Origin of the sequence: Dyadobacter fermentans DSM 18053 (assembly GCF_000023125.1) — a bacterium.
Lineage (GTDB): Bacteria > Bacteroidota > Bacteroidia > Cytophagales > Spirosomataceae > Dyadobacter > Dyadobacter fermentans.
Map to the genome: position 1 here is coordinate 115,344 of NC_013037.1, position 57,671 is coordinate 173,014.

A 57,671-nucleotide genomic window follows, 5' to 3' on the forward strand; every position below is an offset into this window, starting at 1 on the left:
AGGATTACCGTTTTGGCAACCAGCTCTATGGTACCGTCGATCTTTACCGGTCATTCGAGGTGGGTAAGCTTTCCATAACGCCCAGTCTGGGCGTGTACGGCGAACATGCGGCTCATGGTGTTCAAAAGGGCGAAGTGCTTGACATTACCGGCGGCCGGCTTTTGAATGCGACAGCCGGCGTTACATTTTTTACCAACAAATGGACACTGGGCATCACCGGTCAGAAGCCCATTGCACAAAAGAGCGCCTCGGGGCACGTGATTGCCAAAGAACGTGTGCTGGTTCAGCTCGGATTTTTATTCTGATTCACAAACCGTTAGGGGCTCGAAAGACGCTCCGGACAGCTGCGGGACCACAGGTTCCGTTAGTTATCCCATAGTATTTAGTCAATTCCAAAAACATGATCAAAATGAAACATATTCTTTCAATCGCATTATTTTCCCTTCTGTTCGCATCCTGCTCCGACGACGATTCTAATGAGGTTATCGCGCCCGTTGCAGCCGGCGAATTTGAACTTACGCTTGATACGCGGGTGGGTTCAGAGGACTTTGCATTAAACAAGGACTTTTCGATCGGCGGCCAGACGCTCAACTTCAAAAAACTCCGCTACTGGGCCAGCAATGTGGTGTTGGTGGATTCAAAAGGTGCCGAATATAAAGTGCCGGATTCATATTACCTGATGGAAGAGGTAACGGACCTGAACCTGTCCGGCACGATCAACGACAGCACGCTGTATCCGGCCAAAAAGCGTGAGACGATCAAATTCCGCGACATTCCGGCCGCAGAATACAAAAGCATCAAGTTTTCCATCGGTGTGGATGCCCAGCACAATGATAACCTCAGCCTGACCGGCGGGGAGTTGAGCATTGCCAATGGCATGAGCAACATCGCCTGGATGTGGCATTCGAGCTATATTTTCTCATCGGTGGGCGGTACCATGAAGCAAGGCGCCACAACCAAAGAGTTTCTGGCGGAAACCGGCCTGAATGCGAACTACAAAACGCTGACCATAGACCTGCCCGCCGCGGTGAATTCCGCTTCCACCAGGGGCGTAACGCTGAACCTGGACGTGACCAAAATTTTTGACGGCATTGACGTTTCGCAAAACCCGAAGATCAATGCGATGACCGCCGCACTGATGTCTACCGTGGCGACCAACTACGCGACCAAAGCGATTGCATTCAGCAAAGAGAATAAATAGACTCGTGATGCGGTTGGTCAAACTGGGCTGGTTTTGCATTGTCTTGCTAATCTCCTCGTGTGACAAGGATACGGTGGCACCTGCGGAAAACGCGTATGCGTTCGAGGTGCCGCCGCATTTCCCTGTTCCTGTTCCGGATGCGCATAATCCTATGACTGAGGCCGGCATCCGGCTGGGCAGGCAGCTATTCTATGACCGGCGCTTGTCGGCCAACAACAAGGTTTCCTGCGCAAGCTGTCACGATCCCGCCAAGGCATTCAGCGACGGGGTCGCGCTTAGCACATCAGGCGTGTCGGACACGCAGTTGCTGCGGCATGCACCGGCGCTGTTCAATCTGGCCTGGGCGACCAACGGCCTTTTCTGGGACGGCGGCTCGACTAACCTGGAATCGCAGGCGTTCGGGCCGCTCACCGCCCATGACGAAATGGCCCAGGATTTGTACGAACTGGTGGATGAACTCAATGCGGATGCGTCGTACGTGAAGGGTTTCCAGGAGGCTTTTTCGGCAGGCATAACCTCGCAGAATGTGGCCAAAGCGCTCGCGCAGTTCCAGCGCTCACTCGTTTCGGCGACTTCGCGGTACGACGATTTCCGGCTAGGACGCAACGGCGCAGTGCTCACTCCGGAAGAAATGTCGGGCTTGGCGCTGGTCCGGCAGCATTGCCAGGGATGCCATTCCGGCGAGCTTTTCACGGACAACGGCTACCACAACAACGGGCTCGACAGCCGTTTCGACAACCAGGATCACGAGGGAATCTTCATGGGCCGCTACCGGATCAGCTACGACGAGGGTGATTTGGGCAAATTCAAAACGCCGTCGCTTCGCAATGTAACGCTCACAGCACCCTACATGCACGACGGCCGCATACCCACGCTCGAAAAGGTGCTCGACCATTATTCAAACGGCATCCAGCATTCGGCCACGCTCGATGGCCGCATCCCGCAGCAGGGCTTCGCATTCAGTGCTGTCCAGAAGACCCAGATCATCGCCTTTCTGGCAACATTGACAGACGAGCGGTTCGTAAGCAACCCCGCGCATCAGAAACCACATTAGCCTGGCGGGCGGCCAGCAAAAATGTAAACTTGTCAGTAATCATGAAAGCATGGTGGTGATTGCCACCGTGCTTTTTATCTTTACACCCTTAAAAAGTTCTTTTCTTTCATTTTCCATCGGGAAAGGTTTTGCTAAGTAGCAGATTAATAGGGAATCGTGTGCAATTCACGAGCTGTCGCGCAACTGTAAGTAACACTTCAAGTTTATATCGGTTATATCCACTGGAGATAACTGACTGATTTTTGAATAAATGAATAGTATTTAAATTATTCACTCATTCAAAATTCAATCATTGCTCTGGGAAGGATGATATAAATGTTACAAGTCAGGAGACCTGCCTTTTCACGTTGTCGACGCTTTCGCGGAATAAAGTATGTCGGTCTGGATCTGTTGTGTCTGATGGTTTTGGTATCACAAAACCACTACGCCCCTGCGTGACCGTTCCCCGTTGTTCCAAGAAAGCTTCCTGAAATACTGCAAGAGACTTTAACTCATCTAACCATCAGTTAAAAGTATGCAAACATCTACATTCTGCTGCTCGCGGACTAGCGGCAGGGAGGCGAAAAATTCATTTTTACTACTCATTTCATTCGCCCTGTTATGGTGTTCATTTCCCAGTTTCGGCGCTGCGCCGGGGCGGGTGACAGGCTCCATTCAAAGCGAAAAAGGCGATGCTATTGCCGGGATCAGCGTGCGGCTGGAAGGCACCAGCTATGCGGCCGTAACCGACGCGGACGGCCGGTTTGACATTAAAAACGTCCAGGCAGGAAGCTACACGCTCGTTGCCACCGGCGTGGGCCATGAGGCAAAAAAGCAAAATATCGTTCTCAAAGATGGCCAGGCGCTGGAATTGAATTACAAACTCAATACCAGCACCAACGAGCTTTCCGAGGTCGTGATCAGTACCGCGCGGCGCCAGGCTTATTCGGGCATTAACAAAATCGACGTCCCGCTGCGCGATATGCCCATCACCACTTCCACCATATCGGCAAAAACGATCGAACAGCGCGGTATCGACGATTTGGGCGAGGCCATGAAAAATACGACAGGCGTGCGGGCCAACAACACCTACGGCGGCTTTCAGCATTTTACAATCCGCGGTTTTTCCAACTTCGTGCTTTTGGTGGATGGCGTGCGCGATGAGCGGCACAACATTTCCACCAGCGCGCCGAACACGAACCTGGCCAATGTGGAATCCATAGAAATACTGAAAGGGCCGGCTTCCGTGCTGTTTGGACATTCGGCATTGGGCGGCATTATCAATATCGTCAGAAAAAGGCCCACTGCGGGCTTTAAGGCGGACTTTTCGGCTAGTTATGGCAGCTTTAATACAAGAAGAATCCGTGCCGGTGCGGGCGGGGCAATCAGCGATAAGCTGCGCTACCGCGTGGATTTCGGCATGTCGGACACCGACGGCTTCCGGCATTCGGGGTCAAATACCAACAATGGCTACCTGGCATTGGAATACACGCCGACGGACAAAGATCAGTTCTACCTGACCATCGGGGCCAACAAAGACATTTACGATACCGACGCAGGTATTCCTGTGCTCGAAGGCAGCAAAGCAGCTCCGGGCATGAATGTAAATACCCGCTACAACGACCCGCAGGATTTTCTCAAACACACCCGCTATGATTTCCAGTTGAAGTACACGCGTCAGTTGGCGAGTAACCTCAAACTGTCGAACCAGCTTTCTTACTACGACGATAATATCGACTATTTCTCGACCGAGGAGCTGACCTTTACCCCGGGGATGGATTCGTTGCAGCGCTCGTTTCCGTTCTATTTCAACCACCTTACCAAGCCGTGGCAAAACCAATTGGAACTGACCTGGGATTTTAGTACCGGTCCGATCGAGCACAAGCTGCTGGCAGGATATTCGGTGAGTATTCTGGATAGAAAAACGTATAACGGCGATGTTTTTGGCCCGGCCCTGAATGCGACCATTCCTATCAGTAACCCGATCCTGAACCAAGGTTATCTGACGCATAACGATCTGAATTACCGGGCAACAATGGAAAATGTCCACGGTATTTACGTGCAGGATTTTATCCCTTTCTCAGACAAACTGAAAGGACTTGCGGGTCTTCGCTATGATATTTTCAACGGCACCTATTACACCGATAAAGTAGATAACAACCGCAATGTAACCGAGCACGGCGCAGAATCGACGATCTCCAAATCCGCATTGACCTACCGATTGGGGCTGGTGTATCAGCCGGTGGAGCCGCTGTCGGTTTACGGTTCGTTCTCCACTTATTTCAAACCTGCACGACGCGTGGCGCCGAACGGCGAGACTTTCGATCCCGAAACAGGTTACCAGGGTGAAATCGGAAGCCGATTCGAGCTTTCACGGAAATGGGCGGCTAACCTGGCATTCTATTACATGCGCAAGAATAACCAGCTCGAAGCGCTTGCTGGTGGCATTTACAGGCGGATCGGCTCGGCGGAGTCCAAGGGCGTTGAGCTGGAAGTGAATGGAAACTTGCTGCCCGGGCTCGACGTGAGAGCGGGATACACATTTTCCAAAGCAGAAATCCTTCCTTACTCGCCCGGTGAGGCTACCAATGCCCTGGCAGGGAAAACGGTGGCTTTTGCTCCCAAAAACTTGCTGAATGCCTGGGTGAACTATGAAGTGCAGCAGGGTGCTGTAAAAGGACTGAGCCTGAGTGCCGGTGCCAACTATATGGATGAGACTTTCACAAACAGTTCCAACAGCTACGTGCTGCCCGCCTACACCGTTTTCGATGCGGCGCTGGGATACCGGATTGGGAAAATTGGTTTAAGATTGAATGTCAATAACCTCTTCAACGAAAAATATTTCGCGAATGCCATTTTCGCAAACCAGTTCTCGGCCGGCCCGACCAGAAATTTCCTCGTAACGGTGCGGTATAGCCTTTAATGCATGAAAACCAACGTTAAAGTGTTTCTGCTGGTACACCGCTATCTGGGATTCGCATTGAGTTTACTTTTCGCGATCTGGTTTCTGTCCGTATTCGCGATGATGTACGTGCGCTACCCGATCATGCGCCAGCACGAGAAATTGCAGCATTTGCCGCCTGTCGATTTACAGGCCTGCAAATTGAATTTAAATGAAGTATTAACAGTGGCCGGCGTGAACGACACGCTGATCGGTGGATAGAGCGTGAGCTGCACCGGATTGGTACTCACGTGGAAATCAGTAACACGAACCGTCAAAAAACGCTAAGGCATGCGCTGAATGTTTGTCAAATGCACGAAATAGCCGTAATTGCTTCGCATGACGGGGGAGGTGATTGCGCCGTAGCATTGCTTGCGCCGATAGGAAACCAATATCCGCAGCCCCTGTTTCTGGTATTCTTCCGGTACCGATAATGAAGTAACGCACGGCACGAGTATGTTCGGGCCTGCGGCGTGGCTGGTTCGCTCGAAATCAGCCGGATCTGTGCTTAATATATACATGTCCGGGCCCTGGTAACCATTGGGGTTATTGCCTTCGAGCAGCACCACCACTGCTTCTTTGTCCTTGATGGCTTCGTCTGCGATGGCTCCGTTGCAATCACATGCCTTGTTTTGTTCGGCGGGATCGTCAGATGTACAGTTGGTGAGTGCGAAAAGCAGCGCCGGTGCCACCAGTCGCCAGGGTAATGTTCTGAAATAATTCATGGCCTTTGAAGTTTGGTTGATTGCTTATTCATCCACCCGTTTGTGCGTATAAATGTAGCTAACGCTTCACCGATTTTCCTGTGCCCGCGCGCGTTGATGTGGTCGTCGATGGTAAAATAGTATTTTGTATCGAGAAGTGGATGGATATTGATGAAATGCACATTCTCCATCGGATGGTGCGCCTGGTACGTCTGGAATTCCTTCACGATCGGGAAATTATACACCCCAAGGTCGAAAACGACGATCGGGCCATGATACCGTTCCCGGATCCGGTTCAGGTAGGGAAAAAAGGCTTGTGCATGTTCTGGCTGACGTATTAGGCTGCCGGTTTTGACGTCCGCGGCAATGGCAGCCGGGGCGGGGGACTTTTTCAGCGCCTCGGCAATCAGCCAGCGAATGGTTATGTAAATGCCTTTGAATGGAAAATAGATTTTGCTGATCGTATTCTGCTTTTCAGCCACCTCAAACCCGAACGCGTCGATGCTCGATTTCTGGTCTTTTACGAGGTTTGCTTTGTTTTCGTCGAGGTCGTTGTCACAATATTGGATGATGAGCAGTTTGCAGGAGTCCAGGTTCAGCTCGTTGAGGAGTTTGGTTTCGCGGTAGGTGCCGTAGGAGGTCACGCCGGTATTCAATACATTGATTTTGAGTTGTTTTTCAATCACTTCCGAGAAACGCTCTTCGTGCTCCACGCCCCAGCCCATGGCATGGGAGTCGCCCAGCACGACGATTTTAGGATGGCGCAAGCTGGCTTCGTCGTCGCGCACACCGGCAGAATTCGTTTTAACTTCCACATCGAATTCCGGGTTGGTGAACCGGCCCGTGATTTGCGGCCGGAACCGGTAAGTAAGCAGCGAATCGTATCGCGAGAGCTCGGAGTTGAAATTGGTCGTGTTTTTAAATGAACCCGCATATTGCTGCCTTATCCAGTAATAATAGCTGTCCGAAAAAGGCGCATACTTTTGAAATGCGGCCATATACCACACGCTTCCTGCCAATGCTATTTCCATGACAGTGAAAATGCCCAGCAGAATGACCAGCCGTTTCTTTTTGCCATTGCAAAACGACCAGAGCATGATGACGAGGCCAATCGGGAACAGAAAAAAGTAAACGGGGAAAATAGTGGAATGCCTGACGAAAAAATCCTGGCGGAAAAGTGTCAGGCACATGAGGAGCAGGCCCGACAAAAATGCGATCCAATTCATGAAAGAGCGGTTTACTGAGCGATTACCCTGACTTATAAACCGCAGACACTCAGTTTTCTACCTTTCGTTGCGACGCCGCTTCCTTTTTTGTAAATTCTGATTAAACGGCTTTTACAAATTCTGACCAAACGGCGTCATCTATGCCAAAATCGGCAGGATCGCTAACTTTACGCGATTTTTAGCTTTTAGTTAACCATTAAAATTTTCACACTATGAATGTTAAAACAAAGCGGATTTATGACCCGGCAGCGGCCACAGATGGCTACCGTGTGCTGGTAGACCGCCTGTGGCCGCGCGGTTTAACGAAAGAAGCGGCTCACATCGACCGCTGGATGAAGGAAGTGGCTCCCTCCGACGAGCTCCGCAAGTGGTTCCATGCCAATATGGACGAATGGGACGAGTTTACGGCTCGTTTCACCGCCGAAATCGAAGGATCGGAGGCTCTGCAAGAGTTGAAGACCCTGGCTGCCGAAAACGAGACGCTTACGCTGCTGTTTTCGGCCAGGACAACGGATCGCAACCAGGCGCTCGTCCTGAAAGAGCTTCTGGAAAAAGCCTGACCTGCATTAACTCAACGTTCCAATCTCACAATCAATCCCTCATCGCCGCTCAGCAGCAGGTTGTTATCGACGCGCAGGCCAATGCGCTCCGTTTCCGTGCTGATGATGATTTCCCCCTTATAAGTTTCATTTTTAGGTCTCAGGTAGGCCGGCCTGTGGCTAAGGTTCAATACTACCAGGAACCGGTCCTCGTCGTTCTCGCGGATGAATGCGATAAGTTGTTTGTCCGAGTAAACAGGTGTGAATTTGCCGGTCTGGAATGCAGGTTGCCGTTTTCTGAGGTTGATCAGGCTGCGGTAAAACGACAGCATCGAGTCGGGATCCTCTTTTTGTAATGCCACATTCTGGCGCTGGTAGCTGTACGGCAGCCGCAGCCAGGGTTTGCTGTCGGTAAATCCTGCATTGGTATCCGGGTCCCATTGCATGGGTGTGCGCGACGGATCGCGGCTTACATTTCGGTCGGGCATATTGAGTCCCTGCGGGTCTACCACCTCGTCCTGCGGAATGGGCACGTCGCGCATGCATATTTCATCACCATAATAGATGGTAGGCGTTCCGCGGAGTGTCAGGAGGAGCATGGCGGCCACGCGTGCCTGCGAGCGTCCCACCCGGCTGGCCACGCGTGGCTGGTCGTGGTTGCCGAGTACCCAGTTTGGCCACCCGTCTGCCGGCAATGCGCCTTCGTATTCATCTATCGCCCGGGCGATCTGCTGCGAATCCCAGGGCAAAGTGAGCAGCTGGAAGTTGAACGGCAAATGCGCACCGGATTTGTCCGCGCCATAATAGGTAACAAGTTTGTGAATGGGAAGGTAAATCTCGCCGATCAGCACGCGCTCGTCGTATTCATTGGTCACCTGCCGCATCATCCGCACGATCTCGTGCACTTCCGGCTGGTCGGTGGAATACACCGGGTCGTGGTATTCGTAAATGAGGTCGCTTGCCACGAATGGCGTGTTGGCAGCGACGGGGTTGTTGCGCAGCCGGGCGTCCTTGATCATGTGCCACATCACGTCCACCCGGAAGCCGTCCACGCCCTTTTTCAGCCAGAAATGCATGACGTCCATCATCGCCTGCTGCACTTCCGGATTGCGCCAGTTGAGGTCTGGTTGCTGTTTCAGGAATGCGTGGTAGTAGTATTGCTGCGTGGTTTCATCCCATTCCCATGCATGCCCGCCGAATACGCTGAGCCAGTTGTTGGGCAACGCGCCGTTCTCGCCCGCGTCGTGCCAGATGTACCAGTCGCGCTTCGGATTGTCGCGCGATGAGCGCGATTCGAGGAACCAGGGGTGCTGGTCGGAGGTGTGGTTCGGCACCAGGTCAAGGATAAGTTTCATTCCCCGGCTATGCACCTGCTCCAGGAGCTCGTCGAAGTCCTCCATTGTTCCGAAAAGCGGATGAATGCCCTGGTAATCAGAAATATCATAGCCGAAATCGGCCATGGGCGACGGGTAGATGGGCGACAGCCACACGCAGTCGATGCCGAGCCATTGCAGGTAGTCGAGCCGCTGGACGACGCCTTTCAGGTCGCCGATGCCGTCGCCGTTCGTATCCTGAAACGAGCGCGGATAAATCTGGTAAATAATTCCGGTTTGCCACCAGAGATGGTCGATGTCTGTCGGATTCGTGCCGGTGATTGATTCCATGGATTTTCAGTTTGCTAATGCCGCCCAGCTGCTAAAAAATCACACCACGTGAAGCGGGAGAATTTTTATAGGAATTATTTGATAAAAAACATGGAGAATCGAAGTGTATTGTTTATATTTAAGTAAATCAAAATTTACTCAGACCATGATGCCATTCATTAAAGTAACCGGCGAATTCGACGAAAGTCTGAACGTAAGCGTAGAGAAGATCCTCTATTACATGGGGTACAGCCACGGTTGTACGATCTTCCTCGGCACAAGTATTTCCATCCGCGTGAAAGAATGCGAGGAGGACATTAAAAGGCTCATCGAAGAAGCATATATGCAGGTGGCATAACCCGCCGGTCCGCTTACCGGCGAGCGGCCAAACGCCGGTTCCGCGAGACATTGATCGCTGATGGGGACACGTCCGTCAGCGATCTTTTTATGGGTTTTGAGGCTTTGATGTGCTAGCTATCTGTCGCTAGTTTTGGTATTATTCTAATGTATTGAGACGGTGATTTGAAGAATTTAATGCTTGGGTGCGAAGATTCAGTACTTTTGTAAACTATTGATAAACAATTATAGTTTTAAGTAGTAGAACAATTAAAGACATATAATCTGCTGGTTTGCAAAATAAGTAGTTTTAGTATTTTATCAATAATATCCAGTAAGCGCACAGATCAGCAAACCTCCTGTGAATCCGCCCTCCGGGCACTCAGTAAAATTCAAAAGCATGAAAAAAGTACAAAAGCGTAAAGGCAGATATGTACCGGCAGGTTTCCGGGCATTGCTGGGTCAGATTTTTATCGACCGCACATCACAAAAAACAGAACAATATTCAGAGAACCGTTATTCGGTTGTATACACGCTGAATGGTCAGTACCAGCACGTTGGCTGTCACACGCAGGAAGAAGCGCAAGTGGTTCAGGGGCTTATGCTCACCGATGAAAACCGGGTGCCGGTGGGCATTTACGATTCAAAGGCCGACACTTTCGAGTGGGAAATCGTAGGCGAATACCTTGGCGGAAAAGGAACCGGCGAGCACCAGCATAACCGTGAACAAGCAATCCTGGGCATTGCGCGTGCATTGCGCCGCCGCGATGCGAGCTGGCATCCTGCCTATCTGCAGCGCCCGAGTTTCTTCGCATAGCCACTCCTCAATCTTGGAATGCCATGAGGCCGTTCAGCAGTGGACGGCCTCTTTTTGTTAATATTACCGGGCAGTTGAGCGCAATGGATTGCCTGAAAATCCGGATGGATTTGCAGCACCAGTGCGGTTCGGTTAACTTTCAGGAAATTTAACGCTCTGCATGAAAAAACTGCTCCTTCTGCTCGCACTGGTCATGATCGCAGCGGCATCACGACCGCGAAAAATTACCTGGGTAGCCATCGGCGATTCGATTACTTACCTGAATGATCACCGGAACGAAACAGGCAACCGCATTCAAAAGGGGTACCTGACGCTGATAGCGGAAAAATTTCCGCAGGTTACGTATGTCAATCAGGGACATAACGGGTGGACGTCCATCAATATCGCTGACAAAATCGAGTCGCTAGGGCTGGTGGAAGCGGACGTGTACACGGTGTTTTTGGGCACCAACGACTGGTGGCAGGGAAAACCGCTCGGTACCATCGCGGATTACGAGCAGGCGAATGGCACCAGTACCGTTTATGGCGCTTTTCGCGTCATTACCGACAAGCTGAAACAGCTTAACCGGAAGGCCAGGATCATCCTCATCACGCCGATGCAGCGCGGGGATTTTGTTTATATTAATAGTTACAAAAACAATGCATTCGGCTCCTACAAGCCTAAAAACGGGCAAACACTGGAACAGTTTGCCAATGCAGTGGACGAGATAGGGAAGAAGGAGCGGATTGCCGTGGTCGACTTGTATCACGACAGTGGGATTAGCCAGGAAAATATGGTGCATTTCAAACGCCTGAAAGATCCGCAATCAGGCGCTTACCGGGAGTATAAATATCCCGATTTTGTGGACGTGCCTTTCAACCCCGAAACCGACGAATATCCCTATCCCGAAGCCTCCATTGACATGACTTACGACGGCCTGCACCCTTCCGACAAAGGCTACGAAGTGATCGCCGAAATGCTGATCAGCAAGTGGAAAGGGCTGAAATAGCCCGGCCTATTCGGCCATGACATAGTTTTTCAAATCACCCAGCAGGTTGTAAAGCGATGTGTTGATACCGTCGTTATCCGCCTTTGCTGCCTGCAAATTGAGCTCGGCTTCTTTGCGTTTTTTGCGGTTGCTCTCCGTTTTAACGATCTGTTCCTTAGCGGTAATGTCGTCGTTTTCCTTTGCATTCAGGCGGACGGGGCTGTGCTCGGCCGAAACGCCGTCGAGCGTGGTGATGCGGGCGTCGTATTGATTGTCCTTGTACTGAACGCCAAGGTCGAAGCGAACGTACTGGTAGCTTGAATGAATGACGGGTATGTAGCTGGTAATGAGTATAATGCCTGCCTGTGTGTCGTCGCTGGTAATCGCATTTTCCGCATTCCCGAATTTCTTATCGACCCACGCTCTTACTTTTTGATGAAGTTCTGTTTTGCTGAGTTTGGGTTGCCCGGAGTCGGTGTAGCTGATATTGTTTTTGGAATCGAGCGGCAGTCGGCCGTCCTGTGCGAATGTGTGGGTAGCGGCTGTGAGCAGCGCAAAAAGGATCAGATGTTTCAAAACAAGAAGCTGAATTGGTGAACGGGCAAATATAGCGGAAAACATTTTCGCCGGGCAGGCATCGAGTTTCTAATTGGTTTGGTTTTTTAAGCAAAATGAATTGGTTACATTTAATTGTACTAAACTCAACAGGTTATGATTAAGCTCAAACACATTTTGCCTGTAATCGCGCTGCTTCTTTGCGCTTCATTCACGATCCTGCACCACGGCTGGGCCGACTACGACCAGACCAAACCGACCGATTTTACGGCCAAGATTGAAGAACTTACTTACGAAAATCCGCATGTGCTCGCCAAAGTGAAGCGGAACAAAGAGCTCACCACCGTGTACCTCGCGCCCGTGACGCGCATGGAATCCCGCGGGCTGAATGCGGATATGGTCAAAAAGGGCAGCTCGATCCGTTTCGTCGCCTATCCGCATAAAACCGAAAAAAATGAAATGCGTGCCGAGCGCATTTTTGTGGGTAACGATAAATACGAACTGCGATAAGGCGTGCAATCCTACCACGAATGGCTTGAATGGCTGGAAAAATCGACCTGGGCGGTTGCGATCAGGCAGTCGCTCTGGCTGTATCCGGCGCTTGAAATCGTACATATATTAGGCATTGTCCTGCTGGTAGGCGCAGCGTTTCTTTTCGACCTGCGCCTGCTGGGTTTTTCACACCATTTGCCCGTTACGGGCCTTTCCCGGCATTTGTTGCCCTGGTCGCAGCGCGGCCTTGTGCTCATCATTCCCTCGGGCATTCTCCTATTCATCACCAACGCCCAGGCGCTCGGCACCGATCCGGTATTCTGGCTCAAAATCGGGCTCATCGTGCTTGCGGCGCTGAATGTCTTTGTCTTTCACCGGGTGATTTACGCGCCATTCAAGCGCGGTGGCGCGTCAGGTGAACTGCCTGCGGCCGCGCGGGTATGCGGGGTGGTTTCGATTGTGGTGTGGATAGCGGTAGTTGCGTGCGGGCGGTTGCTGGCTTATTGACGAAGCGGCGCTGTTTCATTATATTTGATAAAGCCAAGATATGCGAATATGCAAATGGTAATTGAGGGTATTTACGAGGACGGGAAGATTACATTGGACCATAAACCTGACGTGGCAGTTAAGACCAAGGTGAAAGTGATCTTCGAGGAGGTTGAAGCCACGATGAATCCTCCGGCAAGGCGTCCGTTCGGCATAGGAAAAGGTACGATCGAACTTGCGCCCGATTTTGATGAACCGCTGGATGATTTGAAAGACTATATGTAAATGAAATTTCTGCTAGATACACACACTTTACTCTGGTTCATAGAAGGCGACATTCAAATGTCCGCCAAGGCCAGGCAAATCATTGAGGACGCCGGCAACGAAGTTGTTGTGAGTGCGGCAAGCCTGATCGAGATTTGTATCAAATTGAAAATAGGCAATTATGTCGGCCAGGTGAGCGTCGTCTGGTAGTCGAAAAAAGTCCACTAGCGGGAACGACGTGTATTGCTTGGGCTGTTATCATGGTACAACAGCAATTTTCACTCTTCCTATGGCCTTCGGTGATTTTTATCGTACCTTTGCGCCTTAATTGGACATCATGATTTACTTCTTCACAGGCGGGGACGCAACCGTCTTTGCACTACAAACCGAGCGAACGCTCGATGCCTCCGATTCCTCCAAATTAAGCTGGCTTTTCGGCGGCGCAGAACTCCGCAAGGAGACCGTTCTCACAGATTATTTCGTAGGCCCACGTGCAGCGATGATCACGCCGTGGAGCACCAATGCCGTCGAAATTACCCAGAATATGGGTCTGGAAGGCATTGTGCGCATCGAGGAGTTTAAGAAGGTAGACGCTGATTTTACGGACTTCGATCCGATGCTTTCGCAGAAATACAGCGAACTGAACCAGGACATTTACACCATCAATATCAAACCCGAACCCGTTCAGGAAATCGACGATATTGCTGCTTATAACAAACAGGAAGGACTCGCGCTGAGCGATGAAGAGGTGGATTACCTCAACGGCCTCGCCGAAAAGCTGGGCCGCAAGCTTACCGACTCGGAGGTATTCGGTTTCTCACAAGTCAACTCCGAGCACTGCCGCCACAAGATCTTCAATGGCATTTTCGTGATCGACGGTCAGGAGCAGCCGGTTTCCTTATTTAAATTAATCCGGAAAACCTCCGAAACGAACCCTAATACGATCGTTTCGGCTTATAAAGACAACGTCGCATTTGTGAAAGGCCCGGTGGTGCAACAATTTGCGCCGAAGCGCCCGGATGTGCCGGAATACTACGAAATCAAGGATTTTGAATCCGTACTCTCGCTGAAAGCGGAAACCCACAACTTCCCGACTACCGTAGAGCCGTTCAACGGCGCTGCTACCGGTTCGGGCGGTGAAATCCGCGACCGCCTCGCAGGCGGACAAGGCGCCATCCCGCTCGCGGGCACGGCCGTATACATGACCGCGCTCTCGCGTTTGGAAGAAAACCGTCCATGGGAAAAAGGTGTGGAAGAACGTCAATGGCTGTATCAAACGCCGATGGATATCCTCATCAAGGCTTCCAATGGCGCCACCGATTTCGGTAACAAATTCGGTCAGCCGCTGATCGTGGGCTCGGTACTGACATTCGAGCACGAAGAGGGCGGCCGCACGCTGGGTTACGACAAAGTGATTATGCAGGCCGGCGGTATCGGTTACGGAAAGGCCGATCAGGCTAAAAAACATACGCCTGTCACCGGCGACAAAGTGGTGGTCATGGGCGGTGAAAACTACCGGATCGGGATGGGCGGCGCGGCCGTTTCGTCTGCGGATACGGGCGCATTCGGCTCGGGTATCGAATTGAATGCGATCCAGCGCTCCAACCCTGAAATGCAGAAGCGCGTCGCCAACGCGGTGCGCGGGATGGTGGAAAGCGGTAATAACACGATCGTTTCCATTCACGACCATGGCGCGGGCGGGCATTTGAACTGCTTGTCGGAACTCGTGGAAGAAACCGGCGGCAAGATCGACCTTGATAAACTCCCCGTAGGCGACCCGACGCTTTCTGCCAAAGAAATCATCGGCAACGAATCCCAGGAAAGAATGGGCCTCGTGATCAGCCAGAACGATATCGACTTCCTGCAACGCATCGCCGACCGCGAACGCGCGCCGATGTACACGGTAGGGGAGGTAACCGGCGACCATCGCTTCACATTCGAATCGTCAACCACCGGTGCCAAGCCGATGGATCTCGCGATGGAGGAAATGTTCGGCAGCTCGCCAAAAACTTACATGCGCGATAAAACCATAGAGCGCAGTTACGAGGCTGTTCAGTACGAAACAGGGAAACTGCATGAGTATTTGGAGCAAATGCTTCAACTCGAAGCGGTTGCGTCCAAAGATTGGCTCACGAATAAGGTCGACCGCTGCGTGGGTGGCCACGTGGCAAAGCAGCAGACAGCAGGTCCGTTGCAACTACCATTGAACAACGTAGGCGTAATGGCCCTCGACTTCCAGGGCAAAGACGGGATCGCAACTTCCATCGGTCACGCACCACTTTCGGCGTTGATCGACCCCGCCGCAGGTAGCCGCAACGCCGTAGCCGAGGCGCTTTCCAACATCGTTTGGGCACCATTGAAAGATGGTCTGGCGACGGTATCGCTTTCGGCCAACTGGATGTGGGCTTGTAAAAACGAGGGTGAGGACGCCCGTTTGTACAAAGCCGTACAAGCCTGCTCCGACTTTGCTATCAGCCTGGGAATCAATATCCCGACAGGAAAAGACTCCCTGTCGATGAAGCAGAAATACAAAGACGGCGACGTCATCGCTCCCGGTACCGTTATCATTTCCGCGGGCGCGCATTGCGACGACATTACAGCCGTGGTGGAACCAGTACTGCGCAAATCGGGCGGTTCTATTTATTATATTAATCTCTCTGGCGATCGTTTCAAACTCGGCGGTTCGTCATTTGCCCAAATCCTGAACAAAATTGGCTCTGAAACGCCGGATATTCAGGATGCGGCGCAGTTCAAAACTACATTCAACACGATCCAGCAACTGATCAAAACCGGTAAAATCCAGGCGGGCCACGACATCGGCAGCGGCGGGTTGATCACGACATTGCTCGAAATGTGCTTTGCAGACCGCGATCTGGGCGCTTCCATTGATCTATCGGGCCTTGGCGAGCAGGACATTATCGAAAAACTATTCTCCGAAAACATCGGAATCGTATTCCAGGCCGACGAATCTGCCGAAGCTATTTTGGCGGAAAATGGCGTAACGTTCCATAAAATCGGAACCGTAAACCTCGCTTCGACGCTCACAGTGAAAGATGCAGCAGGTAAATGGGATTTCGATATTGACCATTTGCGGGATGTTTGGTTCAGAACTTCTTATTTGCTTGACCAAAAACAAACAGGCAACGGCCTCGCCAAAGAGCGTTTCGACAACTACAAGCACCACGTGCTGCGTTATAAATTCCCGGTGCAGTTCGACGGCAAAAAGCCGGTCATCGACGCTTCGAAACCACGCCCGAAAGCAGCAGTACTTCGCGAGAAAGGCAGCAATTCGGAACGTGAACTGGCAAATGCCATGTACTTGGCCGGCTTCGATGTAAAGGACGTTCACATGACCGACCTCATTTCCGGCCGCGAGACATTGGAAGATATCCAGTTCATCGGTGCCGTAGGCGGATTCTCGAATTCGGACGTTCTCGGTTCTGCGAAAGGCTGGGCAGGCGCATTCCTTTATAATGAAAAGGCGAAAATCGCGCTCGAAAACTTCTTCAAACGCGAGGATACGCTCTCTGTCGGCATTTGCAACGGCTGCCAGCTCTTCGTCGAACTCGGTCTAATCAACCCGGATCATGAAGAGAAGCCAAAAATGCTGCATAACGCGAGCGGCAAACATGAAAGCATCTTCACATCGATGACCGTGCAGCCCAACAGCTCGGTAATGCTATCGTCCCTCGCCGGTGCTACGCTGGGCGTGTGGGTATCGCACGGTGAAGGCCGCTTCCAGTTGCCACTGGCTGAGAATCAATATAATGTCGTTTCCAAATATGGCTATGAAACATACCCCGCCAATCCGAACGGCTCGGACTACAACACGGCCATTCTCTGCGATAACACGGGCCGCCACCTGGTAACGATGCCGCACATCGAACGATCACTTTTCCAATGGCATTGGGCAAATTATCCAGAGGGCCGCAAAGACGAAGTTTCGCCATGGATGGAAGCATTCGTGAACGCCCGGAAATGGATTGAAGAGCGGAATAAGTAATTTTTAGGGAGGGAAGGAAGAAGGCAGGATAGACGAGGTTTCTTCCAAAAGCTGGGCCCGTCGCGATGTGAGTCGTGACGGGCTTTTTATTTGTATATGAATAGATTGTCTCGTTCGAGTCAAGCCGTCAACTCTACGACAAACCTATTAATATCTTCAATCCCCTTTTTACTTGCATACGGCCGGAACAAATGCGCCTTCATTCTCAGATAATGGGTTAGCTGCCGTGCCAAATTTGACCGAGACTCGGTTAATACCGCTTCCGAAAGCCAGAAGCGACTTTGCAGGCTGTTGCTGGAAATAATCAAAAGCTTATCGTCTTCGCAGCTGAATTTCAGGTATTTGTTTTCTTCCAGGAGCTCGATGTCGCGAACTAGGCCCGACATCCGGTTTTGCATCACATTGCCCTGGTAGTTCGCAGCGATGAGCGAATTTTGCTCCATTAAATGTACCATGCTCAGCAGCAGGCATTGGTATTTTAGGCCGTTCTCGAAAAGCAGTTTGTTTTTGTACAGAAAGTCGTACAAGCTTTTTACAGGTGAATCGCTGTGAATCTTTGAATTGGATTCCGTGTAAGCCTTGCTGATGCTGAAAACGAGGTCGTCTTTGGTTGGGAAGTAGTAGGTAAGGTTGCCAATGCGCATGCCCAGGTCTGCGGCGAGCTCGCGCATGCCTACGTACTCGATCCCTTTGAGATTGAAGAGCTCCAATGCCCGTTTACTAATTTTCTCTTGTGTTGCGTTCACGGTGATTTGGTCAATGTCCTAAACTAATGTAATTTTAGGTCGTTGTCCAAAAATATAACTTTTCGATCTCATGACGAAAACATTCCCGAATTTCATTCACATGCTGGCGTCCATTGCCTTTATCACCATCATCGGTGCCGCCATTTATGAACATGCGGCCGTCGTGCCGGTTTGGAGCGCTGCGCCGCCGCGTTCGCTATCGATGTTTCAAGGCGAGTATGGTTTGCAAGCCGTTAACTTTTGGAAGCCGGTACACCCTGTGGCCGTGCTGCTGCTTGTTATTACACTGATTATCAACTGGCGGCGACCGAATCGCAAGCCATTGCTGATCGTGGTCGGCGGCTATTTGCTGATACTCGCAATAACCGCAGTCTATTTTGTTCCGGAGCTGATCTCGATCACAACGTCGGCCTATTCGCCGGCGGTGAACGACGACCTTGCCAGCCGAGCGCAGGTCTGGGAGCGGCTGAGTCTTTTTCGTTTGGGCGTGCTGCTCGTGCTCGCACTGGTATTGTTAGATGGTTTAAGCGCAAAACAGTCAGAAAACCGATGAAAACCCTCACAATGGAAAAAGTATATCCCGTTACGATCGACAATGGCCACGGTGAACGACTTACCTTCCTGGGACGCGAAATACGCGACGGTGTCGAGTATATTCAGGTCGAAAACCAGGTAAGTCCCGGTGCGGGCCCGCCTATGCATGTGCACCATCAGCAACATGAAAGCCTGCATGTGGTCGAAGGTAAAATGGGTATTGAAATACTCGGCGAGCAACCTTACTTCCTTCACAAAGGCGAGTCCGCGACCTTCGAAGCCGGCAGCGCGCACCGTTTCTGGAACGCCGGCGATTCGGTGCTGCATTGCAAAGGGGAGATCTGGCCGCCGCATAACATTGAGTATTTCCTGGGCGAAATTTACCGTTCGTCGCGGGAGCACGGCAATGGACGTCCGGAAGCGTTTGATGCGGCGTTTTTGCTAAGTAAATACCGCACGGAGTTTGATATGCTAGGCATTCCGGTGTTCGTAAAGCGCCTCATTTTTCCGGTCATAGTGTGGCTCGGGAAAATGCAAGGAAAAGAAAAACGCTTTCAAAACGCGCCGGAAGCTCAACCGGCACGTTCGGTGGGCATCATTTAGCCGCATGCCACAGCTTTTTAACCGTGTAACTTTCATTGACCTTTAACCGGCAAAACAAAATCTCATCGTCAGGCAGCGTTTTGACTTCGTATTGCCATTTACCCTTCGCATGAGGGTTGTTTACGATAGTTCTGACAATGTTTCCATGTATGTCAATAATATCCAGTTTCACGTCGCTGTTTTCTTCCGGCACTTCGAAGCTTAGTGTAAAGTTCGTGGTGTAGGGGTTTGGGTACGCATTCAGCTCAAAGCCGGGATGTTCGGCGGGTGTTCCGGCTTCGAAATCAAATCCCTCTCGCTGGTTATCATATTTCCCAACGTTAAGTGATTGCGTAATGTGCCAGTTCCCCGTAGCGTCTTTCAGGTAGCAGCGGATGCCGAGGTACTTGTCTTGTGTAGTGAAGGTGTTTCCATTACCGCCTGGCACGGGAGGATTATTGATCCCGATATTACTCCATGCGTGTTGGACCGCGACGCCAAAAACGGTCAGTGTCCGCCAACCGGCGTTCATAGAGTAGGTTAGTTGCGGCACCCAGCTCGCTTCGACCGGATTAGTCAGGTTACCAATCGTTGAAAACCACTTGTTGGCAAGCCATGTGAGCCCTTTGATTTGTCCGGGGCCTTCATAAAAGTGCGTAGTGTCGCCTCTATATCGGTCGGCGCCGGTAATGCCCGTCGTAGCGCCCGAGCTTCCGACGACATAGTCCGTATCAGGGCCGCTTAGGTTAGGCGACCCGGTCGCAACATTCCCCTGCCCGGTCCTGACCGTCGCATTAATAGGCCCGAACTTACTGAAAGACGCTTTGGAAACATACCAAACAAGGTTGGGCTTCCCGAAATCAGCACGGGATTTAGCGATGACGGCCTGCAATTTGGCCTGATAATCTGCCGCACTGCTGGCTTTGTAAACCGGATCGACATTCACATCAGCATCGGCTTCGCCCTGATGCCACAGAACGGCCCGAACGCCGAACAGCGAGCCGTAGTAATTCAGCGCGTTTTTTAGAGTGGTGTAAGGGAGGCCATAGTAATTTGCTGGATTTGCAGAACCTCCCATGTATCCTAAACACACCTGCGCCCCCGTGTAAGGGTGTTTGGCTTCCACTCCATCAGCGCCCTGTTTCCATTCGGTAATGCTCGACCCTGCCGTGGCGGCATTGAAAAAAGCGACAGGCATTCCACCATTAGCGTCAGAAATCAACTTGCCCAAGGTAGCGTAAGCCCAAATGCCATTACCGGAGGGGCCTAGTCTGCCGTGCCGTTTCGCTTCGTCGGGTGTATTTAGCGAAAACATTTTTGTGAAGGACGCAGGAAATGTTTTCGTACAGGTTCCGTCTTCTGAAGTCCCAACAATCCACTCGGGTACACCAGAGCCACTGGGCAACAGGTAACCGAGCTCATTGACGCCCTGCGCGTTGGACTGACCAGCAATGATAAACACGTCGCCGATCCCAAATTTTGCAGATGCGTAAACAACACCATTCAAAAGAATTTCACACAGATACCAGCCTTTGTTAATCACCTGAGTAACGTAGAACATTCCATTAGCAGCCATACTGAGGTTGATAGCGGGACCGGGCGCACTTACAACCCCGGTAGCACTTACCGACCTGACCCGATAACTTAAAGTAACCGCAAGCGTATTGTGAACAAGCTGACCTGCAAAAGTCACTACCGCATTGTTGGCCGGGCCGCGTTGGAGCACCGAATTGTTAATTGGATAAGAGAGCGATACAGTTTGTGCGCCGCAAATATGTACTTGGAAAAAGGCGCAACCGAATATGCATGCGGTAAGAAATTTCATAGTGTTGAAATGCATGTGTGTTGATGTTTTTAGATAGCTACTTTTTAGTGTTCAATTGGCCTTGACGAATCCGGCTAGATCGATCAGAGGGATTTTTGCGTCGTAGTGTTTATTAACTGCCTTAATCACCTCGTTGGCAATTACGGCGTGTCCAAATGGAGTGGGGTAAATCCCATCCGATGAAAAGAAATTGCCGTGTGCAGTTCCATCAATCAAAATACCGTCATCAGTTTTATATCCTCCCTTGTGAATGCGTTGATACAAATCGAAAAGATCTACTACTGCAAGGTCTCTTTTCTCCGCATATTCCCTAATCTTTTTGTTATAGAAGAGCTCAGGGTCGCTTTCGTATGTTTCGCCGTAGTCAAGCACTTCAATATCATCGAAATTTGCCGAAAAGGCACCACCCTTAAATCTTTCGCAAAGGGTATGCAATTTCGCGGTCGGGATTAGAGAGAATGGTTTTAGGAAGTCTATCACGCCATCCGCGACCCCATTTCGATCGAAAGTTATATAGGCATTTTGAAACTCTTTCATCGAGTACCAGTTCATGTAAGGCAGGTCCTGATAACGCGGGATGGTAAAAATCACTCCTTTTTTGCCTCTTAAATGGTAATTGATGGAGTAGTCAGTAATTGCGCCTGAATCCATGATCGAGCCGTTAAAGGAATAGTCGAAACCTCCGATTTGCCGAGTCCGTTGGATTCCCATCATCCAACGATCGAAGAATTCCTCGACGATGATAAAATTATAAGGCAGTTCAGCCGGCGAATGCCCCTTAAACCTGGATGCGAGTAAAGTAGGCAGGTCACAGTATTCACAGCCCCAGCCTGGTACATACCACTCTGTGCTTCCCTCGAACAGTCCAAAATTGGATATCTTTCCTTCGTATCGGGGCATCGTCGGTGTGCTGCCGGGAACCAGCGAGATCGTATTATTCGTAACCCGGTCCCAGTTCGGATAGCCGCTTTCCGTATCACGGTATACGTAATACCCGGTTCCGTTGAAATGCTCTTTGTCGAAAAGCGGCATCGCGAAATTTTTGATTCCCATTTGATGCGCCACCAGGTTGGTGTAGTTCGACTGCTGGCTTTCCCTGGTAATGCCGCCATTCATCACCCCGGCCGTAAGCCCGCCGCCAAATGCCACCATTTCCATTTCCTGGCCCGGTTTGAGGGCGCGTCCAAAATCGGCCAATGGAACTGGTGCTGATAGCCATTCTTCGATTTTGAACTGTGGTTGCCGAGCGAGATTGTCATGGATCAGCTCCGGATATTTTCCCATCGGGTGAATCCGCATAAAAGGCCCGTTCGTCCGGGCCGAATCTTCGGCTGTTGGGATGTAAACGGGTTTTACAGGCTTGGGGTCAGGCCAGCCCGTGGTCGGCTGGTTGCATGCGGCCAGGGCAAACAGGAATAACATTTTCTTCATAGCTATTTTGTTTAAAGTAAAATATTGGGTTAAATGGCTTGTGGCGCTCGATAGGCGTTATCGGTGATTAAACCGCACCAGCTTCCTCACTGTGTGACTGTCGTTGATTTTCAATCTGCAAAACAGGATGCCGTGCGGATTGTCAGGCAATTCTTTTACTTCGTATTGCCACTTTCCCTTCGCATGCGGATTGTTCACAACGGTTTTCAGAACCATCCCCTGGATATCGATGACATCTAATTTGACCTGGCAATTTTCCTCCGGCACCTCAAATGCGACGGTAAAACTGTTGGTGAATGGATTGGGATAGGTATTTAGTTCAAAACCGGGCTCTTCGTGCTGTTGTTCGCCGGGGAATTCCACTCCTTGGCGCTGGTTGATATAATGACCAATATTGATCGCTGCTGAAACATGCCAATTCCCGATCGCATCTTTCATATAGCATTTCATGCCGAACCAACTCTGATCTGTTGTGTACACGCTGGACGTCCCTCCCGCAACGCCCTGGTTATTGATATGGGTTGAATTCCAATGGTACTGAACACCGCCCGAAGGAGCAGTGAGCGTCCGCCAGTCGCTATTTTTACTATATAAGAGCAGTGGAACATAACTGGCGGCTACCGGGTTCGTAAGCGCTCCAATGGTCGCGGCCCATTTATTGGCTAGCCAGGTGAGGCCCTTTATCGCTCCGAGCCCCTCGAAAAAATGAGTATCGTCGTCGGCTCGGTAATCGTCACCCCCGTCGTTAGCGGTTGTCGTTCCGGCACTACCATTTACGTAGTCGGTATCAGCACCGCTGAGAATCGTTGAACCCGACGGCGTATTGCCTTGCCCAGTCCTGATCGTCGCATTGACTGGACCGAACTTGCTGATTGTTGCTTTGCAAATGTACCAGGTAAGGTTTGGTGCCGCAAAATCAGACCGGGACTTTGCAATAACCGCTTGCAGTTTTGATTGATAGTCCGCAGCGCTGCTTGCTTTGTAAATCGCATTAACATTGGGATCGGCGTCGGCCTCTCCCTGATGCCAAAGGACAGCGCGAACGCCGTACAGCGATCCGTAGTAATTTAATGCGGTTTTCAGCGCGGTGTAGGGTTGTCCATAATAGTCTTTCGGAATCACGGAACCTCCCATATAGCCCAAGCAAACTTGTGCTCCCGTGTAGGGATGTTTGGCTTCAACACCATCGGCTCCCTGTTTCCATTCCGTGACGCTCGATCCTGCGGTAGCCGCATTGAAAAATGCCACCGGCATTCCGCCATTCGCATCTGAGATCAGCTTGCCGAGAACACCGTAGGCCCATACACTGTTTCCCGTCGGCCCCAATGGACCATGCTTTTTCATATCGTCAGCTGTGTTCAAAGGGAACAGATTGGTGAACGATTCAGGTAGTTTTCGTGTACAGGTTTTATCTTCCGACGCCCCTACAACCCACTCCGGTATACCTGCACCGGAAGGTAACTTATAGCTTTGGTCTTTAATACCTTGGGCGTTCGATTGGCCGGCAATAATAAATACGTCACCTACCCCAAATTTATTGGCGGTGTAAACGATACCGTTCACCAGGATTTCACACAAGTACCAGCCTTTGTTCACCACGGGTAGCGCATAAAACATGCCATTAGGTGCCAGGGTCAGGTTCGTCGCGGGCCCGGGCGCTCCCATTATGCCAGTCGGGCCCACCGGGCGAAACCTGTAACTGACCACAACAGTTAAATCGCCATAATTAAGCTGGCCTGCGACGGTGACAGTGGCTGTGTTGAGCGTATTGCGCTGAATTACACTGTTATTAACCGGATAAGACAACGACACCGTTTGTGCAAAGCAGACATGGGCGATGAAGCAGGTGAATACGCATATCCACACGAAAAATATTTTCATTTCAAAAAATCGATATTTGTTGATGAATGTCATTTTTCAAATCCTGTCGTCCTTACGAAGGCAGCTATGTCGATCAAGGGAATCTTAGCGCCATAATGCTTATTAATTGCCTTGATCACTTCGTTTGTAATAATAGCCTGTCCGAGCGGCGTGGGGTATATACCGTCGGACGAAAAGAAATTGCCATACGGGGTTCCATCCACTTCAATGCCGTCATCCGTTTTGTACCCTCCCTGATGAATGCGTTGATAGAGGTCGAAGAGATCCACCACGGCAAGGTCCTTTTCCGCAGCGTATTCCCTGATCTTTCCGTTGTAATGCTGCTGCGGGTCGGACATGAAGGTCTCAGCTTCGTCTATCACTTCAAAATCTTTGAAATTGACCCGAAACTCCCCGCCATGGCTGAAATTTTCAAAAAGGTGATGCAATTTGGCTGAGGGAATCATCGAAAAGGGCCTTGAAGCGTCTATCAACTGATCCGCCACACCATTACGATCGAAACTGATGTAGAGGCCCGATCCTCTTTCTGTCAGTTCTTGACGGGAATACCAGTTCATATAGGGCAGGTCCTGGTAGCGTGGGATTGTAAAAATTACACCTTTTTGACCATCCTGTAGAACTTTGTTAATAGCGTGGTCTGTGATCCTGCCTGTGAGTTGAATTGAGCCATTAAAGGCAATATCGTAAATTCCAATTTGGCTTGTCATTCGAATTCCACGAAGCCAGCGGTCAAAAAATTCATCGATAATTGCGAAATTATACGGTACATCTGCTTTGATCTTAAGGAATGCCTCGGATGGATATGGCGGTACGTATCGTTTGAAACGCGAAAGGCCAAGTTGAATTAATGCGCAGTTTTCGCAAGCATATCCCCGATTAAACCATTCTGATCCGCCCTCAGGCAATGCATAATTAGAAACCTTCCCCAGATACTCCGGCATAGTCGGTGGATCGCCCGGCAGGGCTGAAATGGTATTGTTCACAACCCTGTCCCATTGCGGATGACCGCTTTCCGTATTACGATATACGTAATAGCCGGTGCCATTGAAACGCTCCTTGTCAAATAGCGGCATTTCGAAATTTTTGATACCCATTTGATGCGCCAGCAGGTTGGTGTAGTTGGTCTGTTGGCTTTCGCGGGTAATGCCGCCATTCATCACGCCCGCCGTCATGCCTCCGCCGAATGCGACCATCTCCATCGCTTCCCCCGGTTTCAGGATGCGTCCGAAATCGGCCAGGGCGGTTGGTGCCGACAGCCATTCTGCTATTTTAAGCGTCGGCAGGCGGTCGATATTGTCGTGGATCATCTCCGGATGTTGCCCCATCGGGTGGATGCGCATAAAAGGCCCGTTCGTCCGTGCAGAGTCCTCGGCGGTGGCAACGACAAAAGGCTCGCCGGGAACAGGATCGGGCCAGCCGGTTGTGGGCTGGTTGCAGGCGGTCAGCACGAGAAGTAGCAACATGTTTTTCATAGCTCGCTTATTTAGATGAAACATCGGAATACGAAACTGAATGGCGATTGCCGAAATGCGCACGGCAATGCCTATCCGCGGACGGCATAGGCCAGCGCGTCCGCAGTTGAATGGTTCAGGTCCTGAAAGAAGTAGTTGAGTGCTGACCGGTAGAATTATTGCCCGTCAAGTAGGATGCAATAAAAGCGGATTGGATATTTAAAAGCAAGAAAATTGCCCACGGATGAATAAGCGGTCAGGCAGTTACCAAACGGTGGAAAAAGGCCTTAGCAGTCGAAATTCCACACTTCCGCAAGGGTTTCCCGGAAGAGGGAGTTCAATGAAGCCGTGTCAGGTAATGTCGGTGACGGGAGGTCTTTGACATACTCTTTGAAGAAGGCGATCCGCCCTGTCAGAAAATCGTGCAACAAGGGAATGCGTGGCTCCTCACTGAGTTCTTCGCCGGATGATTTTCTGATTAGCAAACTGTCGATTTCGCTTCGCAAACGGTCATCATGTACCTGGCTGTCGAGGAGTTTTATAAACTCGGTTGGCGCCATGGTGTCCGTTTCGCGTATCCAGTCGCACGCGAGGATCGGGCGCAATACGTAGAAATATTTTTTCACCCGCACCATGTCTTTGAGCAGGTAATCCTTGTAATTCTCCTCCGCCATGCTGAGGTAATGGTGTAGGCAGGAACGCGGACTGAAATACTGCTGCTTCAACGCCCTCAGCTTCGCGGCCGTAGAAAACTGCTCGCGGTAAACGATCGGACTATCGAGCCATTCGAGCATGGGCGGGTTCGATTTCCTGAAAAGCCGCAATGCCTTCCGCAACTCCCAGCCGGCCAAGTCGATGTCGTTCGGCAAAATCTCCTCCTGATTATCCTTTTTGTCGTCGATCTGCAAATACCACTCCGGTCGGTGCACATAAATGTACCGCACATCCCAATCGCTATTCACCGAAGCGAACCTCCAAGCCCGGCTCCCGCTCTCAACGGCATAGAGGATTTTGATGTCGTGCTGGGATTCGAGGCGGGACAGTTCTTGCTGGATTTCGGTGGTCATGGTTTGAATGCAATGGGGTTATTGTTTGGCAATATAGCAGGTTTGAAAGTTTGCACCTTCATTTACGCCCTCATTTACACCGTCACTTACACCATCTATACACCATCACTTGGTCCGCCCGGATGTTGCGTGGGTTCATTGACGGAGCAAAGAATCTTATTAAACGGTTTTCAGATCAACCTGAATTATTTCTAATTGAGGCTTTAACCACCTTTATTCATGACAGCAGAAACCCTCAATGCGCAGCTTGCATCGATCTATAAAACCTACACGGAATCCATTTATGCAAAGGAATGGGAAGACAATGTATCCGCGCCCTTGCTCATGCACGTGTACGACGAGTATGCGACGATGAGCCGGAAAATCCTTTTCGTCGGCCAGGAAACGCATAGCTGGGGACAGATGAACTTGAAGCCGACAGTCTCCGAACTGTTGACCAACTATCAGAATTTCAACCTCGGCAAATCGGCCGACTACCGTGATGGCAAGCCGCTGAGATATTTGCGCAGCCCATTCTGGAATTTCAACCGCTCCGTATTTCATAGCTGCAATAGTGATAACCCTTCGGTGACGCGGAACACGAACGGTTTTCTATGGACTAACATTTCCAAATTTGATTGCAACAGCACTACGCCATCACCCGACTTGCAAGAAAGGAACGCGGAAGGCTTCGCATTGCTGAAAGCTGAAATTGCCATTTTGAAGCCGGATATCGTCGTATTCCTGACCGGTTCCAAGTACGATGGGCGGATTAATGCAGTATTCAATCCGGAACGAGAAGCGATTTTATCAGATGGCTATTTGTACCGTCTGTCAACAATCGATGGTTCGCTACCGATTCACACTTTTCAGACAAAGCATCCGAGGACGTTGCTGGGTTCAAGCAGGAACAAGTTGCCTAATCGGTATCGGGAGGTATTGAAGAAGGTTGTTGAATGCATTTAAATGTCAAACTTGCGTCCATTTTGCTCGGCTTCTTCTAACAGCGAAGTAACGATGGCCTTTACTTGCCATTCTGGCACATGTTGGTTTTCCAGCGCCATGCTACCGTGTACTGACTTAGTGACTATCGAGATGACGAAGGATTTTCGACGTAATTTATGGTACTTTTCGTAAAGTTTCATGCTTGAAAGTGATATGATTTCTCGAAATGAATCTTACTAATTCAATGATTTGGCAAATGTTGCTGCGTATCTCGACTGATCTTGACAGTCATAAATCCAATTTCTTGAATGAGTTAATCAAATTCAAATAAGCCAATTCATGTATATTCGACACAACGATTTAGTGATACCGGAGGAAAACCCATTCTCTGTTTGCAAGCTAGACAGAAAGAAGTACGCGGATGTTTTGACAGAATTAGTCGGGGGATTTGGTACCGGATTTGTTTTGGCATTAAACAGCGAATGGGGAACAGGTAAGACTACGTTCGTGAAAATGTGGCGTCAGGATCTTCAAAACGCAGGCTTCGATACGCTGTACTTCAATGCTTGGGAAAATGATTTTGAAAGCAACCCACTTGTTGCGATCATGTCTGAGCTTAAATCCTTATCTAAGGATAAAACAGTTAAATTTAAATCTCTGATAAAAAAGGGCGCAGTGCTCACAAAAAATCTAGCGCCGGCAGTAATTAAAGCACTAGCTAGTAGGTATATCGATCAACAAACGCTCGTAGACGGTTTAGAGAATGCGTCAAAAGCTGCGGCAGAGATTCTTGAAAAGGAAATCGAAGCTTATGCAAATCGTAAGAAACAGTTAAACGATTTTCGGAAGGATTTGGAAAGTTTTGTGAACAAAGGAATTGGCGATAAGCCAGTTGTGTTTTTTATCGATGAACTTGACCGTTGCCGGCCCAGCTATGCAGTGGAGGTTTTAGAACACATAAAACATTTCTTTGCCGTGAGTGGGATTGTGTTCGTCCTCGCCATTGACAAGGAACAGCTTGGTCACGCGGTACGAGGTGTGTATGGGAGTGAACAGATTGATGCTAGCGAGTATCTGCGGCGATTTATTGATCTGGAATATTCTATTCCTTTGCCTAATACCAAACATTTTGTTGATCACTTGTACGATTTTTTTGCATTTGACCAGTTCTTTAAGGCGAATGAAAGATTGCAATACAATAGAAGAGGAGAAGAGCAAGAGCTTTTTTTGTCTCTTGCAGAGGTTCTTTTTGATAAAGGCAAATTGACTCTTAGACAACAGGAAAAGGTTTTTGCACACGCCAGAATGTCCCTCAAAAGCTTTTCATACAGAAATTACGTACTTCCAAGTGTTTTTTTGCTCCTAGTATACTTGAAGTCTCTTAAAGGGGACTTGTACAAATCAATTCAAGGAAGGGAAATATCGTTGCAAGACCTATCGGACAAATACTCCCAGATTTTTCAGAGCCTCGCAGCTGATGAATACAAAATTAATAGTCTTTTGCACTTGCAAGCTCAGCTGCTAAATCTATATAACAATTACATTCATAAACCTTACGGGAAACAACTTGTAAAACGCAGTTCCAATCACGAGATAGAATCTATGGAAGTCACATCAGCATTGGATCATTCAGAGGGAAACCATCTATTTGCGGAGATGATTGTTAGGCTCAATAGAGATCCGGATGAACAAAGTATTTCAATCGAACATCTTCTCAATAAGATAAATTTGACTAGTCCACTTGTTACCAAATAGTCACCGCATACGCCGTTAAAAAAATAGCGTTTTTTCAACTTGCATCTCCCAATTTTTCTCCCGAATATTCGCCTTCCCAAAAAATGCGCGTAAAATGAAAAATCTCAGAAGCATTGCCCTGTTATGGTGTGGATCAGGTGAAAGCCCCAAGGCGCTTACGCGAGCGCGGGACACCTAAGACAGGGCATTTTTACTTTTTATTCATCCCAAAAAATGCGTTTTATGTACAACAAACTAACTGAAGTCGAATCCCAGGATTCGGCCGCAATCGCCTACGGCGAACACGTCAAAAACCTTTTAACCATGAACGACCCAAAAGAATGGGTCGAAGACCTTTGGACGATTTACACCGGCTTCATGGTCGCGCAAAAGGAGCTCGGGCACAACCCCCACGCAAGTGACCTCTTCTGCACATTCCGTGAATTGGTCTTTTTCTTCCAAAAGCTCGAAGAGCGAAAAGCAGCAGCGTAGAACCAAAGGATAACCAATAGCGTCCCAAGGCACATCCGAACAACTCACGTTCCTCTATTTATTTAAACACAAAAAAATGGAGACCACCGAGGCAGCCTCCATTCCGATGTATTAAGAACACAACGCATTACTGCGCCCCGTCAATCCCCGATTTCGAAGTCTTCTTTTCCTCAGGCGCCTTGAACTTCGCACCTGAAATCTTCAATACCACAGCATTAGGCCAGGTCCGGTTCGTGTAGAATCGCTGACCATTCACCGCGCTTACAGCGAGGCCGAGCGGGGTAGGAGCGGAGCGGATCGACGCGTCGAAATTGTTGATGTATTCAACCAGCTCGCTGCCGTAGCCGAGTACCTCGACTTTGGTAGAAGCATTGCCCTCGATCATAGGGAAAAGGAACTCGCGGCGCTGGCCGTATTTCCATTCGTCGTCGCGCTTCTTGGTGACGAATGCGTAAATGGCCTTGCCGTCGTTGGATTGCGTGAACCAGATGTCCTTGTCGTGGATAATGGGCAGTGGTTTGACGGCGTATATGGATTCTCCGTTCGCGAAGTTCCAGAGGGCGATTTCGCGGAGGAGGGCTTCCTGTTCAATCTGGATCTCGCCGTTCGGTTTCGGACCGACGTTCAAAAGGAAGTTGCCGCCCTTGGCGCGGATTTCGATGAGCATATTGATGATCTCAGTGCCCGATTTGTGCGGGTCGTTGGTCGGTTTGTATTGCCAGTCGGTGCCCATCGTGTAGCAGGCTTCCCACGGGCGCGGCGACGCTTTGTCGGGGATATTTTGTTCGGGCGTGTTCATGGCGTCGCGCGTGATCACGAGCTCGGGTTGCAGGCTCCACGCGTACTCGCGCAGGCCGTCGCCGGGGCCATCGAAAAACATAATGTCGATTTTGCCGTAGTTCGTGAGCAGTTCTTTGATCTGCGCCTTGTCGTATTCCATCAGTTTTGGATTATTCACCGGGAACTGTCGCTTATCCTGCAACCGTCCGAGCGGGATATTGTTCTGGTGGAAAAACAGGAAATCTTCCGGCGAGAAATACAACCCGATGGCAATGCCCTGCTTGCGGAATGCGGTGATGATCTCCTTCGTCACGTCCCGTTTGAAAGGCGTGTTCATTACATTGAAAGTCGTCGTTTTGGTATCGAACATGCAGAAGCCGGCGTGGTGCTTGGTCGTGAAGACGACATATTTCATCCCTGCCAGCCGCGCCATCGTTGCCCATTCGTCGGGATCGAACTTTTTAGGGTTAAAAAAAGTCGGCAACTCCTTCATGTACCGATTGATATAATCCTCCGAAGCCCCCGCCAGCGAATGGCTGATCACCGTCCCAAGTGACACATCCACATTCCAATGAATGAACATCCCGAAACCGAGGTCCTCAAACCATTTGACACGTTCGGGTTTGTTGGTGGTTTGCTGGGCTTGCGTCGCTGCCGCTAGCGAACATAGAAGGAGAAGCGTAAGAAGTTTTGATCGCATTGTTTTGAAAAGGTCTTTTTAGAAAGACTGTCTTTGGTTGGCTGCGATACTCTGTTTTGGTGATACTTTTTGAAAATAGTTAGAAGATCAGTGGTTATATTGTGGTTTTATAGAATTTTGTCGTGAAAGCAGCTGGCTAATCGGATTTCCCGGTCGCATTTAAAACACTTCATCCTTTATGACAACTGTTAAACTGATCTTATTGCTTTCGCTAACAACGTTTGCCACCGCATTCGGACAGGCTGCCGAAATTTACCGGCTAACTTTCAGCGACCCGACGAATTTTAGTATCATGAACAGTTTATCTTACAAGAAGCCGAAAACCATTCTGATCTCGAACACCACAAGGGGCTGGGACTACACCGTATTTTGGAATGGATTTGTAGGAGGTGAAACGCAGGACCAGATCGACGTTGAAACGAAAACGGAACGTCATGAATCCTACGATCCCGGTTACCTCTTTCGCGACCAGCAAATGTTGAAAGCGATCAGCACGGCAGAGCGAAAATCACTTCGGAAACGCACATTGAAGCCCATGACAGCCAAACGAATTTCATTGAAGGGTGTGAATTACCGAACGGTTTCGACAACCAGTAATATAAAGGGCTTTTATGTTTCTACGACGGAGCCCATTTTCACGTCGGACGGTCGATATGCATTCATCAATTTGACCATTTTTCTAACGGGCTACATAGAGATCGGTGGGCGGACATTTGACGATTTTGGCTCAGTGACGATTGTTTACCAAAAGCAGTCGAACGGTAAATGGAAGAAGTTTAAGAAGTATGATCATTTAATTTTGTAACGCTGTTAACACTTGTATAATCGTTGAAACCCAAAGGGCTATGAGCAGGGAGATCGCAATGGTAAAAGCGCAGTTCGATATCAAAACATATGACCAGGCTGGCGAAGATTTGAAATACTGGCTTAGCAAAACACCACAGGAAAGAATTGCGGCGGTCACTTTTTTGGTTCACCAACAATTGGAACCAGGCGAAAGAATGGATAAAACGGTGTTTATTCGCAGAAAATTAAAATAGCCACAATGTCAAACCTCTGCGCCTATTCCCTAGCCATAATGCCGCCATCTACCATAGCCGAGGAGGTTCGCGGTTTCAAACAAAACCTTCGTGACGCCATCGGCAAAAGCTACGGCAGCGCCAATGCCGACGGCCACATTTCCCTCGACGGTTTCGACGCCGCCGAAGTTGATTATCCATTGATCCTGGCTGAATACACAAAGCTAGTCAGTCCATTAACCCCTTTCGAACTAACTTTCTCAGGCTTCGCCGATTTCGACCGCGCCAACTTCTCCGCGTTCTACATCAAACCAACCGACGATTCCAGCAACGCCATCCGCGAGCGCACGCAGGCGATTATGAAAGGCTTCGATAAGAAATTCAAAAAGCAATACATGCAGAAATGGGCCGACGAGTCCAAAAATCCGCATATGACCATCGGCCGAAGGCTTACGCGCGAGTGGGTTGCATTGGCCCATTCGCTTTTTACAGAATATGAAGCAGGGTTCCTGTGCGAATCGTTCGCGATCCGGAAGTATAATGAGAAGCGTCGGCAGTATGAAGTGATCGATACCATTCTGCTGTCGGGGCAGAAGATTGCTGGCGAGCAGATTAGTTTGTTTTAGTTCCGCCGGATACTAGGCATCATGAGCATCGAACATTGCTATACTCCTCGATGATACCGCCGCTGGCAACTTTCACAATAATAACTCCGCCGCTTCGTCCGGCCCAGGTATTCCTTGTGAAACGGAATGTTACACCGCGGGCAGATCTTTTTCGTATGTGCCAGCCAGTGCTTTTTCAAAGTCCCTTCCTTCTTCCATTCCAGAAAATCGAAGGCGTAACTGCGGGTTTCCTTTACCATTTCTTTCAATTTGGCGTCGGGGATGTCCGCGATGGTGCTGAGCGGGTGGATGCGTGTGCGGAAAAGGACTTCGTTTTTGATGATGTTGCCGCTGCCGGCGAAGATGTCCTGGTCGAGTAGCGCGTCGCAGGCGAGCATTTCCGGGTTTTCCTTTAACTTTTTGAATGCGGCCCGGCTGTTCCACTTTTCGGCCATGATATCGGCCGACCAGTCGTAGATTTCTTCCGCCGGCTGCTCAATCAATTGGATGGAAGTGGTGTAAAAGTTTAGTTCATGCTTGTCAAATAGGAGGCTGAGGTGCGGAGGTGCTTTTTTACGGTCATCGATGTAGTAGGAGCCGAAAAGCAGGAAGTGAATGCGTACGGTGAAGCCTTTGAAACAAATCAGGAAATGCTTACCCCACGACCTGAAATCGGTCACTTTCTGATTGATCAGCCTATCCATATCGATCTTGGCCCTGCCTTCGGCGAGGCGCACGGTTTCGCCTTTCAGGTGCAGCGCCTCGATGGCTTCCCGCAGGATTACAATGGATGGTCCTTCCGGCATGGTGGTGTGTGTTGGTTTCGATCGATAGGATCACAAATAATAGTGCCAGGCGCTTCGGCACACTTATTGATATGTTCTTTTCAAAACCATCAACACCAAATACCACAATTATGCGGAATTTCATGATTACCATTGCCTCCACATCCGAGGAAAATGTCCTGACGTTTGAACGCCATCTGATCGAATCGGAAACTTACCCGAGTCGTTCGTATATCACCAACGTGGTCAATCGCGGAGGCCCGGAGCAGCCGCGGGGCGAAGTGATTTCGATCGTCGAGCTGTCCGACCAGGATGTCAAAGAATATGAAGGTGTTGAATAACACCGCCGCACGTAAACCTAACTTTCCATTTCTGACACCTTCTTTATGGGATTGTTTTTTAAAAGTCGCAAACACGAATCCGCCCCCGAACTGCCCGAATGGCTCACCACGCGCGACGGCTTCCCTTTCTACATCAAAGCCCCGATGGTACTCATCGGGCTTTACCTGTTTTTTCACATCCTCGATTCGTTGCAGGAAATCATCGTCCCGTTCGCATTCGCCGGGCTGATCGCCATTCTCCTCAATCCGATTTACAACCGTTTTCAGCGATGGAAATTCAACAAAATCGTAGCCATCGTGCTCACGATTTTCATCGCTATTCTGGTGGTGGGAGGCATCATGTTCTTCCTGTCATCGCAAATCGTGCAGTTCGGCGACATGGTCCCGCAGCTGGAAAAGAAGACGATGAAGCTGCTCGACAACTTGCAGGAATGGCTGTCGACGACCTTCGGCATTTCCACGGAAAAGCAGATGAGCATGCTCGACGAGGCGATCAACAACAGCCGCACGTACGTCGGCAAGACGGTCAACACACTTTTCGGCATTATCAGTTTTTTTGTACTGATCCCCCTCTATATATTCCTGCTGCTGTTTTATAAGCCGTTGATTCTCAATTTTATATTTGAGGTTTTTGATGAAAATAATTCCGATCAGGTGGCGGAGATTTTGCAGGAAACCAAGGGCGCAGTGCAGAGCTATATTGTGGGATTAATGATCGAAACAACCATCATTGCCGCATTGAATTCCGTTGCATTGCTCATACTCGGCGTGCCTTACGCGTTGCTGCTGGGCGTCATCGGCGCAATCCTCAACCTGATTCCCTATATCGGCGGCATTATCGCCATTGCATTGCCGGTGCTCATTTCGTTCATCACGAAGGACGGCTATACCACACCGTTACTCATTATCGGGGCTTACACCGTCATCCAGTTTTTGGATAACAACATCATCGTGCCGCGAGTGGTATCGTCCAAAGTTTCTGTGAATGCGTTGATTTCCATTCTTGTAGTGCTGCTGGGCGGCACGCTCTGGGGTGTGAGCGGCATGTTTTTGTCCATCCCGTTCGTAGCCGTGCTGAAAATCATTTTCGATCGCATCGACGAGCTGAAACCCTGGGGAAAGCTGCTGGGCGATACCATGCCCGAAGACGCGCCGGTGCAGGTCGTCAACCCGCGGGAAGCCGACGAAAACAAGCAGTCGTTGTTCTAAACAAAAGCGGCAGGCATTCGCTCGAATACCTGCCGCTTTTGCATTCAATATATTTCCGATTAATAATCCAGCTTTTTGATGGAGCCGTCGCCGAGGCACAGCACGAAAAACGTGCGGTCGCCCCAACGCTTAATGTCCGTAGGCAGGTTCAGGCCGCTTGCCAGCACCGCGCCGTCCTCGTTAACCACCGAGCCCGTGTTGGGTTTGAAGCCCGGAGGGTTGCCGGCGCTTCCCGGAGGCATTGTGAAGTCGGCATAGTGGAGCAAAAGCGGCTTGTCGTTGACCGTCAGCGCGATGTGCGTGAGTGTTGTGAAACCCCCTTTGTATGGGATCATTACTCCGCTGGTATTCACCCGGTAAATGTATGCCGAGCCCGGCGAGAATGGGAATCCGGTGAGGCTGCTTAGCAGGAAGTGCGTGCCGTCGAACACGATGCCGGTTGGTACCGGATCGCGGTTTGGTGCGATTGGAGGAAACGTCGTGAAAAGGTCGAGCGCGTGCGTGTCTTTGTTGCGGCGGATCACGGCGTTCGCTCCGGCGTCGACAATGTAAAGGTGACCGTCCGGTCCTTTCGTCATGGCAAACGCGTTGGAGTTGTTATCGAACGTGAGGTTTTTGCTCACCACGAACGACTTGATGTCTTCTGATGGAAGGTGGTCTTTGTGCAGGGGCAACGAGCCAGCCAGCAATGCACTCGGGTTAATTGTGTACAGCAAGCCCTCGATGCCGTGCAGGAGGTAGAGCGTGCCATTGTCATAATATAAATGACTGATACCCTCTACGTTACCCATTTGGAGCACTGACTTGAAGTGGGTAACAACCGTCTTTTTGTCGCCTTGCGGCGTAATCATCACGAGCGCGCCGTCGTCATGGCCGGTACCGCCCTCGGTGACCCAGAAATTGCCCTGGTCGTCGATCACCATACCGATGGGCGCCCGCAGGCCGCTCGTAAAATCTGAAACTGTAAATTGGGTGGGCTCGGGAATCGGCTCGCCATGGTCGGTACAGGCTACCATAATTGCCGTCGTTGCCATCACGGCAAAGGCCAGAAGGGAGAGGAAACGCTTTTTCATCGCGGTTGAGTTAGAGTGGAATAGATATGAAAGGAATTGCAAAGAAGTATGGGCAAAAGTAAGGGATGGAATGTCCTTACTGTTGTATAAATGCGTCATTTTCAGCATTTCTTATTAAGCGGTAAGTGATCCGGTATTTTCTTTTATATCTCGCTGAAAATTGATTTTTTCGGCTTTCTATCCACCACCAAACCGCTCATGAACCAAGACATCAATCAACCGCTGCCGGCCGCTTACCTTGCTATCGACGAAGCCACCAAAGCCTCCGGCTTTACGATGGCATCCGACATTTCCACCTGTTCGTTACTCAAAACTCTCGCCGCGTCCAAGCCCGGCGGCCGGTTTCTGGAACTTGGCACCGGCACCGGCCTCTCCACGTCCTGGATTCTCGACGGAATGGACCCCCATTCGACGCTCGTGTCGATCGACCACGAAGCCAGCTTCCTGGAAATCGCCGGAAACCACCTCGGCGGCGACCCTCGCTTGACGCTCACACATTCCGACGGCGAGGATTGGGTAAATGCTAATCCTGGCGAAAAATACGACTACATTTTTGCCGATACCTGGCATGGGAAATACCTTCTGCTGGATGAAGTGCTCAACATGCTCAATCCCGGCGCATTCTACATCATCGACGACATGCTACCCCAGCCCAACTGGCCCGAAGGTCACGATAAAAAGGCCGAAAAACTGATCCAGGACCTGGACAACCGCCCCGACCTGATTGTCACCAAACAGGTGTGGGCCACCGGCATTATCCTCGCCGTGAAGCGCTGAGACGACAGCATTGTTTCCGTTTATTTCCCCAAACCGCCCTTCCGCACAATCGGAGGGTGGTTTGTAACTTTTTATGGTTGAGGTAGGAGTAAATTAAGGAGACTTGCGGCTTGACTTTGATAATTGTAAGAAGGTCTTGTATTGATCAAAGATTTAGTTCCAACCCTTAAATCTTAGCTTATGTGCCAAAATCATGGAGTAGCTTACATTAAACCGGGAGAAGTGGAGATTCAGGAAATTGAATATCCTAAACTGGCGCTTGGCGACCGCAAATGCGAGCACGGCGTGATCCTGAAAATCGTTTCTACCAACATTTGCGGTAGCGACCAGCACATGGTTCGCGGACGTACAACAGCACCGGCAGGGCTTGTGCTCGGTCATGAAATCACCGGTCTGGTGATCGAAGCGGGCCGCGATGTTGAGTTCATTAAAGTGGGCGATCTCGTTTCCGTACCGTTCAACATTGCCTGCGGGCGGTGCCGTAATTGCAAAGAGGGTAAAACCGGTATTTGCCTCAATGTGAACCCTTCGCGCCCCGGCGCTGCGTATGGGTATGTGGATATGGGCGGCTGGGTAGGCGGCCAGGCCGAGTACGTGATGGTGCCCTACGCCGATTTCAACCTGCTGAAATTCCCCGACAAGGACCAGGCGATGGCCAAAATCAAGGACCTTACGCTGCTTTCCGATATTTTCCCGACCGGTTTCCACGGTGCTGTTACGGCCGGGGTAGGCCCGGGCTCCATTGTGTATGTGGCCGGCGCGGGGCCTGTGGGCCTTGCCTGTGCGGCTTCCTGCCATTTGCTTGGCGCTGCCGTTGTGATCGTCGGGGATATGATTCCCGAGCGCCTTGCCCAGGCGGCGAGCTTCGGCTGCGAGGTGATCGATCTCACGAAGGATACGCCGCTGGAACAGGCCATAGCCGAAATCGTGGGTGTTCCCGAAGTAGATTGTTTCGTCGACTGCGTGGGTTTCGAAGCCCGTGGTCATGGTGCGCATGCCGTCGAAGAGCGCCCCGCTACCGTTTTGAACACGGCTATGGCCGTTACCCGGGCCGGCGGCGCTATTGGTATTCCGGGCCTCTACGTTACCGGCGACCCGGGTGCCCGCGATACTGCGGCCAAGGAAGGCAGCCTCAGCATACGGATCGGCCTCGGATGGGCCAAATCGCATTCATTCTACACCGGCCAATGCCCGGTGATGAAGTACCATCGGAATTTAATGAATGCGATTTTGTGGGATAAGATTCAAATCGCAAAGGCTGTCAATGTGGAAGTAATCTCACTGCAAGACGCGCCGAGAGGTTATGCGGATTTCGACAAAGGAGCCGCGAAGAAGTTTGTGATCGATCCGCATGGGATGATTGTTTAATAAGATTTCAAAACAAATGGCAGCCCTTTATTGTGGTTGCCATTTGTTTTAATTTCCTGTATCACTCATTCCGCAGGCTTTTCACCGGGTCCATCAATGCCGCGCGTACACTCTGGAAGCTGACGGAGGCAAATGCGATCAGCAGCGATACCGCCGCAGCGATCATAAACATCCACCATTCGATATGAATGCGGTAAGCGAAGTCACTCAGCCACTGATCGACGCCGTACCAGGCAATAGGCGCGCCGATAACGATCGCGAAGAGCACCAGTTTGAGAAAATCCTTCGAAAGCAAGGATACAATACCGGATGTGGACGCGCCAAGGACTTTGCGGACGCCGATTTCCTTAGTCCTCTGGGTGATCGTATAGGATGATAGTCCGAATATGCCCAGCGAAGCGATCAGCACGGCCAGCAGCGAGAAAAAACTCGAAACTTTGCCGAAAACCTGATCGTCTCTGTATTGCTCATTAAAGCGCTCATCCATAAAGAAATAGTCGAAATTATTGCCGGGGAAAAATGCGTTGTACTGCTCGCGCACGGTTGCAATGCTGCGCGCCGGGTCGGCTGCGTTGATTTTCATGGAAAAGTACCCCGCCAGACTGTAAAATGGAGCGAATACGATCGGTTCAATGCTGTGTTTAAGGGATTGCTGGTGAAAATCGGCCACGACGCCGATAATCTCCCATTCTTTCCCTTGCATCACAAACTTTTGCCCGGTAGCTTCCGGGGCATTGGGAAATCCCAGCAATCTGGCAGCCGATTCGTTCAGGATTGCGTTGGTCACTTTTCGGGGATCCTGGTTCGAGTCGGTGCGAAGGAAGTTGCGGCCCGCAATGATTGGAATTTTGTAGGTATCAAAAAAGTCGCCGTCGACAGGCATCCGGGCGAAGGTTACGCCTTTCTGATCGCCGGAACCCAGCCTTTTGACATTGAAACTACGTCCCAGCTTGTTGCCGAACACATTGCCCGACGCCGTCGCCGATTGCACCGCAGGAATGCGTTCAAGCTCAGTTTTGAAGCTGTTGATACGGTCAATCGAAGTCGAATCCCAGAGTGTGAGCTGCGGGCCGCGGATCACGAGTACCTGGTCCATATTGAAGCCCAGGTTGCCTTCCCGCATGAATTTCAGTTGTTTAAATACAATGAAAGTGCCTACAATAAGCACCATTGATGCCGTATATTGAAATACCACGAGCGACTGCCGCACCCACGCGCCTTTGGCCGAGCGCTTGAACGAACCTTTCAGCACCTGCACGGCCTTGAAGGACGTCAGCGCAAAGGCCGGATAGCAGCCCGACAGCAGGATGCCCAGCAAAAACACGCCGCCCAGCATTAATGCGAAGTTTTTTCCGCCATAACCTGCACCCACCAGCAATGCAAACGAGAGCGGTTTTCCAATTACATTGTTTAAAACCGGTTGCAGCACCACGGCCAATCCAATGCCGAGCGCCAGCGCGAGCACATTCAGTAAGACCGATTCGGACAGGAATTGCCCGATCAGCTGGCCCGACGTTGCCCCGGCAACCTTGCGTACGCCTACCTCGCGTGCCCGTTCGAGCGAGCGGGCCGTGGCGAGGTTAACATAGTTGATCCATGCGATCAGCAGAATGAATGCTGCGATGATGAGCATCGTCCACACGGCTTTCCCATTGTTTACCTTACCGATTTCATATTCATAATCCGAAACCAGATGCACGTCGCAGAGTGGTTGGAGAAAAAACTGCTCCACGCTGCCTGAAACCTTGTCGCCGCAGAAATACCTGCTGCTGAATGCCGGAAACTTTTTTTCCAGCGCAGCCGCATCGGCGCCGGGCCGCAGCTTGGCGTAATGCCACACGTCGGAACTCTCCCAGCTGTTTTTGATCCATTCGCCCCACGTAAGTGAGAGGGTTTCGAGGGACATCAATGCGCCGTACTTTAAATGCGAGGCCGCCGGGAAGTCCTTCATGATGCCCGTGATTTGGTAGGGCTCAGTGTCGATATCGACCTTGATCGTCTGCCCGATCAGGCCCGCGTAGTCGTCCGGGGAAGCGTTGAAAATGCGCTGTGCATTGGATTCCGAAATAATAATCGAGTGCGGCGCTTTCAATGCGGTAGCGCGGTTGCCGGCCACGAGCGGGAAGGTGAAAACAGAGAGGAAACGGCCGTCGGTATAAACGCCTTTTTCTTCGAAAATCTTCCGGTCTTTTTGCAGGCTGAATGTGCCCGGATTAGCCAGCGTCGTGTAGGTTTCGACCTCATTGAAATCCTTCGCCATCGCCGCCGCGACGGCCGGGTAGGTGATGGTGCCATGCTGAATGAGCTTGCCCTGCTGGAAACGGTCGTTGGTAATGCGGTAAATGCGGTCGAAATCCTGATGGAACCGGTCGAAACTGAGCTCGAAGCTCACGTATTGCAAGATCATCAGGCAGGCGGTAATGCCGGTGACGAGCCCGGTGATGTTCAGGACTGAAAAACCTTTGTGCTTCCACATGCTGCGGAGCGCTATTTTGAAATAATTTCTGATCATGGATGGCGGAAATACAGATGGTTGCGGGTGTCGGGATGCAGGCCTTTTGAATGCAAACGGGCGTGCCATGCTGAGCACATCGCGTAGATAACGGTTTCGTGCGTGGCGGTATCCGTGCAGGCTTGCGCGCTTTGTGAAGAGTTCTTGCAGGTCGCCTTCGAGCTCGTCCACCAGGTGCGGCGCGCAGAAAAGGCGGAGTAGCCGGGTAGGCCATTTCGGCGGTTCAATGTTTTCTTTCACGGTTCAGGCGGGTTTTGGAATCGCATTCCACATGCGGTTACGGATTTCGCGGATATTGTCCAGGGCCTTGTTACCGGCCATGGTCATGGTAAAAAAGCGCTTGCTCCGTCCGCCGCGCTCTGCGGTAGCGCCGCCAAGCCGCGACGAAAGCAGCCCTTTTTCTTCCAGCCGGTGCAATGCCGCATGCACCGCGCCCAGGTTCACCGACCGGTTCATTTGCTGCTCGATTTCATTGGTAATGGCAGCGCCGTACGCATCGCCGGCCAGAATCGCCACAGCCAGCAAGACCACCTCTTCAAATTCTCCCAGGTAGGTTCCTTTCATAGGAATTGATTTTTTCTTTAAATGTATAACAAATACGTGCCTCAGTTGCAAAAATGCATTTGCAGCTTGAAAACGGGCTTTCTGCCGATCGACGCTGTCCAGAACCGGACATTTCACGTGCCTGCCGGACAATACTTGCGGTCATTTGTACGGAAAGCCGTTAATTTGCTTTTCCTGTACATTGCTGCACCTGTTTATGGTTTTCGACTTCCGCCTGCAAGTTTTCCAGACCGTCGCACGACGCCTTAGTTTTACCAAGGCTGCAGCCGAGCTTTTCATTACCCAACCCGCGGTGACGAAGCACATTCATGAGCTGGAAAGTCAGTTGAAAACGAAGCTGTTCGAACGCAGCGGCGCGCGGATCAGCCTCACTCCGGCGGGGGACATTCTGCTCCACCATGCCGAGCAGATTTTCGATATTTACCGAAACCTGGAATTTGAAATCAACAGCCTTTCGCAAAGAAACAGCGGCAAACTGAGGCTGGGAGCGAGCACCACGGCCGCGCAGTACATTCTGCCGCCGATTCTGGCTGCATTTCACCGGAAGTTTCACAACATCGAGGTGACGCTCACCACCAAAAATACCGAGGAAATAGAGCATGCATTACAGCATAAGGAAATTGACCTGGGTGTGATCGAAGGCTATTCCAAGAATGCGGCTATCAAGTACACCGAATTTCTCAACGACGAAATTGTGCTCGTGGCGAATAGTAAAAATCCGCTGGCGGCCACGGGCGTGGTCGATGCCGGGCAGCTTCGCCAAATACCGCTGCTGCTGCGCGAGCCGGGCTCGGGCACGCTGGAAGTGATCGCACATGCGCTGAAATCGATCGGCCTCGGACTGGGAGATCTGAATGTGGAAATGCAGCTGAGCAGCAGCGAAAGCATGAAATTGTACATTTTGCATTCCGATAGCATGGCGTTCATTTCGGTGCACGCCGTTTTGAAAGAATTGCAAAGTAAGGAATGTCGCATCGTGGATGTGGAAGGGCTGTCGATCGACCGACATTTCCATTTCACAACTTTGCATGGCCAGCAAGAGGCTTTGCCGGAGCTCTTTATGCGTTTTGCATTATACCAGCGGAAATGAGCATTCGGATTGCCTGGAATGCTGCCGGACGGGTTGGAAAATGTTTTCTTTAATGAGATCATCGTTTTTTAGAGTAGTTCCGCACTGCATCCTATTTTAAGAATTTGTGTACTGTACCAATCGGCTCTTGATGAAAGAGTTGAAATTATTTTTGTTAAACTATTTATGTTAAAAATTACATTAAGCGTATCGGCGTTCCTGCTCATGCTGTGGACAACGACTGGCACCCTGAAAGAAGAAACAAGACCCGAAGCCCGCACCCTGGCCCGGGCCGATTCACTTCCCAACGCCGCTGCATGGCCCGCGGAACTGAATGTGACGCATTTTGCAGGCCACGACCTTACGCCAAGCCCGGCCTGTTTGGCCGTGGCACCCACGGGCGAAGTCTTTGTAGGCGTGGATATGATCGGGTCGTTGGGCAAAACCCCCGGCAAAGGAAGCATTGTGCGGCTTGTCGATACGAATAACGACGGCAAGGTAGACCAGCACACGACTTTCGCAATGCTCGACAACCCCCGCGGCATTATCGCGCAAGGAGATCAGGTTTTTGTGCTACACACCACTTTTTCCAAAGAAACCGGCAAGGCGTCGGGGATGGACCTGGTGGTGCTGGAAGATAAAAACCACGACGGCGTGGCCGATGGCCCTGCCAAGCCGCTGATCCAGAACGTGTGTTCGCCGAAATTCCTGCAAAGCCGCGGTACCGACCACGCTACAAATGGTATCCGAATGGGTATCGACGGCTGGATTTACATTGCCGTGGGCGACTTTGGTTTCCACGACGCGCTGGACCGTTCGGGCAAGAAAATGACGCAGCTCGGCGGCGGCATCGTGCGCGTACGGCCGGATGGCACCGAAATGGAGGTGTACACGCACGGCTTGCGGAACATTTACGATGTGGCCATTGACCCATACATGAACATTTTCACCCGCGACAATACCAATGACGGCGGCGGTTGGAACATCCGTTTCAGCAATCAGATCCAGTCTGGAGAATATGGATATCCGGTGTTGTTCAAAAATTTTACGGAAGAAATCATCCCTGCATTGGTCGACCTTGGCGGCGGTTCGGGAACCGGCTCGCTCTTCATGGACGATCCTACATGGCCTGCCAAATACAACCGCGTACCGATGATGGCCGACTGGGGCCGCAGCCAGGTGTACGTCCACCGTATCACCCCAGACGGGCCTACTTTCCAGCAAAAAGAAGAAGAATTTATCAAACTTTCACAGGTAACCGACCTGGATATCGACGCTTCGGGACGTGTTTATTTGGCCGCCTGGGATGGCGCCGGTTACTCGGGTAACCCCGGCAAAGGATTTATTGTGCGTGCAGTGCCTAAGGACTGGCAGTATAAGGCTTTCAAAGACATCAGCAAGTCGTCGGTGAAACAGCTGGCTGCATTGCTGCGGTCGGAGAGTGCGGTACAACGCCTTGCGGCGCAGCAGGAATTGCTCAAACGATCTCCCAAAGATGCAGCGAAAGCAGCATGGGGCGTCGCCAATGATCAGAAGGCGCCTGCCTACGTGCGCGTGGCAGGTATGTACACTTACGTGCAGGCAGCAGGGGCGGACGGGATCGATAACCTGGTGAAGCTCGCTTCGGACGATACCATGCGCGAATACGCATTGCGTGCATTGGCCGACCGCAAATCCTACGTTGCCCAAGTACCGGTGGAGCCTTTCCTGAAAGCGCTCGACGGTGGCAATCCGCGCGAAAAGCTGGCCGCAGCCATTGCTTTGGGGCGTTTGGGCCGCCAGGAAGGCGCACAGGCGTTGCTGAAAGTGAAAGTTCCGGCATCGTTTAAAGCACCCGCGAAAGGTACCGAAGGCCCGCACGCTACGCCGAACTCTGCCATTGTAACGCCGCACATCGCGGTGCGCGCGCTGGTGGCGTTGAATGCCGTGGATGCGTGTGTGAATGCCATCGGAACCGAAAATTCAACGATCGCGCTCTGGGCATTGCGTTACATGCACGATCCCAAAGCGGTAGACGGCCTGATCGCCGCCTACGGCAAAACGTCCGATCAGGCGTTGAAAGGCCAGATTTTGACGACACTAGGCCGGATCTACAAGAAAGAAGCCGACTACGACGGCTCCTGGTGGTGGAGCACCCGCCCGGATACCCACGGCCCGTACTACAAGGGTATCGACTGGGAAGGATCTGCGAAAATCAAAGATTTCCTGACGGCAGAGTGGAACAAAGCTACGGACAAGCAGTTATACGCCGACCTGAATGCGCGTAACCGCATGGGCATTACGGAATTCGGCGGCGAGGAAGTGGTTGCAGCCAAGGAAGAAGTGAAAATCGACCTTGAAAAAATACGTAATAAGAAAGGCCAGGTGGGCGAATCGTCGATTGAGGATGTGATGCTGGCGATGGCGAAAATACAAGGTGATCCCGCGCTGGGCCGCAAATTGTTCACCAAGCAGGGCTGCGTGGCCTGCCACAGCCTGAGCCGCAACGAAGTAATGAAAGGGCCATTTATGGGTCAGATTGGCTCGATTATGAACCGCGAGCAGATTGCGGAGTCTATTTTGAAGCCAAATGCGTCTATTTCGCAAGGATTTGCGTCGGTGCTCATCACTACCAAAGGCGACAAGACCTACATGGGTTTTGTGTCGGAAGAATCGGCTGAGAAGTTGGTGATCCGGGACATTGCGGGCCAGGTCAACACGCTGAAAGTAGCCCACATTACCTCGCGCAAAGAAATGGAAACGTCGATGATGCCCCCGGGATTGGCCAATGAGCTTTCGTATGAAGAATTTGCTTCATTGATTACATTCCTTTCGCAGCAGAAGAAGTAATTCTATTTGTTTGAATATCGGAGCCGGCTTGTGATTGTACAGGCCGGCTTTCGTGTTCTACAACAAAATGCAAAAAAATTGCGCGCGTCGGGGTAATGCGTACACCGGTTTTGACGGATTCGACGAAATTCTCATGTTTTTTTAGTGATTATCGACCTTTTTTTATCTCGTCTGCAATTTTTGAGGTATTTTAGTAGCCTCATCGAAGTATTTTGAAGTAGTTTGACTAACATATTGTTTGACCTCATAGTCTATTACTCAACGTTTATTATACAGCATGCCCCGGCTACGTAATTGTTGCCGGGGATTTTTTTTGCCGCAGCATCTTCCCATATTTGAGGAAAACCAACTAACCTTCTTTGTGCCGTGGCATTTTACGACCTCTCGAAATCCGAACGGGCCGATCGCGTGTCGGCAATTGGCAATGATATCAGACAGGCGCTACTCGCTCAGAAGGCTGAAAATGTGCGGGTGTATTATGCAGATGATGACACGTATATCCGCAAGACGGCTTATGTCGCCTCCGGTCGCTTGTACGAGGAGGAAGCTTCATTGCGCCCTGCGGTGCACACAATGCTCGCCGGATTTTTGACAGACGATGATTTCAGGGTTCGCCAAACGGCGATCAATGCGGCGGGAGAGATTGGGAGGAAGCATTTCGAAGAAGTTCGAACGATTTTCGACGAAGGTTTGCAAGATACTCACCACGCACCGCGCAATGCGGTGATCGGTTCGGTGAAGAAAATGGGGGAGGTGAACCCGATTCCGGTGCTGGCCTGGGCACGGCAATATTTACACCATCCCGACAAAGAAATCCGGCGGGAGATATGCCATGGCATCGAACTGCGCGGGCGCAAGCATCCCGAAGATATCCTGCCGCTTTTACAGGAGCTGCAGCACGACCACACCGCACGCGTGCGCGGAACGCTGGTGCACGTGATTGGTCAGATCGCATATAAAAAAGGCTGCCTGCTCAAAGTCCTCAACCATTTGAAAACCTGGGAGAACCGGCAGCTGGTTTATGATGCATTGGAAGAGATCGTGGACGTGCATCACCGCTACCGCGATTTTGCCGCACTCACCCAGGAAGAAGCAGCGCGAATGGTCGATGAGCATTATCCCGAACGCGGCCAGGCCAATCGCATTCATCGATAGGATCGGTTCTTTATGGCCGCTGTTTGATAACCGTTTTCTTCCGTTTGATCGTGTAAGAAGTCGTGTCGGCATCGGGGCGTCCGGTACTGCTGCGGCTACCATCGACCGCACCGGTGGAATTGACATTCCCGTTGTCATCCAGGATCGGCCCGGTTTCCGCATTGGCCGAATCTTTGAGAATCGCATTCAGGTCGGAGGAATCGGCTGTTTTGACCTGACGCCGGGTAGTTTTGCGTTCATATTTTTGCGTTTGCTTGGACGACCGGGATGATCTGTCGCTGGATTGCGCGCAAGCCGGAACCACGAAAGCCAGTGCCATGATGAAGCTTAATAGCGTTTTCATTGAATGGTTTTTAGTTTGATGATTTGAAATGTCTTCAAATACCATTCCAGTACCGCCGAAACCGCCGCAGATGCGGGATGCTTCCGGCGACAATAGCCTGAAAATTTACCAAAATGACTATATTCGGCCCTTTCAACCAATTTAAGCTGTTTTGATGGACAACGATCTTGTCAGCCTGCGGACCGTCAACGTGCTGCGTTATCTGACACCCCTGCGCGAGGGCGGCTCTCTTCCCGCCATTGCCGAGGCCGATGACGATTTTTTGTATGTATTAAAATTCAGGGGCGCAGGGCAGGGTACCAAAGCATTGATTTCGGAGCTGATAGGAGGGGAATTGGCGCGGTTTCTGGGGTTGAAAGTACCTGAAATCGTGTTCGCTAATCTGGATGAGGGCTTTGGCCGGACTGAACCCGACGAGGAGATCCAGGACCTGCTCAAAGCCAGCACCGGCCTTAACCTGGCGATGCATTACCTGTCAGGCGCCATTACTTTCGATCCCGTTGTGACGAAGGTGCCGCCTCGGCTCGCTTCCGAGATCGTGTGGCTGGACAGCTTTCTTACCAATGTAGACCGTACGGCCCGCAACACCAACATGCTGATGTGGCACAAAGAGCTCTGGCTGATCGACCACGGCGCGGCGCTCTACTTCCACCATTCGTGGGATAACTGGCAGGAACAGGCCAAACGGCCTTTCGCGCAGGTGAAGGACCACGTGTTGCTGAAAAGTGCGACCATGCTGGAAGAAGTAAATGCCGAATTCCGCGAGCGGCTTGCGGGTGGCATTATCCCGGCGGTGGTATCCCTCATTCCCGACGACTGGTTGCTTCGCGACGCGCCTTTTGAAACGGCCGACGAGCACAGGCAGGCTTACGTGTCATACCTGAAAGCCCGCCTGTCGGCATCCGAAACATTTGTGAAAGGAGCGCAGGATGTCAGATAAGTTTTTATACGAATATGCAGTCCTGCGCATTGTACCGCGTGTGGAGCGTGAAGAGTTTATCAATGCGGGCGTGGTGCTGTACTGTCCATCCCGGGGTTTTCTGTCATGCTGTATCGAACTCGATCCTCAGCGGCTCCGGGCCCTTTGTGCGGAAACTGACCCGGCCGAAGTGCAGGCGTATCTTGATGCATTCAGGCAAATTTGCGTGGGTAACCGGCAATGCGGGAGCCCTATTGCTGCATTGCCTGCGGCATCACGCTTTCGCTGGCTTACGGCTACCCGCAGCACCGTTTTACAAACGTCCAGAGTCCATCCGGGTTTTTGTACAGATCCCGGTGAGACATTGCGGATGCTTTTTGAACAACAGGTAAAATAACGGTTCATTTCAATTTCAGATACTGCTGAACCAGCTCCTTCTTCCGTCGCGAAATCTCGATCCTCGAACCGTCCGACAGCAGCAGGAACTGGTTGTTGTGCGTCACCTGCTTAATGTACTTCGGATTTACGAGGTGCGATTTATGCGTTCTGATGAAATTAAATTCTCCCAGCATTTCGTCGAAATGTTTCAGCGTTTTACTCGCCAGAAACGGCCGTTTTCCGATCAGGTGAATTGCCGTGTAGTTCTTATCGGCTTCCAAACGGAGAATTTCGTCGAGCGTAAAGAAAAATACACCTTCGCTCGACGGAACGGCGAGCCGGAAATCGCGGATGTTCTTCTTCTCGATATTGTGGACGAGATTGTCGTAGAGCTGCTGCGTTTCCTGCTTCGGTTTTTCCTTCACTTTTTCGATGTGACGGTCTATCGCCGATTGCAGTTCTTCGGGATCTACCGGTTTGAGGAGGTAGTCGAGCGCGCTGAACCGGATCGCCTGGATGGCATACTGGTTGAAAGCCGTCGTGAAGACGATGTCGTAGGGCGGATTTTTTCTGGCCAGCAAAAACTCGAAGCCGTTTTGGTGCGGCATTTCCACATCCAGAAAAACAATGTCGGGCTGGAAGCTTTCCAATACTTTCAGCGCTTCTTTGACCGACTCGGCATGCCGGATGTCGACCTCTTGCCTGACCGAGCTGTTCAGGTAGTGATTCAGAACATTGCGTGCTTTCTGTTCGTCATCGATAATCAGTGTTTTGAGCATAACGTTTAGGGTATTATAGTGTAAAATCAGGTATAGTCCAGTGAAGTAGAAAGCTCGATGACTACCATCGTGCCCATTGCATTGCCGTCATCGTCATATTTGTCGATGATATTTACCGAGGCGTGCTGCCCCTGGCGGTCGATGAGGTCGAGGCGGTCTTTTGCTATTTGCAAGCCTTTCGACTTGTGCCGTTTGGTAACTGCATTGCGCCGTTTAATTTCCAGCGACTTCTCGCGCCCGATGCCATTATCCTCGATGATGCATTTGAAAACATCTTCATCAATTTTGGAAAACACAATTTTCAGTTCCCGGTAGCCCTCCTTGTGCATGAGCCCGTGCCAGATTGCATTTTCAACGTACGGTTGCAGGAGCATGGATGGGAGCAGAATGTCGTCGGCTTCAAGGTCTTCGTCGATTTCAATGCTGCTGATGAAGCTCTGTTCGAACCGCATTTGTTCGAGTTCGAGGTACAGTTGCAGCACTTCTTTCTCCTCTTCGATGGTCACCAGGGTCCTATCGGAATTGTTAAGGACCATCCTGAATAGTCTTGAAAACTTGTTGAGGTACTTACTGGCGTCGCCGTATTTCTGCGTCACAATGCATTCCTGGATGCTGTTAAGGCAGTTGAATACGAAATGCGGGTTCATTTGCGCCCTCAGCGCCATTAGCTGACTTTCCGCCAGCATCCGGTTAATTTCCAGCAGCATGAGCTCCTTTTTCGCCGCCTCCGCTTCTGCCTGCGCTTCGGCTATTTTGTTGGCATTGATGGACGCAATCGTCACAAGCGCGCGGGTATGATCCTCGGTAAAGAATCTCTTTTCGGAATGTTCCGAATCCAGCACGCCGATTAGCTTTCCTTCATGCAGGATGGGTACGGCTACTTCCGAAAATTTGCTCGCGTCCATGGCAATGTAGCGAGGGTCGCGGGAGGTGTCGGAAATGTTGATCGCTCTTTTCGTTTTGCCGGCGGTTCCTACGATTCCCATTCCCAATTCTAGTTCCAGTGGGTCGACAGTTTCATTTTCGGTGATGTTTTTTGAGCCATACAAGGCCTTTCGAACCAGTTTCTGTTTGTCATCATCCCATAAAAACACGGTACAATCCTCGAAGCGAAGTTGCAGGCAGCAGTTCCGCGCAATGTCCCAGCAGATCTCATCGACAGAGTTTTCGCCATAGACTGAATTGACGAAGTATTCGATGGCTTTGTCGAGCTCGCGTTTATGTTTCCTGGCGACATAACTACGGTAGGTCATGAAGAAAAACGCACCCGATACGCAGCCCACGACGATCAGGAACCACCAGCTCTCCCACCAATGAGGAAGTATCTTGATTTTGAGTACTGAAACCTCTTTCATCCATCTGCCATGTTCGTCGGTGCTACGCACTTTGAAAACATAGTTTCCCGGTGGCAGGCTATTGTAACTGGCCGTCATGTTACGCCCGGCATACACCCATCGTTCTTCGATGTCTTTCAATTGATAACTGTATTGCAATGTGGGAATATCGCGATGCTTTAATGATGCGAATTGCAGTGTAATGAAATCCTTGTCTGCCAGCAACATCAGCGACGCGGGCAGGAAGTCGGAGACCTCTTTTCCCAGCACCTTCACAGATGTAATATGCGGCGGCTTACTGACTACGATTTTGGTGAACTTCGTCGGATCGATCACCACGATATGGTCCAGCATGGCCGCGTAAATGTGGTCTGGCGTGGTGAGCACGTAATTCCAGTAATCTTGCAGTGTCTTGCCGAGATTGATGCTCACACGGGTCACCTTTTTTGTTTTAGGAAAAAAGAATGATAATCCGCCTGGCCCGGCGACCCAAATTGCCCCGCGATTATCTCTGGCGATGCTGTTGATGGGCGTTGTCAGCAGACCGTTTCTTGGTGTGAGACTGTCGATATATTGGCCGTTAATGTTCAGTTTATAAAGACCGCGGTCACGGTCGGCCATCCAAAGGTTGCCATCGGTTTCTTCCATGAGCTGCATGGCGTAAAAACGATCCTTATCAGGCACGGAAATGACCGTAAATCGCTGCGTTTGTTCGGAAAATCGAAGAATACCTTCGCCTCGCATGGCAAAGAGCACATCGCCGTTTCTCAACGTCAGAGCACTCTGGCAAGACTTAAAATTGAACCGGCCATAGCGACTGTCCGTGCCATTGAAGCGTTCGCATTCATTCGTTTTGGGGTTATACCGGTAAAATGCATTGGTTCTGATCTGAAACCAGATCCTTCCCTGATTATCTGCTACGACAATGTCGCTCGCCGTCAACGGTGGTTTGATTCGAGGATGGCTGAATTTCCTGATATCCTTATCGCCCTTCCGAAGAAAATATAGCCCGCCATTCCCGCCGAACCACCAGGTGTCATTCGCGAAAGCGCAGCTGAAAAACCTGTTTTTGATCACGCGCTCTTTGGAAGCCGTATAGTGCGTAAAACTCTGCTGGTTTTGTTTGAGGAGGACCAAACCGTCCTCTTTCATTGCCAGAATACTATCGCCTCTGGCTGCTATTACATTAATGGCGGCGAAACTGACTTGTAGAAAGAACGGCCTGCTCGGCAGCTTGTAAACTATCTCAAACGGGTTGTTGTAAGTGAGTTTGCTCAACCCGTTGATGGTGGCAAACCACAGGTCTTTTTCTTCATCCTCAATAACTCCATTAAAATGCCCATAGGCGATCGAATAGCCGGCGTCCTGGCTGTATGGAATTTTGCGGATCGGTTTGCCTGCTTCCTTCACATACGCAGCGTACATCCAGGTAGAAATCCATAACCTGTCCTGGTCGTCGACGAACAGGCAATTCACACCATCTGTGGAACGCACGTTATCCAAATGCAGGTAGGCCGTATCGCTCTGTAAATCGGGTTTCGAGAAATGGAGCGAAAAATCGACGGTAGAGCCATACCAAAGGTTGTACTGGTTATCCATTGTAATCGCGGTGACCTGCCTTTTATTCAGGATCGGCCAGCGGTGGGGGTTATGGGTGCTATCATACACCGTCTCATTGGCGCAGTCGATAAAAAAGCAGCCGTATCCGCCTACCCAAAAACCCTTTCGCTTTGCATCCCAGCAGAATGCGCTGCGTGCGGCGAACGACAGGTCTGCATGGGCGACGCGTTCCGCCCAGGGCAGCAACTCGGCCAATTTCCTGACTTTCTTTCCATCATAAATAAAGATGTCTTTGTGGCAGATAAACCATAGACGGTGCTGATCGTCCTCCTTGACGGAAAGAATAGGCCTGTTCGCCAGGGCCTTCCAGCGGTTATCAGCACGGTACTTCCCAGTCGATTTGTTGAAAAGTTTCAGCCCGCGGGAAGTCGCAACCAGCAGATTCGCCTTGCCGTCTATCGGATGAATGCCATTGACCTCGATCGTACTCACCGAATTTACATCCTGATAGGCCTTGATCACGTGGCCGTCGAAGCGGTTCAGCCCATTGCCTGTGCCTATCCAAAGGAAGCCGTCAGCGTCTTTGTATAAGCAGCGGACGTCTTTCGCACTGAGCCCGTCTTCCTCTTTAAGGTTCTGAAAAACAAACTGTGCTTCGGCCACGATCGGGCAAAAGAGCACAATGAGCCAGAATAGCTGAAAGCGGTGCATGTACGGGGCAAATTTCCTGCTGATTGTGTAAGGTAGCCATAACCGAATTCAAAGTAAAGATCGATGAACGAATGGCAGTTGTGGATTTACTAACGGGTATAAACGTTTCTGGACGACCTGCCGGAGGACTGTAAACGACCTAACTACTTTGACCATTTAATCATTGATAGCTCGCCGTTCATACATCCCATTTTTATTACCTCGCATTATGGATAAACTTTACTAAGACACCATCGGTAACCTACTAATCTAACCCAAACGATCAATTTAAATGGTACTCTATCTGGTAGGCGCATTAATCGACTGCACCGCAGTCGTGGCGCTGTCTGCATATTATCTCTATCATCTAATCACTAAAAGAGAGCTCAGCGAACCCAGATACTACTACTGGATTCTCGTGATTTCCATCAGCGGCGTTCTAATCGCATCGCTATATTACTGGTGGCTGGGAAACCTCACAACGGCATCGATTCTGGCGTGGGTAATGGCCGTCCCAGTTGTGGTAACGTTGCTGTTCATTCTCCTGATTATCATCTTCCGTCCGAACTGGAATTGACGCGGTCGACAGTTAACCAGTAGCCCTGCTAGAAAAAATAGAACTAGTGGCCTGCGAGCAAAATAATTAGAAGTGTTACATAGCAGATTCCGAGCATTCGGGGCTCATGTATCCGCTTGAGTGTTGACTTCTGCCTCTTGATCATCAGATTTGGGAAGGGTACTATCCAAACCTAGTTTTACACCATCAAATGCAATCGTGAGATGACGACACCAATGTGTGTATAGTGTGTTCAGGATGATGACGTGAGCGCCTTCGGCTTACTTTGGGCGCCACGTCGTCACTGAATTTGAAGGAAAAGCAGCGGGCGTATTCGCGAAACCGAGCCTTTTCTGTGAAGATTATCAACTTTGTCAAGACATTTCGACGCCTTGGTTCACCGTGAATTATTAAATGTAAAAACTACCATGAAACGATTCATTCAGCGTTGGTTTGGGCTGTTCTATCTGGTCGTCCTGAAAAACAAAATCAAATACTTCTGACGGAAGGGTAGCGACAGCGAATAGTGTGTGTATAGTGGGTATTCCGGACAGCGCGTTGCGTGTCCGGAATTTTTTACCTTATAACCACTCGAATTCACCGCTGTATTTCAGCACAATCGCCCCCAGCGGCGGTAAGGTGAGCGGAATAGAATGCCCCCGGCCGTGCTTTGGAATAGGGTAACTTTCAATGGCATCGTTGCAAATGAGATCTGCGCCCCCATAGCGAAGGTTATCGCTGTTGAAGACTTCCTGATAGTATCCCGGCTTTGAGACGCCGATCCGGTAATTTTCGCGAACTACCGGCGTGAAGTTGGCGATAAAAAGCAGGTCGCCGGCTTCGCTTTTTCTGATCCACGCCAACACACTGTTTGTGCTGTCCTGGTGGTCGATCCACTCGAAGCCTTCGGGCGAATAGTTGTTTTCGAAAAGTGCGGATTCGCGTCGGTAGAGTGCATTGAGGTCTTTGACAAGCCGCTGGATGCCCGAATGCGCCGGACGCTCGTTTTCGTCCCAATCCAGGCTGTAATCATGCCGCCATTCGTGATGCTGACCGAACTCGCCGCCCATAAACAGCAGTTTGCCGCCGGGATGACCGAACATATAAGTGTAAAGCAAACGCAGGTTCGCAAAGCGCTGCCAGTCGTCGCCAGGCATTTTGTGCAGTAGCGAATGCTTGCCGTGAACCACCTCGTCATGCGAAAGCGGAAGGACGAAACGCTCCGAAAAGGCGTAATGCAGACTGAATGACAGTTGTCCCTGGTGATAGGAGCGGTAAATAGCCTCTTTCTGGAAATACGAAAGTGAGTCATGCATCCAGCCCATCATCCATTTCAAGTCGAACCCGAGGCCTCCGTTGCTTACCGGGTGCGTCACGCCGGGCCATGCCGTGGATTCCTCGGCAATGGTGAGCGTGTCTGGAAAAGATTGGTGAACAGCCGCATTGAAGTCGCGCAGAAAGTCAATCGCTTCCAGGTTCTCGCGACCACCGTAGCGGTTCGGAATCCATTCGCCTTCCTTGCGCGAATAGTCGAGGTAGAGCATCGAAGCCACCGCATCTACGCGCAGGCCGTCGATATGAAATTTATCGAGCCAGTAAAGCGCGTTGGAAATGAGGAAGCTTTTCACCTCGTGCCGGCCGTAGTTGAAGATGGCGCTTTGCCAGTCGGGATGAAAGCCCTGCCGCGGGTCGGCGTGCTCGTACAGGTGTGAGCCATCGAAGTAGCCGAGGCCGTGTTCGTCCGTCGGGAAATGGGAGGGGACCCAGTCGAGCAACACGCCGATTTCCACTTCGTGCAGCGCATTTACCAGGAACATAAAGTCCTGCGGCGTGCCAAAGCGGCTTGACGGCGCAAAATAGCCGGTGATCTGGTAACCCCAGGAGCCGTAGAAGGGGTGTTCCATCACGGGCAGAAACTCCACATGCGTGAAACCCATAAACCGGCAGTACTCAGGAAGTTCCTTCGCCAATTCGCGGTAGGTCATCCAGCGGCCCTCTTCCTCGTGGACCCTCCGCCACGAGCCGAGGTGTATTTCGTAAATAGAAAGCGGTCTGTTCAATGCCGGGGACTTACGTTTTTCAATCCAGTTGGCATCGTTCCACTCGAAATCAAGGTTCCATATTACGGAAGCCGTGCGCGGAGGCGTTTCCCAGTAAGTGGCGTATGGGTCGCCTTTTTCCACCTCGTAGCCATTTTGAGAGCGGATGTAATATTTGTACAACTCGCCCTGGCCGATGTTTGGAATAAAACCCTCCCACACGCCCGATCCGTCGTCCCGTGCGGAAAGCGGGTGGGCACCACGCTCCCAGCCATTGAAGTTGCCGATCACGGTCACTTCCACGGCATTGGGCGCCCATACCGCGAAATGCGTACCCGATTCGCCACCCTGGCTGCGTACATGCGCACCTAGTTTATTATAGATATGGTAGTGCTTACCGGATCGGAACAAGTCGATGTCGTAGCCGGTAAGCAATGATTGCCTTTCCAATTGTTGCGTCATAATTCGTTTGTTAAGCCACCACAGCCGCCTCCGATTTGTCCAGAATGGCCCGGATGCCCCTCAAAGGCACCATTACCCAGGATGGTCTGTTGTTTACTTCGTAATTGAGCTCGTAAATCGCCTTTTGCAGCAGGAATGTCCTCAAAAGTATTTCGAGATCGCCTTTCTGGTGCGGGATGATCGCGCCATTGCCCACCGTTTCCAGGTATGCTTTCAGGAAAAAGCCGCTCATATAGTGATACCATTGTTCCACAAACGGCAGCAATTTGCCCGCGTCTTCCGGCCTGATCTGGTTATCCAGGTAAAGGCTGCTGTGAGCCGCATAGTGGAACGACCGCAGCATACCTGCCACGTCGCGTAGCGCCGAGCGTTTCAATCGCCGCTCGCTGTAACTGCGGGCGGGTTCTCCTTCGAAATCGAGCAGGACGAAGTCTTTTCCGGTAAACAGCACCTGGCCCAGGTGGTAGTCGCCATGGATACGGATTTTGGCCGTATCGATTTTGTGGCTGTATACTTTTTTGAGCTCGGTTAGTATTTCATCCCGCAACTGCATGGTTTCCTCGGCCGCCTGGCGCATTTCCGGCGTCAGTTTCTTCATGTTTCGGTTGAGGCTTTGGAATGTGGCACGGACCAGGGATTGCAGCGATGAGTACACCGACCGCTGGTAATGCAACGAAAACTCCTCCGGTTTGAAATCCGGGTTTTCTTTTTCTCCTGCGAGGGCCAGGTGCATTTGCGCCGTACGCTCACCCAGCAGCCTCGCTTGTTCAGCCACATGCACATCCAGCAATTCCTTCATAATGTCTGGAATGTCTTCATAACCCACAGGATCGGTGAGCGTTCCGACCAGCTCGGTAGGCAGCTCGAGGTCTGTTGTGGACAGCACTTTTTCGTTGAAGCTATCCAGTCTGTCGAGCATGTTGGCCCAGGCGTCGGTGGCATTGCTCACCATTTCCTGCATCATGCCCAGCACCATTGAATCCTTTTTGTACTTCCATTCAATGGCGCCGATGTAAGCCGGGATGTTTTTGAAGCGGGCCTTATTGGTAAGGTATTGCGTGATCTCGACGTCGGGGTTAATGGCCCGGTCGACTTTGCGATAGAGTTTGAAGAAATACTTTCCATCATAAGTAATGGAAGTATTGCTCTGCTCTCCTGAAAGCACACGCGGTTTGATGCGGTCAGTTTCCTTGATATGCTGCGCCAGTTCCCGGTTGCCCGTAAAATGAATCTGGCTGTTTTTAGCATTCAACCGTTCGTTGGCTGCCATGTTCTGAATGAGCGCCTGTTGCAATTCAAGTCCGTAAATCGCATCAAACAATACCCCTTCCTCTTCACCCTTGATCTGAATGCGCGCCAGCACGGCCTGCGGGCAGTTTTCGCGGACGTTGAATGCGAACGGCTCCTTGCCGAATGCCACCGGCAGCTGGTACATTTCCGGCAGGTCGTTTTGGTAAGTTGTTTCGATCAAAAGCAGGAAGCACGGCGGGTTATCGCCCAATGGAATGCTGGCGTGGGAAACGATGCTCACTTTGTCGAGGCCTTTGCCTTTTCCTCCGAACCATCTCATTTTCATCAGATAGGCCGGAAGAATTTGCGTTTCCAGTTTTTCCAGCATATTCGGTTCCAAAAGATCTTTCCATTTATCGAGTTTCACCAATGGTAGCTCACGGTTGTCGTCGATCTCGGGATGCGTTTTCTGCATCAGGAAGCATTGGCAGCCGTACGCTTCCAATGTGAAAAAGTAGGGTGTGTTGTCCTTCACCGACGGGAATTTGTTTTTACTATAAATTTCCACCGGCTGAAACCCTTTATATTGATCCAGATCGAGCTCCACAGGTTGCGGGAACCTCGACAAATTGGCGATGACCAGCATCGTTTCGTCCTCAAAGCTGCGCGTAAATGCAAGCACCTTCGCGTTTTCATGGTTTAAAAACTTAATGTCGCCGCG

At 50.8% G+C, this 57,671-nt stretch carries 53 protein-coding genes and 1 riboswitch (2 of these 54 cut by a window edge); of the genes, 32 read left to right on the forward strand and 21 right to left on the reverse strand.

From position 1 onward, the window contains the following. From DFER_RS00480 to DFER_RS00500, 5 genes are all read left to right on the forward strand, one after another. On the forward strand, positions 1 to 305 hold the final stretch of the coding sequence (locus DFER_RS00480; RefSeq protein WP_012779718.1) for a transporter family protein. The gene continues 607 nt to the left of window position 1, outside the view; 305 of the gene's 912 nt are visible here — the last part of the coding sequence; its start codon lies beyond the left edge, outside the window; the stop codon is at positions 303 to 305. Between the two features lie 104 nt (positions 306 to 409). Continuing rightward, positions 410 to 1,201: an MbnP family protein gene (locus DFER_RS00485; protein WP_143828616.1), complete on the forward strand. Its 792-nt coding sequence runs from the start codon at positions 410 to 412 to the stop codon at positions 1,199 to 1,201. A 7-nt stretch (positions 1,202 to 1,208) separates the two neighbouring features. Then, positions 1,209 to 2,255, forward strand: a complete 1,047-nt coding sequence (locus tag DFER_RS00490) for a cytochrome-c peroxidase (RefSeq protein ID WP_012779720.1) — start codon at positions 1,209 to 1,211, stop codon at positions 2,253 to 2,255. Between the two features lie 106 nt (positions 2,256 to 2,361). Further along, positions 2,362 to 2,611: riboswitch (cobalamin riboswitch) on the forward strand. A gap of 158 nt (positions 2,612 to 2,769) precedes the next feature. Then, positions 2,770 to 5,157, forward strand: a complete 2,388-nt coding sequence (locus DFER_RS00495; protein WP_012779721.1) for a TonB-dependent receptor — start codon at positions 2,770 to 2,772, stop codon at positions 5,155 to 5,157. A gap of 3 nt (positions 5,158 to 5,160) precedes the next feature. Beyond that, positions 5,161 to 5,397 (forward strand): hypothetical protein, encoded by a 237-nt coding sequence (locus tag DFER_RS00500; RefSeq protein WP_012779722.1) that lies wholly within the window; start codon positions 5,161 to 5,163, stop codon positions 5,395 to 5,397. Between the two features lie 62 nt (positions 5,398 to 5,459). On the opposite strand, the gene DFER_RS00505 is transcribed toward DFER_RS00500, so the two are convergent. Continuing rightward, on the reverse strand, positions 5,460 to 5,900 hold the full coding sequence (locus tag DFER_RS00505; protein WP_012779723.1) for a hypothetical protein: 441 nt from the start codon (positions 5,898 to 5,900) through the stop codon (positions 5,460 to 5,462). After that, positions 5,897 to 7,105 carry an SGNH/GDSL hydrolase family protein gene (locus DFER_RS00510; RefSeq protein ID WP_012779724.1) on the reverse strand — a complete coding sequence of 403 codons (1,209 nt, stop codon included), beginning with the start codon at positions 7,103 to 7,105 and terminating at the stop codon, positions 5,897 to 5,899. The genes DFER_RS00505 and DFER_RS00510 overlap by 4 nt, the downstream gene beginning before the upstream one ends. Before the next feature lie 212 nt (positions 7,106 to 7,317). On the opposite strand from DFER_RS00510, the gene DFER_RS00515 reads away from it, so the two are divergent. Then, entirely contained in the window at positions 7,318 to 7,665 is a 348-nt protein-coding gene (locus tag DFER_RS00515; RefSeq protein WP_012779725.1) for a DUF488 domain-containing protein, read from the forward strand. Positions 7,666 to 7,676: 11 nt separating this feature from the next. On the opposite strand, the gene DFER_RS00520 is transcribed toward DFER_RS00515, so the two are convergent. Further along, positions 7,677 to 9,308 (reverse strand): alpha-amylase family glycosyl hydrolase, encoded by a 1,632-nt coding sequence (locus DFER_RS00520; protein ID WP_012779726.1) that lies wholly within the window; start codon positions 9,306 to 9,308, stop codon positions 7,677 to 7,679. 145 nt (positions 9,309 to 9,453) lie between these two features. On the opposite strand from DFER_RS00520, the gene DFER_RS00525 reads away from it, so the two are divergent. The 3 genes from DFER_RS00525 to DFER_RS00535 all read left to right on the forward strand — a co-directional run bounded on the left by DFER_RS00525 (position 9,454) and on the right by DFER_RS00535 (position 11,428). Next, complete coding sequence (locus DFER_RS00525; protein WP_012779727.1) at positions 9,454 to 9,645, forward strand: hypothetical protein; 192 nt, start codon at positions 9,454 to 9,456, stop codon at positions 9,643 to 9,645. A gap of 378 nt (positions 9,646 to 10,023) precedes the next feature. Beyond that, positions 10,024 to 10,440, forward strand: coding sequence for a hypothetical protein (locus DFER_RS00530; RefSeq protein WP_012779728.1), 417 nt, complete (start codon positions 10,024 to 10,026; stop codon positions 10,438 to 10,440). Positions 10,441 to 10,600: 160 nt separating this feature from the next. Continuing rightward, positions 10,601 to 11,428, forward strand: a complete 828-nt coding sequence (locus tag DFER_RS00535; RefSeq protein WP_012779729.1) for an SGNH/GDSL hydrolase family protein — start codon at positions 10,601 to 10,603, stop codon at positions 11,426 to 11,428. A 6-nt stretch (positions 11,429 to 11,434) separates the two neighbouring features. Here DFER_RS00535 and DFER_RS00540 read toward each other — a convergent pair whose 3' ends face one another. Beyond that, on the reverse strand, positions 11,435 to 11,983 hold the full coding sequence (locus tag DFER_RS00540) for a DUF4468 domain-containing protein (protein WP_143828617.1): 549 nt from the start codon (positions 11,981 to 11,983) through the stop codon (positions 11,435 to 11,437). 135 nt (positions 11,984 to 12,118) lie between these two features. Here DFER_RS00540 and DFER_RS00545 point away from each other — a divergent pair, with 135 nt between their 5' ends. The 5 genes from DFER_RS00545 (at position 12,119) to purL (ending at position 17,207) form a co-directional block, all read left to right on the forward strand. Beyond that, a complete protein-coding gene (locus DFER_RS00545; protein ID WP_012779731.1) occupies positions 12,119 to 12,472 on the forward strand; it encodes a DUF6152 family protein in 354 nt (117 codons plus the stop codon). A gap of 3 nt (positions 12,473 to 12,475) precedes the next feature. Further along, positions 12,476 to 12,961 (forward strand): DUF6644 family protein, encoded by a 486-nt coding sequence (locus tag DFER_RS00550; RefSeq protein ID WP_012779732.1) that lies wholly within the window; start codon positions 12,476 to 12,478, stop codon positions 12,959 to 12,961. 48 nt (positions 12,962 to 13,009) lie between these two features. Beyond that, on the forward strand, positions 13,010 to 13,225 hold the full coding sequence (locus tag DFER_RS30410; protein WP_012779733.1) for a DUF2281 domain-containing protein: 216 nt from the start codon (positions 13,010 to 13,012) through the stop codon (positions 13,223 to 13,225). After that, the gene (locus DFER_RS00560; protein ID WP_012779734.1) at positions 13,226 to 13,414 is read left to right on the forward strand and encodes a type II toxin-antitoxin system VapC family toxin; all 189 of its coding nucleotides are present in this window, start codon (positions 13,226 to 13,228) and stop codon (positions 13,412 to 13,414) included. A 127-nt stretch (positions 13,415 to 13,541) separates the two neighbouring features. Beyond that, on the forward strand, positions 13,542 to 17,207 hold the full coding sequence (gene purL, locus DFER_RS00565) for a phosphoribosylformylglycinamidine synthase (protein WP_012779735.1): 3,666 nt from the start codon (positions 13,542 to 13,544) through the stop codon (positions 17,205 to 17,207). 119 nt (positions 17,208 to 17,326) lie between these two features. Here purL and DFER_RS00570 read toward each other — a convergent pair whose 3' ends face one another. Beyond that, positions 17,327 to 17,953, reverse strand: coding sequence for a TetR/AcrR family transcriptional regulator (locus DFER_RS00570; protein WP_012779736.1), 627 nt, complete (start codon positions 17,951 to 17,953; stop codon positions 17,327 to 17,329). 70 nt (positions 17,954 to 18,023) lie between these two features. Between DFER_RS00570 and DFER_RS00575 the strand changes: the two genes are divergently transcribed. Beyond that, the gene (locus DFER_RS00575; RefSeq protein WP_012779737.1) at positions 18,024 to 18,506 is read left to right on the forward strand and encodes a hypothetical protein; all 483 of its coding nucleotides are present in this window, start codon (positions 18,024 to 18,026) and stop codon (positions 18,504 to 18,506) included. Then, positions 18,503 to 19,090 carry a cupin domain-containing protein gene (locus DFER_RS00580; protein ID WP_012779738.1) on the forward strand — a complete coding sequence of 196 codons (588 nt, stop codon included), beginning with the start codon at positions 18,503 to 18,505 and terminating at the stop codon, positions 19,088 to 19,090. The genes DFER_RS00575 and DFER_RS00580 overlap by 4 nt, the downstream gene beginning before the upstream one ends. Here the strand turns inward: DFER_RS00580 and DFER_RS00585 are convergent. The 5 genes from DFER_RS00585 to DFER_RS00605 all read right to left on the reverse strand — a co-directional run bounded on the left by DFER_RS00585 (position 19,083) and on the right by DFER_RS00605 (position 26,724). Beyond that, complete coding sequence (locus DFER_RS00585) at positions 19,083 to 20,909, reverse strand: sialate O-acetylesterase (RefSeq protein WP_012779739.1); 1,827 nt, start codon at positions 20,907 to 20,909, stop codon at positions 19,083 to 19,085. The genes DFER_RS00580 and DFER_RS00585 overlap by 8 nt on opposite strands. Before the next feature lie 36 nt (positions 20,910 to 20,945). Further along, the gene (locus DFER_RS00590; RefSeq protein WP_012779740.1) at positions 20,946 to 22,325 is read right to left on the reverse strand and encodes an SGNH/GDSL hydrolase family protein; all 1,380 of its coding nucleotides are present in this window, start codon (positions 22,323 to 22,325) and stop codon (positions 20,946 to 20,948) included. A 57-nt stretch (positions 22,326 to 22,382) separates the two neighbouring features. Next, a complete protein-coding gene (locus DFER_RS00595) occupies positions 22,383 to 24,239 on the reverse strand; it encodes a sialate O-acetylesterase (protein ID WP_012779741.1) in 1,857 nt (618 codons plus the stop codon). Next, complete coding sequence (locus DFER_RS00600; RefSeq protein ID WP_012779742.1) at positions 24,236 to 25,678, reverse strand: SGNH/GDSL hydrolase family protein; 1,443 nt, start codon at positions 25,676 to 25,678, stop codon at positions 24,236 to 24,238. Before DFER_RS00600 ends, DFER_RS00595 begins: the two co-directional genes overlap by 4 nt. Before the next feature lie 266 nt (positions 25,679 to 25,944). Further along, complete coding sequence (locus tag DFER_RS00605) at positions 25,945 to 26,724, reverse strand: nucleotidyltransferase domain-containing protein (protein ID WP_012779743.1); 780 nt, start codon at positions 26,722 to 26,724, stop codon at positions 25,945 to 25,947. A 219-nt stretch (positions 26,725 to 26,943) separates the two neighbouring features. On the opposite strand from DFER_RS00605, the gene DFER_RS00610 reads away from it, so the two are divergent. Then, entirely contained in the window at positions 26,944 to 27,669 is a 726-nt protein-coding gene (locus DFER_RS00610) for a hypothetical protein (protein WP_012779745.1), read from the forward strand. Here DFER_RS00610 and DFER_RS00615 read toward each other — a convergent pair. Beyond that, positions 27,666 to 27,848: a hypothetical protein gene (locus tag DFER_RS00615; RefSeq protein WP_041734610.1), complete on the reverse strand. Its 183-nt coding sequence runs from the start codon at positions 27,846 to 27,848 to the stop codon at positions 27,666 to 27,668. The genes DFER_RS00610 and DFER_RS00615 overlap by 4 nt on opposite strands. Positions 27,849 to 27,987: 139 nt before the next feature. Between DFER_RS00615 and DFER_RS00620 the strand changes: the two genes are divergently transcribed. Both DFER_RS00620 and DFER_RS00625 read left to right on the forward strand, forming a co-directional pair. Further along, a complete protein-coding gene (locus tag DFER_RS00620) occupies positions 27,988 to 29,403 on the forward strand; it encodes a KAP family P-loop NTPase fold protein (protein WP_012779747.1) in 1,416 nt (471 codons plus the stop codon). Between the two features lie 222 nt (positions 29,404 to 29,625). After that, complete coding sequence (locus DFER_RS00625) at positions 29,626 to 29,874, forward strand: hypothetical protein (protein WP_143828618.1); 249 nt, start codon at positions 29,626 to 29,628, stop codon at positions 29,872 to 29,874. A 127-nt stretch (positions 29,875 to 30,001) separates the two neighbouring features. Here DFER_RS00625 and DFER_RS00630 read toward each other — a convergent pair whose 3' ends face one another. Then, positions 30,002 to 31,354, reverse strand: coding sequence for an alpha-L-fucosidase (locus DFER_RS00630; RefSeq protein ID WP_012779749.1), 1,353 nt, complete (start codon positions 31,352 to 31,354; stop codon positions 30,002 to 30,004). A gap of 178 nt (positions 31,355 to 31,532) precedes the next feature. Between DFER_RS00630 and DFER_RS00635 the strand changes: the two genes are divergently transcribed. The 3 genes from DFER_RS00635 to DFER_RS00645 are packed head-to-tail and all read left to right on the forward strand — an operon-like array spanning position 31,533 to position 32,999. After that, on the forward strand, positions 31,533 to 32,159 hold the full coding sequence (locus DFER_RS00635) for a hypothetical protein (RefSeq protein WP_012779750.1): 627 nt from the start codon (positions 31,533 to 31,535) through the stop codon (positions 32,157 to 32,159). A 40-nt stretch (positions 32,160 to 32,199) separates the two neighbouring features. Next, entirely contained in the window at positions 32,200 to 32,394 is a 195-nt protein-coding gene (locus DFER_RS00640) for a hypothetical protein (RefSeq protein WP_012779751.1), read from the forward strand. A gap of 5 nt (positions 32,395 to 32,399) precedes the next feature. After that, positions 32,400 to 32,999, forward strand: coding sequence for a 2'-5' RNA ligase family protein (locus tag DFER_RS00645; RefSeq protein WP_012779752.1), 600 nt, complete (start codon positions 32,400 to 32,402; stop codon positions 32,997 to 32,999). A 38-nt stretch (positions 33,000 to 33,037) separates the two neighbouring features. Here DFER_RS00645 and DFER_RS00650 read toward each other — a convergent pair whose 3' ends face one another. Then, complete coding sequence (locus DFER_RS00650) at positions 33,038 to 33,784, reverse strand: DNA-formamidopyrimidine glycosylase family protein (protein ID WP_012779753.1); 747 nt, start codon at positions 33,782 to 33,784, stop codon at positions 33,038 to 33,040. Between the two features lie 110 nt (positions 33,785 to 33,894). Here DFER_RS00650 and DFER_RS00655 point away from each other — a divergent pair, with 110 nt between their 5' ends. Then, positions 33,895 to 34,104 carry a hypothetical protein gene (locus DFER_RS00655; protein ID WP_012779754.1) on the forward strand — a complete coding sequence of 70 codons (210 nt, stop codon included), beginning with the start codon at positions 33,895 to 33,897 and terminating at the stop codon, positions 34,102 to 34,104. A 45-nt stretch (positions 34,105 to 34,149) separates the two neighbouring features. Continuing rightward, positions 34,150 to 35,313, forward strand: coding sequence for an AI-2E family transporter (locus DFER_RS00660; RefSeq protein ID WP_012779755.1), 1,164 nt, complete (start codon positions 34,150 to 34,152; stop codon positions 35,311 to 35,313). A 59-nt stretch (positions 35,314 to 35,372) separates the two neighbouring features. Here the strand turns inward: DFER_RS00660 and DFER_RS00665 are convergent, their stop codons facing one another. Further along, positions 35,373 to 36,386: a ScyD/ScyE family protein gene (locus DFER_RS00665; RefSeq protein ID WP_143828620.1), complete on the reverse strand. Its 1,014-nt coding sequence runs from the start codon at positions 36,384 to 36,386 to the stop codon at positions 35,373 to 35,375. Positions 36,387 to 36,584: 198 nt separating this feature from the next. Here DFER_RS00665 and DFER_RS00670 point away from each other — a divergent pair, with 198 nt between their 5' ends. Beyond that, positions 36,585 to 37,163, forward strand: coding sequence for an O-methyltransferase (locus DFER_RS00670; RefSeq protein WP_012779757.1), 579 nt, complete (start codon positions 36,585 to 36,587; stop codon positions 37,161 to 37,163). 180 nt (positions 37,164 to 37,343) lie between these two features. Next, a complete protein-coding gene (fdhA, locus tag DFER_RS00675; RefSeq protein WP_012779758.1) occupies positions 37,344 to 38,531 on the forward strand; it encodes a formaldehyde dehydrogenase, glutathione-independent in 1,188 nt (395 codons plus the stop codon). A gap of 61 nt (positions 38,532 to 38,592) precedes the next feature. On the opposite strand, the gene DFER_RS00680 is transcribed toward fdhA, so the two are convergent. Next, on the reverse strand, positions 38,593 to 41,283 hold the full coding sequence (locus DFER_RS00680) for an ABC transporter permease (protein ID WP_222837298.1): 2,691 nt from the start codon (positions 41,281 to 41,283) through the stop codon (positions 38,593 to 38,595). Between the two features lie 3 nt (positions 41,284 to 41,286). After that, positions 41,287 to 41,607, reverse strand: a complete 321-nt coding sequence (locus DFER_RS00685) for a PadR family transcriptional regulator (protein WP_012779760.1) — start codon at positions 41,605 to 41,607, stop codon at positions 41,287 to 41,289. A 196-nt stretch (positions 41,608 to 41,803) separates the two neighbouring features. Between DFER_RS00685 and DFER_RS00690 the strand changes: the two genes are divergently transcribed. From DFER_RS00690 to DFER_RS00700, 3 genes are all read left to right on the forward strand, one after another. Then, positions 41,804 to 42,697, forward strand: coding sequence for a LysR substrate-binding domain-containing protein (locus DFER_RS00690; protein WP_012779761.1), 894 nt, complete (start codon positions 41,804 to 41,806; stop codon positions 42,695 to 42,697). Positions 42,698 to 42,862: 165 nt separating this feature from the next. Next, positions 42,863 to 45,505: a DUF7133 domain-containing protein gene (locus DFER_RS00695; protein ID WP_012779762.1), complete on the forward strand. Its 2,643-nt coding sequence runs from the start codon at positions 42,863 to 42,865 to the stop codon at positions 45,503 to 45,505. A gap of 366 nt (positions 45,506 to 45,871) precedes the next feature. Further along, positions 45,872 to 46,660, forward strand: coding sequence for a HEAT repeat domain-containing protein (locus DFER_RS00700; RefSeq protein ID WP_012779763.1), 789 nt, complete (start codon positions 45,872 to 45,874; stop codon positions 46,658 to 46,660). 10 nt (positions 46,661 to 46,670) lie between these two features. On the opposite strand, the gene DFER_RS00705 is transcribed toward DFER_RS00700, so the two are convergent. Continuing rightward, on the reverse strand, positions 46,671 to 47,003 hold the full coding sequence (locus DFER_RS00705; protein WP_012779764.1) for a hypothetical protein: 333 nt from the start codon (positions 47,001 to 47,003) through the stop codon (positions 46,671 to 46,673). A 154-nt stretch (positions 47,004 to 47,157) separates the two neighbouring features. On the opposite strand from DFER_RS00705, the gene DFER_RS00710 reads away from it, so the two are divergent. Both DFER_RS00710 and DFER_RS00715 read left to right on the forward strand, forming a co-directional pair. Continuing rightward, positions 47,158 to 47,943: a HipA family kinase gene (locus tag DFER_RS00710; RefSeq protein ID WP_012779765.1), complete on the forward strand. Its 786-nt coding sequence runs from the start codon at positions 47,158 to 47,160 to the stop codon at positions 47,941 to 47,943. After that, entirely contained in the window at positions 47,933 to 48,319 is a 387-nt protein-coding gene (locus tag DFER_RS00715) for a DUF3037 domain-containing protein (protein WP_012779766.1), read from the forward strand. Before DFER_RS00710 ends, DFER_RS00715 begins: the two co-directional genes overlap by 11 nt. A 4-nt stretch (positions 48,320 to 48,323) precedes the next feature. On the opposite strand, the gene DFER_RS00720 is transcribed toward DFER_RS00715, so the two are convergent. Together DFER_RS00720 and DFER_RS00725 are read right to left on the reverse strand one after the other, a co-directional pair. Further along, entirely contained in the window at positions 48,324 to 49,079 is a 756-nt protein-coding gene (locus tag DFER_RS00720) for a LytR/AlgR family response regulator transcription factor (protein ID WP_012779767.1), read from the reverse strand. A gap of 26 nt (positions 49,080 to 49,105) precedes the next feature. Continuing rightward, entirely contained in the window at positions 49,106 to 52,684 is a 3,579-nt protein-coding gene (locus DFER_RS00725; protein WP_012779768.1) for a histidine kinase, read from the reverse strand. Positions 52,685 to 52,955: 271 nt separating this feature from the next. Between DFER_RS00725 and DFER_RS00730 the strand changes: the two genes are divergently transcribed. Next, a complete protein-coding gene (locus DFER_RS00730; RefSeq protein ID WP_012779769.1) occupies positions 52,956 to 53,240 on the forward strand; it encodes a hypothetical protein in 285 nt (94 codons plus the stop codon). Between the two features lie 560 nt (positions 53,241 to 53,800). Here the strand turns inward: DFER_RS00730 and glgB are convergent. Next, positions 53,801 to 55,720 carry a 1,4-alpha-glucan branching protein GlgB gene (gene glgB / locus DFER_RS00735; RefSeq protein WP_012779770.1) on the reverse strand — a complete coding sequence of 640 codons (1,920 nt, stop codon included), beginning with the start codon at positions 55,718 to 55,720 and terminating at the stop codon, positions 53,801 to 53,803. A 10-nt stretch (positions 55,721 to 55,730) separates the two neighbouring features. Beyond that, a protein-coding gene (gene treS / locus DFER_RS00740; RefSeq protein WP_012779771.1) for a maltose alpha-D-glucosyltransferase crosses the window boundary here: on the reverse strand, positions 55,731 to 57,671 show its 3' portion. Its footprint extends 1,401 nt past the window's final position; only the last 1,941 of its 3,342 coding nucleotides appear in the window; the start codon falls outside the window, past its right edge — the gene reads right to left on this strand; its stop codon occupies positions 55,731 to 55,733.

Coding starts and splice junctions, on each gene's coding strand:
- DFER_RS00485 (WP_143828616.1), top strand. CDS start 410: ATGAAACATATTCTTTCAATCGCATTATTTTCCCTTCTGTTCGCATCC.
- DFER_RS00490 (WP_012779720.1), top strand. CDS start 1,209: ATGCGGTTGGTCAAACTGGGCTGGTTTTGCATTGTCTTGCTAATCTCC.
- DFER_RS00495 (WP_012779721.1), top strand. CDS start 2,770: ATGCAAACATCTACATTCTGCTGCTCGCGGACTAGCGGCAGGGAGGCG.
- DFER_RS00500 (WP_012779722.1), top strand. CDS start 5,161: ATGAAAACCAACGTTAAAGTGTTTCTGCTGGTACACCGCTATCTGGGA.
- DFER_RS00505 (WP_012779723.1), bottom strand. CDS start 5,900: ATGAATTATTTCAGAACATTACCCTGGCGACTGGTGGCACCGGCGCTG.
- DFER_RS00510 (WP_012779724.1), bottom strand. CDS start 7,105: ATGAATTGGATCGCATTTTTGTCGGGCCTGCTCCTCATGTGCCTGACA.
- DFER_RS00515 (WP_012779725.1), top strand. CDS start 7,318: ATGAATGTTAAAACAAAGCGGATTTATGACCCGGCAGCGGCCACAGAT.
- DFER_RS00520 (WP_012779726.1), bottom strand. CDS start 9,308: ATGGAATCAATCACCGGCACGAATCCGACAGACATCGACCATCTCTGG.
- DFER_RS00525 (WP_012779727.1), top strand. CDS start 9,454: ATGATGCCATTCATTAAAGTAACCGGCGAATTCGACGAAAGTCTGAAC.
- DFER_RS00530 (WP_012779728.1), top strand. CDS start 10,024: ATGAAAAAAGTACAAAAGCGTAAAGGCAGATATGTACCGGCAGGTTTC.
- DFER_RS00535 (WP_012779729.1), top strand. CDS start 10,601: ATGAAAAAACTGCTCCTTCTGCTCGCACTGGTCATGATCGCAGCGGCA.
- DFER_RS00545 (WP_012779731.1), top strand. CDS start 12,119: ATGATTAAGCTCAAACACATTTTGCCTGTAATCGCGCTGCTTCTTTGC.
- DFER_RS30410 (WP_012779733.1), top strand. CDS start 13,010: ATGCAAATGGTAATTGAGGGTATTTACGAGGACGGGAAGATTACATTG.
- DFER_RS00560 (WP_012779734.1), top strand. CDS start 13,226: ATGAAATTTCTGCTAGATACACACACTTTACTCTGGTTCATAGAAGGC.
- purL (WP_012779735.1), top strand. CDS start 13,542: ATGATTTACTTCTTCACAGGCGGGGACGCAACCGTCTTTGCACTACAA.
- DFER_RS00575 (WP_012779737.1), top strand. CDS start 18,024: ATGACGAAAACATTCCCGAATTTCATTCACATGCTGGCGTCCATTGCC.
- DFER_RS00580 (WP_012779738.1), top strand. CDS start 18,503: ATGAAAACCCTCACAATGGAAAAAGTATATCCCGTTACGATCGACAAT.
- DFER_RS00585 (WP_012779739.1), bottom strand. CDS start 20,909: ATGCATTTCAACACTATGAAATTTCTTACCGCATGCATATTCGGTTGC.
- DFER_RS00590 (WP_012779740.1), bottom strand. CDS start 22,325: ATGAAGAAAATGTTATTCCTGTTTGCCCTGGCCGCATGCAACCAGCCG.
- DFER_RS00595 (WP_012779741.1), bottom strand. CDS start 24,239: ATGACATTCATCAACAAATATCGATTTTTTGAAATGAAAATATTTTTC.
- DFER_RS00600 (WP_012779742.1), bottom strand. CDS start 25,678: ATGAAAAACATGTTGCTACTTCTCGTGCTGACCGCCTGCAACCAGCCC.
- DFER_RS00605 (WP_012779743.1), bottom strand. CDS start 26,724: ATGACCACCGAAATCCAGCAAGAACTGTCCCGCCTCGAATCCCAGCAC.
- DFER_RS00610 (WP_012779745.1), top strand. CDS start 26,944: ATGACAGCAGAAACCCTCAATGCGCAGCTTGCATCGATCTATAAAACC.
- DFER_RS00615 (WP_041734610.1), bottom strand. CDS start 27,848: ATGAAACTTTACGAAAAGTACCATAAATTACGTCGAAAATCCTTCGTC.
- DFER_RS00620 (WP_012779747.1), top strand. CDS start 27,988: ATGTATATTCGACACAACGATTTAGTGATACCGGAGGAAAACCCATTC.
- DFER_RS00625 (WP_143828618.1), top strand. CDS start 29,626: ATGTACAACAAACTAACTGAAGTCGAATCCCAGGATTCGGCCGCAATC.
- DFER_RS00630 (WP_012779749.1), bottom strand. CDS start 31,354: ATGCGATCAAAACTTCTTACGCTTCTCCTTCTATGTTCGCTAGCGGCA.
- DFER_RS00635 (WP_012779750.1), top strand. CDS start 31,533: ATGACAACTGTTAAACTGATCTTATTGCTTTCGCTAACAACGTTTGCC.
- DFER_RS00640 (WP_012779751.1), top strand. CDS start 32,200: ATGAGCAGGGAGATCGCAATGGTAAAAGCGCAGTTCGATATCAAAACA.
- DFER_RS00645 (WP_012779752.1), top strand. CDS start 32,400: ATGTCAAACCTCTGCGCCTATTCCCTAGCCATAATGCCGCCATCTACC.
- DFER_RS00650 (WP_012779753.1), bottom strand. CDS start 33,784: ATGCCGGAAGGACCATCCATTGTAATCCTGCGGGAAGCCATCGAGGCG.
- DFER_RS00655 (WP_012779754.1), top strand. CDS start 33,895: ATGCGGAATTTCATGATTACCATTGCCTCCACATCCGAGGAAAATGTC.
- DFER_RS00660 (WP_012779755.1), top strand. CDS start 34,150: ATGGGATTGTTTTTTAAAAGTCGCAAACACGAATCCGCCCCCGAACTG.
- DFER_RS00665 (WP_143828620.1), bottom strand. CDS start 36,386: ATGAAAAAGCGTTTCCTCTCCCTTCTGGCCTTTGCCGTGATGGCAACG.
- DFER_RS00670 (WP_012779757.1), top strand. CDS start 36,585: ATGAACCAAGACATCAATCAACCGCTGCCGGCCGCTTACCTTGCTATC.
- fdhA (WP_012779758.1), top strand. CDS start 37,344: ATGTGCCAAAATCATGGAGTAGCTTACATTAAACCGGGAGAAGTGGAG.
- DFER_RS00685 (WP_012779760.1), bottom strand. CDS start 41,607: ATGAAAGGAACCTACCTGGGAGAATTTGAAGAGGTGGTCTTGCTGGCT.
- DFER_RS00690 (WP_012779761.1), top strand. CDS start 41,804: ATGGTTTTCGACTTCCGCCTGCAAGTTTTCCAGACCGTCGCACGACGC.
- DFER_RS00695 (WP_012779762.1), top strand. CDS start 42,863: ATGTTAAAAATTACATTAAGCGTATCGGCGTTCCTGCTCATGCTGTGG.
- DFER_RS00705 (WP_012779764.1), bottom strand. CDS start 47,003: ATGAAAACGCTATTAAGCTTCATCATGGCACTGGCTTTCGTGGTTCCG.
- DFER_RS00710 (WP_012779765.1), top strand. CDS start 47,158: ATGGACAACGATCTTGTCAGCCTGCGGACCGTCAACGTGCTGCGTTAT.
- DFER_RS00715 (WP_012779766.1), top strand. CDS start 47,933: ATGTCAGATAAGTTTTTATACGAATATGCAGTCCTGCGCATTGTACCG.
- DFER_RS00720 (WP_012779767.1), bottom strand. CDS start 49,079: ATGCTCAAAACACTGATTATCGATGACGAACAGAAAGCACGCAATGTT.
- DFER_RS00725 (WP_012779768.1), bottom strand. CDS start 52,684: ATGCACCGCTTTCAGCTATTCTGGCTCATTGTGCTCTTTTGCCCGATC.
- DFER_RS00730 (WP_012779769.1), top strand. CDS start 52,956: ATGGTACTCTATCTGGTAGGCGCATTAATCGACTGCACCGCAGTCGTG.
- glgB (WP_012779770.1), bottom strand. CDS start 55,720: ATGACGCAACAATTGGAAAGGCAATCATTGCTTACCGGCTACGACATC.